A 48208-nucleotide genomic window follows, 5' to 3' on the forward strand; every position below is an offset into this window, starting at 1 on the left:
GAAATGAACCGGGTTCTGGCCGAGTTGCATATGGTTGACGTCGACGCAGTCGGACTTTCGGATTACGGCCCGCCCGGCAATTACTTTGAGCGTCAAATCGGGCGCTGGACCAAACAGTACCGTGCCTCGGAAACAACTCAGATACCGGATATGGACACGCTGATCACGACGCTTGAACAGTCGGTGCCTGCGGATGACGGGCAGCGCACGCTTGTGCACGGTGACTATCGCATCGACAATCTGATGTTCGCAAAAGACGGAACCAACTGCCTAGGCGTTCTGGACTGGGAGCTTTCGACAATCGGTCACCCCTATGCAGATTTGGCAGCCGTCATTATGCAATGGCAGATGCCGCCCGGCAAAGAAGGGCGCGGCCTGGCCGGAATTGACCGAGCAAATCTGGGCCTGCCGTCAGACCAAGCCTTTATCGAGCAGTATTGCCAGCGAAGGGGACTGCCGGGGATCGACAAATTCGGCTTCTACCTTGCCTTTAATTTCTTTCGCATGGCGGGGATTCTGCAAGGAGTCTATAAACGCGCGCTGGATGGCAACGCGTCAGACCCAAAACGAGCACAAGTTTTTGGGGCTTATGTCCCTATGTTCGCGCGGCACGGTCTGGCCGCACTGAAATGAGAAAACGAATATAGAGCAAGCGATCACGCCAAACCTTTCAACTCGAGGTTAAGGTTCCCAAGGCTGTTTTTGCCAAAGAACATCTCGTTTTGGACGAACATGGTAGGCACACCGAAAACGCCTTTTTTGACCGCAGCTTTCGTTTGATCCTTGAGCTGCTGTTTGATGTCCACATTGGTCATGGCCTCGCGCATCTTGCGTACGGGTAGGTCGTTTTCACGCAGGATTTCGGACAATACGCTCAGATCATCCACTTTTTGACCATGCACCCATATCGCATCAAATATGGCGTCTATATATCTGGCTTCCCAAGGTTTTCCAGATGCAAAGACAGCACCTCGCATTGCAAACTTGGTATCCACGGGAAAGTGAGGGCTCATATGAAAACTCACTTTTCGCGCACGCGCAAACCTGTGCAGATCATGAGTGAGATAGGCGGTCTTCTGGCGGTTCTCGGAAAACGCCTGAAACGGGCTTTGGTTGTTCGTCACTTTGAAAATCGTCGCCAACAATGCTGGAACATAGTGCACATATGCGCCGTGCTTTTTGGCAAGGGCTGGTAGTGCCTTGTAGGCAAGATAGGCGTTAGGGCTACAGAAATCATACACAAAATCTATTTGTTGCGCCATGTTTCTCCTCCGACGTGTGATCAAGGAAACCGCACGAACTCGTATTCACCGATTCTGTTCCCAACCTAGTGTATCAGGATGGCGGAGGAATTCGCTGAGTTTGTAGAGGCGTTGCGCGGATTTCCCTGTCAATTCAGCGGATAAGCCCGCAAAATCGTGATAATTAGCAAAGGGTCAAATCTATGGGCAGTCAATCAGCGTTCGACACAGGGCGGTTAACCCGCACTTGCAGCTGGATGCAGCGCTATGTCGACCAAAGGAAATACGCGGGCAGTTCGCTTTTGGTGAAACATAACGGGTCCGAGGTTTTCTACTACGCCTGCGGTCACCGCAGCGTGGAACAGGACCTGCCATTCGAACGCGATACCATCGTGCGCATCTACTCGATGACCAAACCGGTCACAACGGTCGCGTTGATGATGTTGGTGGAACAGGGCCTGGTACATCTGGACGCCAGACTTTCGGACATCCTGCCCGAATTCAGCCGCATGCAAGCGCTGATCAGCGGCGCAGAACGGTTGGATCAGACAGAGGATGCGCCGTCGCCAACCCTACATCAGTTGCTGACGCATACCAGCGGTTTCAGCTATCCGTTCAATCCGGGTCTCCTGCCTGAGGCGATGGATGAGGTTGACCTTCTTTTCAAGCCAAACCAAGGTGTTTTAGCTGATCGTGTAAGTGATTTGGCCAACCTTCCACTGGCCTTTCAACCCGGCACCCGCTGGGAATATTCGGTCGGCATCGACGTGATCGGCAGAGTTGTCGAGGTAATCTCGGGCCAACCTCTCGACCAGTTTTTTACGCAGAAAATCCTTGATCCACTTGGGATGCATGACACCGGCTTTTCAATCCCGTCGGGGGCAAGGGACCGGTTTGCCTCGCTTTATACGCCTTTGGCTGGGGACATGATGGAATTGAACGCCGCTGAAACCGGCGACGACACATTGCGGCTTGTAGATGAAGCGGGCAGCTCTCCGTTTGAAAACACCACCACTTTTTCCGCGGGCGGTGGGCTGGTCAGCACACTCGATGACTACTCGCGTTTCGCTGAAATGCTGCGCAATCATGGGGTGGGAAATGGTCATAGGTTATTAGGATCGCAGACCATAGAGTTCATGTTATGTAACCACTTACCGGGCGACATTGCATCATTGGGGCCGCAGAGTTTTGCCGAACAACCGATGAATGGCACAGGTTTTGGTCTGGGGGGTGCTGTCGTGATTGACCCGGGTCGGGCAGGGGTTCCGGGCTCGGTTGGCGATTTCAGCTGGGGCGGCATGGCGTCGACCTTTTTCTGGATCGATCGCGTCAACGACCTGAGCGTTGTCTTCCTAACCCAGCTGTCACCCTCCAGCTCTTATCCATCCCGGGCCGAGCTCAAGGCGCTTGTCATTGGGGCAATGATTGAATGACGCCCTAAGCGCTGATATCCCACACAGACACCCAACCGGAGAACCGATCATGACCGAAGCAGAACGCGTCCTTCTGGACCTTTTGGACATCGAACGGCTTGAGGTAGATCTGTTCCGGGGCACCGGGTCAGGCGGTGAAACGCCAATGCGAATTTTTGGTGGGCAGGTCATCGCGCAAGCCCTGGCAGCGGCGTATCGAACGGTGGATGACCGCCTGTGCCATTCGCTGCACGCCTATTTCATTCGCCCAGGTGATCCTACTATTCCTGTTATATATCAGGTTGATAGGGCACGGGATGGAGGTTCTTTTACCACCCGCCGCGTGGTCGCCATTCAGCACGGCAAACAGATCCTTAACATGTCAGCATCATTCCACATTCAGGACGAAGGTTGGGACCATCACCACCAAATGCCTCGGATGGAGGCTCCGGAAACTTATCCGTCCCGGGCGGATTTACGTATGCAATACGTGGATCAGGTGCCGGAAAAGCTGCGCGGAGAGCTTTTACGTGACCGTCCAATCGAAGTGCGCGAAGCAAGCCACCTAAATCCTTTCAACCCCGAGAAATCGGATGATCGAAACCAGGTCTGGTTTCGCATGAATGCCGCCACCAACGCGGATCAGGTAACTCAACACCTGTTATTGGCCTATGCCTCTGATATGTATCTCATGAGCTCTGGCATGCGGCCGCATGGGCTCAGCTGGTTCACTGGCGAAGTCAACGGGGCCAGCCTGGATCACGCGTTGTGGTTCCATGCGCCGGTACATTTTGAGAACTGGCATCTTTACTCGATGGATTCACCATGGGGTGGGCGAGGGCGCAGCTTTAACCGGGGCTCAATTTATGCGCAGGACGGAACGTTGATTGCTTCGGTCGCACAGGAAGGGTTGATGCGCAAAGCGCAATAACAGCTTTAACTGCCTTCAACAAACTGTTGATTTAACTTGCGCATTCCGCCAAGCCAACGCTCATAATTTGCGGATTTGTGGCGCATATAGTCCAAAACCTGCGGATGCGGCAAAATAAGAAACTGTTCCGTTTCAATGGCTTCAACACAGGCCTGTGCCACGTGTTCAGGTTCAAGCATGCCGTCTATGGACGCAACCGAGACCTCGTGGCCGCGCGTCATTTCTGACCGAACGGCCTGCGGGCACAAAACGGACACACGCAGGCCTTTATGGCCATAAGTAAGTGAAAGCCATTCTGCAAAACCAACAGCCGCGTGTTTTGTAACCCCATAAGGCGCGGCGCCGGGTTGGTTCAACAAACCAGCCGCCGATGCGGTTGTCATGATGTAACCGCCGCCACGTTCCAACATCCGCGGCGCCAGATGACGCGCTGTCCAGACATGGGACATGACGTTGATCTTCCAAATGCGATCCCAGTCTTCGTCCGGAACCTCCAGACCACCAAGCGTCAAAATCCCGGCATTGGCGCAGAACAGATCGATTGGTCCGATGTCATCCTCGACAGTATCAATCAGATCTTTGACATTGGCTTCGTCCGAGACGTCACAGCGCAGAGCATGTCCACCTATGGCCGCAGCAACGCGATGCGCGCCGTCTTCGTCGATATCCGCGCAGACGACGATCGCACCTTCGTTGGAAAACCGTTCGGCCAGTCCTTTGCCGATACCACCAGCTGCGCCAGTAATTACGACCGTTTTACCGTTCAGGTTCATCAGAAACTCCGTGCCATTCGTTCAGGACCTGATCGTAAGGCATTGGCAGCATTTGGGAAGTGGCAAACCTTGCATGGTATTTATTTACCATAATACCAATTACACGATTATTTTTACACCTCAATAGAAGGCTTGCAACCCGGTTTGCGCCCGCCCCAGGATCAGCGCATGTACGTCGTGCGTACCCTCATAAGTATTCACGGTCTCAAGATTAACCATGTGCCGAATGACATGGAATTCAAGTGAGATTCCATTTCCGCCATGCATGTCACGCGCCATGCGCGCAATCTCCAGCGCTTTGCCGCAATTGTTGCGCTTGATGACCGAAATCATCTCTGGCGCGGCTTCGGCCTGATCCATCAAGCGTCCGACTCGCAAACTGGCTTGAAGACCCAAGGCGATTTCCGTTTGCATGTCTGCCAGCTTGCGTTGAAACAACTGCGTTTGTGCCAGAGGTTTGTCGAACTGTTTGCGATCCAAACCGTATTGACGTGCACCGTGCCAACAACTTTCGGCCGCACCCATCACGCCCCAACTGATGCCATAGCGCGCGCGGTTCAGACACCCGAACGGACCTTTCAGCCCATGGACATGCGGCAGCAACGCGCTGTCGTCGACTTCGACGCCTTCCAGTACAATCTCGCCTGTGATCGACGCACGCAGGCTCATCTTGTTTTGAATCTTTGGTGCGCTCAGGCCTTTGACGCCTTTTTCCAGAACAAAGCCGCGAATTTTGCCATCATGCGCATCCGATTTGGCCCAGACAACAAACACGTCGGCAATTGGTGAATTTGAGATCCACATCTTACTGCCGGTCAGCCGATATCCACCGTCGATCTTTTCGGCCCGGGTTTTCATCCCAGCGGGGTCAGAGCCCGCATCCGCCTCTGTTAGGCCGAAACATCCGATCCACTCACCGCTGGCCAGTTTCGGCAGGTATTTCCGTCGCTGTTCTTCGCTGCCATAAGCAAAGATCGGATACATCACCAACGAGCTTTGAACGGACATCATCGAGCGGTAACCGGAATCCACACGCTCAACTTCGCGCGCGACCAGGCCGTAGGACACGTACCCTGCCCCCAGCCCGCCGTATTCTTCGGGGATCGTGGTGCCCAGCAGGCCCATTTCGCCCATTTCGCGGAAAATATCCGGGTCGGTCTCTTCGTTTTGGAATGCGTCTGTCACCCGTGGCTGCAGCTTTTCCTGAGCGTAAGCGTTGGCGCTTGCGGCGATCATGCGTTCGTCCTCGCTCAGCTGATCTGACAGGCGAAACGGGTCATCCCATGCGAACGCGCCCATGTCTGGTGCGTCTTTGGCACGCAATGTCGGCTTGGTGTCAGGGGCGTTCATAATGCTTCTCCGGGCTGTCTGCTTCGCCGCAAACTAACCCGACGCAACGGTAAAAAACAGTAAGAGTTTTGCATCCTACCATGAGCAAAACTCATAGCCTTATGCCCACACCCCTGCCCCGATGTGGTTCAGCCCAATGCGTAGCCAGCACCGCGTACTGTGCGCACAGGATCTTCGCCGCCATGTTGCGTCAATGCCTTGCGCAAACGACCGATGTGGACGTCCACGGTACGGGTATCGACATAGATGTCGCGCCCCCACACCCTGTCCAGCAATTGCTCTCGGCTCCAGACGCGGCCCGGTTTTTCCATAAATGTGCTCAGCAGGCGAAACTCGGTTGGCCCAAGCTTGAGAGGTTTGCTGTCGCGGCTGACCTTATGGGTTTCGGAATCCAAGATGATATCGTCAAATTCCAAGCGAATCCCGACGGTTGCAGGACGGACCCTGCGCAGCTGTGTGCGCACCCGAGCCATCAACTCGACCACTGAATACGGTTTGACCACATAGTCATCCGCACCGGTTTCCAGCCCCCGAACCTTGTCGACCTCTTCCGAGCGGGCGGATAGCATGATGATGGGAATAGACCGCGTATCAGGGCGGGTTTTCAAACGGCGGCAGACCTCGATGCCACTGAGATTCGGCATCATCCAGTCCAGTACGATGATGTCCGGGCTTTCCTCATCTACCAACAGAATGGCTTCATCGCCGCTGGCCGCTTTGGACACCCGAAATCCTTCCGCTTCGAGGTTGTAGGCCAGCACTTCCCGCTGGGCCAGTTCATCCTCGACAACCAGAACGGTTGGCTGATCAGCAGACATGTCCCTCGTCTCCTATGCCGATTGCGACGTGATGTCGGCCTTTGGGCGCGCCTCGGTCGGTCGCTCACCGGTCACCAAATACACCACCTGTTCGGCAATCGCGGTCACGTGATCACCCATGCGTTCGATATTCTTGGCGATGAAATGCAGGTGCATACACGAGGAAATGTTGCGCGGGTCCTCGGCCATGAAGGTCAGGAATTCGCGAAACAGCCCATTATACATCTGGTCCACTTCTTCGTCGCGTTCGATCACATCAGCAGCCAGTTCAGCATCGCGCTGAATATAGGCATCCAGCGCATCGCGCAGCATCCGCTCAACTTCGCGCGCCATACGACGCAGAGCAGCAGCACTGCCGTTGATCTCGCCGGCGTTGACCAGAACCGTGGTGCGCTTGGCGATGTTCTTGGAATAATCGCCAATGCGTTCAAGGTTGGCCGAGACCTTCAGCACGGACAGCACCAGACGTAGATCGCTGGCCGTTGGCGCGCGCAGGGCAATCAGGCGGGCCGTTTCCTCGTTGATCAGCTCTTCGAGCGCGTCGATGGCTTTGTCACCCTGACGCACTTCTTGCGCCAGTTCCTCGTCCCGCGTTTCAAGCGACCGGGCCGAGCTTATGATGGCGGCTTCAACCAGCCCGCCCATCTTCATGATATGGGCCTGGATCGCCTCGAGATCCCTGTCGAACGCAGATGCAATATGTTGTTCGGTCATCAGAATATACCTGTGCTCAGCCGATACGGCCAGTGATGTAACTTTCGGTGCGGGGATCTTCGGGGTTGGTAAAGATCTGCCCGGTCTCACCGTATTCAACGAGATTACCCAGATGGAAAAACGCCGTTTTCTGGCTGACCCGCGCGGCCTGTTGCATCGAGTGGGTCACAATCACGACCGAATAGCGCGAGCGCAGGTCGTCGATCAGTTCCTCGACCTGAGCGGTCGCAATCGGGTCCAGAGCCGAGCACGGTTCGTCCATCAGCAGAACCTCGGGCTCGGTCGCCACTGCGCGGGCAATACACAGACGCTGTTGCTGACCGCCCGACAGGCCGGTGCCCGGTGCGTCCAGGCGGTCTTTGACCTCATCCCAGATCGCACCACGGCGCAGGGATTTTTCGACGATCTCATCCAGTTCCGCCTTGTTCCGGGCAAGGCCATGGATGCGCGGGCCGTATGCGACGTTGTCATAAATCGACTTGGGGAACGGGTTGGGTTTCTGGAACACCATGCCGACCTTGGCGCGCAGTTGAACAGGGTCAACGCGTTTGTCATAGATATCTTCACCATCGAGCAGGATATCGCCCTGTACCCGGCAGATGTCGATCGTGTCGTTCATCCGGTTCAGACACCGCAGGAATGTCGACTTACCACAACCTGACGGGCCGATAAACGCGGTCACGGTCTTGTCTTCGATTTCAACATCCACGTCCTTGATGGCGTGGGTATCGCCGTAATGGACCTGAACCTTGTTCGCGGCGATCTTGATTGCTTTGGAGTCCACGGTTCTCTCCACTCGTGTCATGTCATTCATAATAGCACCCATCTACCAGCGGCGTTCAAAGCGGCGGCGCAGGATGACCGCAATGGTGTTCATTGTGACGAGGAAGATCAACAGGATGATGATGCCCCCCCATGCGCGTTCGTAAAAGGCCGGATCGGCGCGCTTGGACCATTCATAGATCTGCGCAGGCATCGCTGAGTTTGGCGACAAGAAACCTGCAACTACGCCGTCTGGAGCGTTCGAGGCGATAAAACCTACCATCCCGATCAGCAGCAGCGGCGCAGTTTCTCCAAGTGCCTGCGCCAGGCCAATGATCGTACCGGTCAGAATACCGGGCGCGGCCAGCGGCAGAACATGGTGGAACACCGCCTGCATTTTCGAGGCCCCGACCCCAAGCGCCGCATCGCGGATCGACGGCGGCACGGCCTTTAGCGAGGCCCGGGTCGAGATGATGATTGTCGGCAGTGTCATCAGCGTCAGCACCAGCCCCCCCACCAGCGGAGCTGACGTCGGCAGATGCATATAGTTGATAAACACGGCCAGACCAAGGATACCAAACACGATGGACGGCACCGCAGCCAGGTTCGAGATGTTCACCTCGATGATGTCAGTCAGCCGGTTCTGCGGCGCGAACTCTTCAAGATAGATCGAAGCCGCAACGCCAATCGGCAGCGCCAACGCCAGCACCACAAACATCATGAACAACGAGCCCAGCATCGCCACACCAATCCCCGCAGCCTCGGGCCGTTGATCCGAGGCATCAGTGCCAAAGATAAAGTCCGGATTGAAGGCCTTGTATAGCACTCCGGCGTTCCGCAATTGGTCAACGAAGTCCAGTTGTTCGACCGAAATTCCCTTGTCGTTTGCAATCGACTCGCGGCTGACACGACCTTTCATGTAGCCATCGACGCGGCTGTTGACCAAGAACCTAAAGCTGACGGTTTCGCCGATCTTGCCGGGGTTGGCGATGACAAAGTTCCGCAGCTCAGCCTGTGCCGCCTTGGACAGGATCTTGCCCATCTCCTTAGGGGTCAGTCCAGACTGAATGCCCAGCTTTTCTACTTCGCTTTCCAATGCCGAGGCGATCAGAGGCGCATAGCCAAAGGTTGAAACCTTTTTGATATCCTCGATATTGCGGTTGCCCTTCTTGTCCAACTTGTCGGCTTTCAGCTCGACATTCAGATCAAGAAAACTCTGTTGGAACGCGCCTGTTCCGGCGGTTACGATATTGGTCACAAGCACGACCAGCATCAGCAGGCCGATACCGATGGCGACAATCCCGTAGAACTTGAACCGGGTCTCGGCTGCGTTGCGCTTTTTGGTTCGCGCGTCCATTTTGAACAGAGATTCGCTCTTGGGCTTGGCAGTCGGAGTGGCTTCGGACGATTGGGAAAAATCGGTCATTCGTACTGCTCCCGGTATTTGCGTACGATGTAGAGGGCAAAGATATTCAGCCCCAGCGTGATGATGAACAGGGTCAGACCCAGCGCAAAGGCCACCAATGTCTCGGGGCTGGCGAAATCCGTGTCACCGGTCAGCTGACTGACGATACGGGTGGTGATTGTTGTCATTGCCTCGAACGGGTTGCCCGAGAATTTGGCGATTGCGCCCGCGGCCATCACCACGATCATCGTCTCACCAATTGCGCGGCTTGCGGCCAGAAGGATGGCACCGACGATCCCTGGCAATGCAGCGGGCAGAATGACACTGCGCACGGTTTCGGAATGAGTCGCACCCAATCCAAGCGAGCCGTCACGCATCGATTGCGGAACTGCGTTGATAATGTCGTCCGACAGCGAGGATACAAACGGGATCAGCATGATGCCCATGACCAAACCGGCAGTCAGAACCGCATTGGAGCTGGCCATCCAACCGACACCCAGCATCCCACCGTCCCCGAACATGGACACCAGCGCAGGACCCACTGTCAGCAAGGCAAACAGACCGTAAACGATTGTCGGAATACCCGCCAGGATCTCAAGCAATGGCTTGGCAACCGAACGGGTCGCGCCAGACGCGTATTCCGACAAATAAATCGCCGCGAACAGTCCGATGGGGACTGCGACCAACAGGGCGATCAATGAAATATAGAGAGTGCCCCACAACAATGGAAGGATTGACAGTTCACTTCCGCCGCGAAAATTCGGAGCCCAGGTGCCGCCAAAAAAGAAATCCTTCCAGGAATGCAACTGGAAGAAGTTCATCGTCTCGAACACCATCGACAGAACAATTCCCACCGTGGTCAGGATGGCAATGGAAGCGGCCAGCAGCAAAAGAGCCAGAACCCCCTGCTCGACCACGTTACGGGCCCGAAATTCTTTGTGCGTTCGGATATAGGCAAATGCCGCCCCCAACAGCGCAAGGGACAGAACAACCACTTGCATGGCGACTGATCCGGTCGTGGTCATGCTTCGGTATTTCTGCGCCGCAACCAGAATGGGCTGAGTGATGTCCTGGGTCAGTACCTGACCGGCATCTTTCAGCGTCTGCGTCAGTTCTTCGATATCGGCATCCGCGTTTGAGGCCTGAGCCTGTGAAATGGCTCCGGCGGCCACGGCACCATCCAAACCATCCGAAACGCGGCGTACTTCGCTCATGGCCAGACCGCGGTCTGCCCCCTCAGGCAGGGCCTGATCGGGGATCAGACCCGATACGGTGCTGTTCACGATCATCGGTTGCACCAGCAGCCAGATCATAAGCAGACCCAACGCAGGAACCAAAGCGGTCAGGGCAACGTTGTAGCCATAGTAAGAGGGAAGAGAATGCAATTCGCGGACATTGCCGCCGGCACTTGAAAGTGCGCGGGATCGGCCCGTGAAATATCCAATCACTGCCAGCGCAAGCAGGATAAGCAACAACCAGGAAATCGCCATGAGAGCTCCGTGGGGATGGCAGTACGAGAGTCAAAAAGAACCGGGGCGCGCAGTAACCGCCCCGGTTCTGTTCGTATGGTTATTAAGAACCGCCGCCTAGGACGGTCTCGTTTGCAACGGCTTCCTGAACTTTTACCAGCTCAGGGTCCGAGACCAGGCCGTATTCGGCCAACGGGCCGTCGGGGCCAGCAATCTCGTCCGCAACGAAGAATTCGGCGTATTCTTTCAGGCCGGGGATCACGCCGATATGCGCCTTCTTGACGTAGAAGAACAGCGGGCGCGAGACCGGGTATTCGCCAGTTGCGATCGACTCGGTCGAAGGAACGATACCCGACATGGTCGCAACCTGCAGTTTGTCGGTGTTGTTCTCGTAGAACGCCAGACCAAAGACACCAATGCCGTCTTTGTTGCTGTCGATACGGGCCAATGTCTCGGTATAGTCGCCGTCAATGTCGACCGATACGCCATCGGTCCGCAGCGCGATACAGGCTTTCTCGGCAGCTTTTTTCTTGGCTTTGTCGTTGTCGCCTTCGGCAGCGGCCAGGTAAGCATCGAAGTCACCCAGGTGCTCACAGCCTGCAAGGATCACCTTGTCTTCGAACACTTCGCGGGTGCCGTGCTTGGTGCCAGGGATGAAGGCAGCGATCGGCTGCGCCGGGAACGCAGGGTTCACGTCGGCCCAGGTTTTGTTCGGGTTGTCGACCAGCTGGCCGTCAACAACAATCTGAGCGGACAGAGCGTTATACCAATCTTCGGGCGTGAACTCGAACGAGTTGCCGTTGATGTCGGATGCGAAAACGATGCCGTCATAACCGATCTGAACTTCGATGATGTCGGTCACACCCGCATCGGCACAAGCTTTGATTTCTTTTTCACGGATCTGACGCGACGCGTTCGCAACGTCGATTGTATTTTCGCCAACACCTTCACAGAAACGCTTGAGGCCAGCAGAAGACCCACCCGATTCTACAACCGGTGTCGGGAAGTCAAAGTTTTCACCGAAGGCTTCTGCAACGATCGAAGCGTAAGGCAGAACGGTTGACGAACCTGCAACCTGTACTTGGTCACGCGCAGTGGCGGTGGTGGCCGATACGGCCGCGATGGCCAGGGCCGAAGCCGACAGTTTTACAAAGGACATTTCAGTCTCCTTGAGAATTATAGGTAGTGATCATCCCCATGATGATCTTGCGCACACCACTAAGAGGCAGGCGTAAGTGTTTTGTGACAGGTGTGTAACAGCTTTATGACACTGTCCGATAAAATGGACTGTTCCTACGCAAAGCAGCCATGCGACTATTACATAGGATGTGGTGCCGTACCTTGGTGACCCGGGAGTTTTTACGTCTATCGAGGCAGAATAACTGTAAAAACAGCGCCTTTGCCCAATTCGCTTTCCACCCGCAGGCGTCCGCGGTGACGATTGATAATGTGTTTCACAATCGCAAGCCCCAGACCGGTTCCGCCCAGCTCTCGGGACCTGTGACTGTCGGCGCGATAGAACCGCTCGGTCAGCCGGGGCAAGTGAGTCGCATCAATGCCCGGACCTTTATCGATGATCTGTACCCGAACGGCGGGTCCACGCATCGCCGTATCCCGATCAGAGGACAATACGCGCACTTCGACACTACCGCCGCTGCCCCCGTATTTGATCGCGTTTTCGATCAGGTTGGTGAACACCTGACGCAACTGATCGCTGTCACCGGTCAAAGACACCGGGCCATCAGGGGCGTTCAGTGTCAGCACCACGCTGGACGCCTCGGCCAGCGGCCGCAGATTGTTCAACGTGGATTGCAACAGCGCCGTCAGTTCAAGCTGTTCCCGGGGGCGGATGCGTTCCTCGCTTTCGACCCGGTTCAGGGACAGCAAATCCCCAACAAGCCGATTCATGCGGTTTGCTTCATCCATCATGATCTGAAGAAACCGCTCGCGGGCAGAGACGTCATCACGGGCAGGTCCGCGCAGCGTTTCGATAAATCCCATCAGAGCAGTCAGCGGCGTGCGTAGCTCGTGGCTGACATTGGCCACAAAGTCGCGCCGCATCTGACTGGCATGTTCCAGATGGGTAACGTCCTGAAACACCACCAGGACCGCACCACCGGACACAGCGCCCACCCCGTTCATATACCGGCATTCAACTTCGAACGTTGTGTCCTGTGCGCCATCGTTGGACAGGTGCCGAGTTCTTGCCGGGCCTTTGGTGCGCAGGCTTTGCTCCATCGCTTCGATCACCTGCGGCTGCCTGAGGATCGTTGCAAAATGGCGGCCGGTGATGTTTTGGCCCAGCAAGGTTCTGGCGTCCGTGTTGGCGGCGATGATCCGCTCTGTCTGATCCACCATAAGAGTCGGCATCGGAACAGCCGATACAACTTCGGCGAGCAGTTCGTTTGACATGAGCTAATTCTCGTGTGGTTTCGCAGATCGCCTTACTGGACGGGCTTCATCGTGTCGCGGAACTTGCGCATGTTGTCCTGGTAGTGCAGCGCACTGAATGTGATTTTTTGGGCGGCGGCCTCGCCCAATTGTCGGACAACCTTGCCAGGTGCGCCCATGACCAGAGAATTGTCTGGGATCTCTTTGCCCTCAGTGATCAGAGCCCCTGCCCCAATCAGGCAGTTTTTCCCGATCTTCGCGCCATTCAGAACGATGGCCCCCATCCCGATCAGGGTGTTGTCGCCAATTGTGCACCCGTGCAGCATGACCTTGTGTCCGATGGTGCAGTTCTTGCCGATGGTCAGCGGGAAACCGGCGTCGATATGCATGACACAGTTCTCCTGAACATTACTGCCCTCACCAATCCGGATTTCTTCGTGATCGGCGCGGATGGTGCAGCCAAACCAGACCGAAGCCCCCTGCTCCAGCACCACTTTGCCGATTAGATTGGCGTCCGGTGCGACCCATGTGTCGTCGTGGAGTTGCGGCGCGTGATCACCCAAGGCGTATATGGTCATGCCAATCTCTCAAATTCGTTTTGCAATGTCCGTACGTGATCTTGCAATCTTGGTTGCTGAATGCGGCGCATACGCTCGGCACTGACGATGGTTTTCAGCTTGTCTTCGGTTTCATCCAGATCGTCATTGACCAGCACATAGTCATAGTAGCCCCAGTGGCTGATCTCGTCCCAACTTTTCAGCATCCGCTTCGATATTACGTCTTCACTGTCCTGCCCCCGGCCTTCCAGCCTGCGGCGCAGTTCGGGGATCGACGGAGGCAGGATAAAGATCGACAGCGCATGTTTGCCCAGATCCGAGTTCCTGATCTGCACTTCACCCTGCCAGTCCACATCAAACAACACATCCATGCCCGCATTGATTGACTCGCGGACCGGACCAGCAGGAGAGCCGTAGAAATTGCCAAACACGTGGGCGTGTTCCAGCATTTGACCTTCGGACACCTGCTGTCTGAATTCATCTTCGCCAAGGAAGTAATACTCGCGCCCATGCTCTTCACCCGGTCGCGGCGCGCGGGTGGTGGCTGAAATCGAGAACTTCAGCCCACTGTCCCACTTCATCAACCGTTTGGCCAAGGTCGATTTTCCAGCCCCCGAAGGTGAGGACAGAATGATTAAAAGGCCGCGTCGATCCGCCATTTGGGGCGCTCCTGTCATTACTCTATGTTCTGCACTTGCTCGCGCATCTGGTCTATTACAGCCTTCAACTCAAGCCCTACCGAGGTCAGGTCAGCGCTTTGCGCCTTCGAGCACAACGTGTTGGCCTCACGGTTGAACTCCTGCATCAGAAAATCCAATTTGCGCCCGACTGCGACGTCCTGCGACAGCAGATCACGCGCGGCAACCACATGCGCTTTCAGGCGATCAATCTCTTCGGTGATATCCGCCTTGACCGCAATCAGCGCCAGTTCCTGTGCGACGCGATCCGGATCTGCACCCTGTGCGTTGTCCATCACCCGCGCCAGATTTTCACGCAGTGCCAAAGCCGCCTTGTCTTTCCGCTGCTCGGCCAGTTCGGCAGATTGCTCGGTCAGGTCGGCAACTTGATCGAGTTGACTGTTCAGTACACTTGCCAATGCCTGGCCTTCGGTTTCTCGCATTGCAATAAATGCCGACAGAAGGTCAGGAAAGTCCCGGGTCAGCTTTGCTACAATCGGTGCGGGATCGTCTGCGTCATTTCCTGCATCCAACATACCTTTTATGGCAATCAGATCTGCCGCGCTTGACGAGGCCAGCGTGACACCACAGGCTGCGGCCATCTTTTGTGTGCGGGCCATCGCGGTCAATGCAGCAACCATTGCCGTTTCGTTCAGGACCAGATCAGGCGCGGTTTCATCCCGGTTCACCCGCAGCGACAGGGTGACATTTCCCCGGTTGAGCGCCTTGGACATCTGCCCCCGCAGCGTCGCTTCAAGCCCGGTCAGCCAGTCCGGCACACGCAGACGCATGTCCAGCCCCTTGCCGTTCACGCTGCGCAGCTCCCACGTCCAGCTATGTGGTCCCAAAGCCCCTTTGCCCGAAGCGAAACCGGTCATGGATCTGATCATTCCTGCCCTTTCATAAACAGCCCGCTGCTGCGTGCCTTCAGCACCTAAAGCCATCCCCCGGTGCAGGGCAAGTCTTTGCAGAGTTTGCCCCTGCGCGCCAGAAGTTAACCATTCATTAAAGAATTCCTCCAAAATTGAATTAACCCGTGTCAATCTGACCTTCACGGGGGCTGTTCAGTCTTGCAAAGCCCCGATATCTGGCATTTTAAGAAAATGACGGTCGATTGACTGTAGGGTGATGAAAATGAAAACCTTTTTCGGGAACGGATCCGGGTCAAACTTTGGAAAGATCGTCGGAATGGATCGTTTTGACAGTGGGCGCAGCTTGTCGCCCCTTCGCCAGGCCGAGGCGTATTGGACCGCGTTGCTGACAGGCGACGGGGTTCCAATGCGGTCGCAAATCGATCCGCGTGGGCTTGAGAACATCCTGGAGTACACCTTCATTCTGGAAAGGATCGCGCCCGGATTGGCTCGGTTCCGTCTGGCCGGAAGCCATCTGAACAATCTGGCAGGCATGGAGGTGCGCGGCATGCCTTTGACGGCATTTTTTGAACCTGACGCGCGGACGGAAATCACGGATGTCCTGGAACAAGTGTTCACCGGGCCTTCGATTGCAGAGCTTGGGTTGATATCACCGGGCAACCTTGGCCGGGCGCGCATGCAGGCGCGTATGATCCTGTTGCCGCTGAAAAGCGATCTGGGCGACGTCAGCCGCGTTCTGGGCGTCATGGTCAGTGATGGGGCAGTTGGTACAACGCCGCGGCGCTTCACCATTTCCGACCACCAGATGCGCGCGGCGTCAGACGTGCAGGCACCTCAGCCCAAGGCTCCGGAAACCGTCGACGGTTTTGCCGAAGATCAGGCCGATTTCAAACGGCCTGGATCACATCTGCGCCTTGTAGTGTCGCGCGACGATTAACCATTAATAAAGGCGGGCCAATCAGCCCGCCTTTGGATTTCTCAGTTTTGCTGACCTTAGCTGACTGCGCGTTTTTTACCGTTGCGGCGCAAGTTGGTCAGTTCTTCGGCGACCAGGAAGGCCAGCTCCAGCGATTGCGTCGCGTTCAAGCGCGGATCGCAAGCGGTGTGGTAGCGGTCCGAGAGGTCCTCTTCTGTCACGGCCCGCACGCCGCCGGTGCATTCAGTCACGTCCAGACCTGTCATCTCGAAATGCACGCCGCCGGGGATGGTGCCCTCGGCCTGATGCACGCCAAAGAAATCGCGCACCTCGCGCAGGACCGAGTCAAACGGGCGGGTTTTGTACCCCGTCGCCGACTTGATGGTATTGCCATGCATTGGGTCGCAGACCCAGGTAACCTTGGCGCCCTCTTCCTTGACAGCCTTGACCAGACGCGGCAGATGCTCGCCCGCTTTGCCCGCACCGAACCGCGCGATCAGGGTCAGGCGACCCTCTTCGTTTTCGGGGTTCAGCTTGGACATCAGAACCTTCAGGTCCTCAGCAGTTGTTGTCGGGCCACATTTCAGACCGATCGGGTTCAGTACACCACTGCAGAATTCCACATGCGCACCGTCCGGCTGACGCGTACGGTCACCGATCCAGATCATGTGACCCGAGCCTGCCAACCAGTTGCCCGAAGTGGAATCAAGCCGCGTCAGCGCCTCTTCATATTCCAGCAGCAGGCCTTCGTGGCTGGTGTAGAATTCCACGGTCGAGAATTCATGCGTCGTATCCGCCGTAATCCCGGCCGCGCCCATAAAGTCGATCGTGTCCTGAATACGGTCCGCGATTTCCGAGTATTTCTGAACGTCCTGCTCATCCGTGAAGCCCAAGGTCCAAGAATGCACCATGCTCATATCAGCAAAACCACCGGTCGAAAACGCGCGCAACAGGTTTAGCGTTGCAGCAGCCTGCGTGTAGGCCTGCAACATCTTGCCGGGATTCGGGATACGCGATTCTGGGGTGAAGGCCAGTTCGTTGATGATATCACCGCGGTAGCTGGGCAGTTCCACGCCATCAATCACTTCGGTGGGCGCGCTGCGCGGCTTGGCAAACTGTCCGGCCATCCGGCCCACTTTCACCACGGGCACCTTGGCACCATAAGTCAGCACCATTGCCATCTGCAGCATCACCTTAAAGGTGTCACGGATCGCATCCGCGCTGAATTGTTCAAAGCTTTCAGCACAATCCCCGCCCTGCAACAGGAAGGCCTCGCCGCGACCGGCGGCACCCAAATGTTGCTTCAGACGCCGCGCCTCACCAGCAAAGACCAGCGGGGGATACTGTGAAAGCTGGCCCTCGACCTTGGCCAAGGCGGCCGCGTCGGTATAGTCTGGCATCTGAACCCGTGGCTTGTTGCGCCAGTTCGTTTTTTGCCATTCGGTCATAGCTTTGATCTCCGCTGAAGTAGTCAGGTCGTCTCTATACAAAATGCAATGAAGAGTGACCATATCCGATTTGGACCTCTTGACGTGGCAAACAAGCTTTGATCATGGTGGCCGCCAAACCTGTCGCCGGACGCCACGTCACTCAGCGCCGAATCAAGGACACCTCGCCATGCAAGAGCAACGCCAAGTTGTCACTGTGGAAGACACTGCGACCAAGCCTCGTCACTACGTATTTGTCCTGTTGGACAAGTTCTCGCTGTTGTGTTTTGCATCGGCCCTGGACAGTTTGCGTATCGCGAACCGAATGGCCCACAAAGAGCTTTATTCCTGGAGCTTCGCCGGTGAAGGTGGTGAAACTATCAAATGTTCCGCCGGCACCGAGTTCAATCTGGACACAGACCTGATCGAATTACAGCGCGACGATGTTGTCCTTATCTGCGGCGGTGTCGATGTTCAGGCGGCGACGACCAAGAAAGTTTTGAACTGGGTCCGCCGCGAGGCACGCCGGGGACTGCGTATCGGCGGGCTTTGCACTGCAGCCTATACCTTGGCCAAGGCCGGTCTTTTGGACGGAAAGCGCGCGACTATTCACTGGGAAAACTCGGACAGTTTTATCGAAGAGTTTGATGAGGTCGAATTGACCAAATCGGTTTTCCAGATTGACGGAAACCGGATGACCACAGCCGGCGGCACGTCTTCTATTGACCTGATGCTGAAAATCATCGCCCAAGATTTTGGTGAAAACCTTGCCAACGCTGTCGCGGATCAGCTGATATATTCCTCGATCCGCACAGATCAGGATACTCAACGCCTGTCCACGCCGACCCGGATTGGCGTGCGTCACCCGAAGCTGAGCCAGGTTATCCTGATGATGGAAAAGAACATCGAAGAGCCGATCTCGCCTTCGGTCCTGGCAAAGGATGTCGGTATGTCGACGCGCCAATTGGAACGCCTGTTCCGGAGATATCTGAGCCGTTCTCCCAAGCGCTATTACATGGAGTTGCGCCTGCACAAGGCCCGCAACCTGCTGATGCAGACCGACATGAGCGTGATCAACGTTGCGCTGGCCTGCGGCTTTGCCAGCCCGTCGCATTTCTCAAAATGCTACCGGGCGCATTACAACACTACGCCCTATCGCGAACGAGGTGCGCAGAGTGGGCGGTTGTCGGTCTAGCTGCCCGGGGTCATGCGGTACACAACGCCCCGCCCGACCGAAATAAACCAGATCGACCCGTCGGCCGCTTCGACGATGTCGCGCACGCGGTCGGTTTCTGGGCCTTCGATCTGTTCGACTTCGCGCAGCGGTGTTCCGGCTAGCCGGGCGATGTAATCAAACTTGAGTGACCCGACAAAAATGTCGCCCGTCCACTGCGGCCAGAGCTGCCCGGAATAGACCATCAACCCCGAGGGGGCGATGGACGGGTCCCAATAGTGCTGCGGCTGCTCCAACCCCGGTTTTGCATTCCCATCGCCGATTTTCTGACCCGAGTAATGCACACCATAAGAAATGATCGGCCAGCCATAGTTCTGCCCGGGTGCAATCAGGTTGACCTCGTCCCCGCCTTTGGCGCCATGTTCCGACACCCACAGGCGTCCCTGCGCATCCAGCCCGGCACCCTGTGGGTTGCGGTGGCCATAGGTCCAGATTTCGGGGCGACTGTTGGCGTCACCGACAAAGGGGTTATCCGCCGGCACCGTCCCATCGCGATTGATCCGAATGATCGTTCCCATAAGGTTGCTGCGGTCCTGCGCGGCAGGACGGTCACCCCGATCGCCAATTGTGACAAACAACGTGCCGTCCTCGGCCTCAACCACGCGAGAGCCGAAATGACGGCCCGATGATCCGCCCGGAACCGCCTCGAACAAAACGCGCAGCTTGGTTAGACGGTGACCGTCCTTTGACAGCCGTGCAACGGCAAGTGCGGTTCCGGCGCCGTTCTTCTGGGGTTTTGAATAAGTCAGAAAGACTTCACGGCTTTGCGCAAAGTCCCGCGCAACAGTGACATCCAGCAACCCGCCCTGCCCGCGTGTTGCGACTTTGGGCACGCCTTTGACCCGGTCCGCCTGCCCATTCGCCACATACAAAAGCTCACCATCGCGTTCGGTCACCAGAAAAGTGCCATCCGGCAGAATTCCGATTGCCCAAGGTGTATCCAGCCCCTCGATCATTGGTGTCACCTGCACGGGCCCGGATGAAGTCTGCAAGACATCCGCGCTGGCCGAACCAACACCGAGGGACAAAACCAGAATCGCAACAGCTCTTATCATCTTGGTCTCCATTTTCTGGATGTTCGCCGGTGAACGGCACGACAAACCCATAGAAACAAATAGGATTGTTGGCGGTAAAAACACAATTTCGTTAGGACTTTTCTTTTTCAGACAGCTTGCCTAGGGTCGAGCCCAGAACGAAAACGTTCCAATATGGGAGTAACCTAATGAAAAAGCTGCTTACAGCAACTGCAGCAACCGCCCTGCTGGCGGGCACCGCGATGGCCGAAGATGTCAAGCTGGGGGTCCTTTTCGGATTTACCGGACCAATTGAATCGCTGGCACCTGCTATGGGTTCCGGCGCGGAAATGGCGATGGCCGAAGTCACCGAATCTGGCAAGCTGCTGGATGGCACATCCGTTGTTGGGATGCGCGCCGACACAGGCTGCATCGACAACGGTCTGTCGACCTCAAACGGAGAACGCATGATCGCGGACGGCGTTTCGGGTATCATCGGTGGCGATTGCTCGGGCGTGACCGGTGCGATCCTGCAGAACGTCGCCATTCCAAACGGCATGGTGATGATTTCACCCTCGGCAACCTCACCGGGCCTGTCGACCATGGAAGACAACGGTTTGTTCTTCCGCACCGCCCCGTCGGATGCGCGTGAAGGTCAAGTGATGGCAGACATCCTGAACGACCGTGGCATCAGCTCGATCGCTCTGACCTACACCAACAACGACTACGGCAAGGGCCTTGCGGATGCGATCCAGTCGTCGTTTGAAGCCGCAGGTGGCGAAGTGACCATCGTCGCAGCCCACGAAGACGGCAAAGCCGATTACTCGGCCGAAGTTGGTGCTCTGGCCTCGGCCGGTGGCGACATTCTGGTCGTCGCGGGTTATCTGGACCAGGGCGGTCTGGGCATCATTCAGTCGTCGCTGGACAGCGGTGCGTTTGACACGTTCGGCCTGCCGGGTGGCATGATCGGCGACTCGCTGCCTGCGAACGTTGGTGCTGACCTGAACGGGTCGTTTGGCCAGATCGCCGGTTCCGGCGGTGAAGGTGCTGAAAAGTACTTTGCTATGGCCGAAGCCGCGGGCTTTGATGGCTCGTCACCCTATTCGCCTGAATCCTACGACGCTGCTGCGCTGTTCATGTTGGCGATGCAGGCCGCTGGGTCGACCAACCCTGCCGACTATGGCGCCAAAATCCTGGACGTCGCCAACGAACCTGGCGAGAAAATCTATCCGGGTGAACTGGCCAAAGGTCTGGAATTGCTGGCTGCAGGTCAGGACATCGACTATGTCGGCGCGTCCGGCGTGGAATTGATTGGCCCCGGTGAAAGCGCCGGATCCTACCGCGAGATCGAAGTGACCGACGGCGAGAACAAGACCGTCAACTTCCGTTGATCCAGCAATAAAAGTCATAATACCAAGCAGCCCGGGCCTTGTGTCCGGGCTGTTTCAATGACAAAAGGCCGCACCTCTTTGCAGGGGATGGGCAAACAAGAACGCCGAACAGGGCGGCTAGGGGAATAGATGATCGTCGTCGAGGACGTGCATAAGCATTTCGGCGGTTTTCATGCGGTGGACGGGGCATCGCTTGAAATCCAAATGGGCTCGATCACCGGCCTGATCGGGCCGAACGGGGCCGGAAAAACCACACTGTTCAACGTGATTGCGGGCGTTCTGCCACCAACCAGCGGCAGGGTGTTCATGGATGGTGAGGACATCACCGGCCTGCCACCGCATGATCTGTTTCACAAAGGCTTGTTGCGGACCTTCCAGATCGCGCATGAGTTTTCGTCGATGAGCTGCCGCGAGAACCTGATGTTGGTGCCCGGCGCGCAATCGGGTGAATCGCTGTGGAACACCTGGTTCGGGCGCAAGCGCATCGCAGATGAAGAGCGCGCCCTGGCGGCCCGCGCCGATGAGGTGCTGGAATTTCTGACCATTGAACACCTCGCCGATCACAAGGCCGGTCAGGTCTCGGGTGGGCAGAAGAAACTGCTGGAGCTTGGACGCACCATGATGGTCGACGCCAAGATCGTGTTTCTGGACGAAGTCGGCGCCGGTGTGAACCGCACCCTGCTGATGACCATCGCCGACACCATTCTGCGTCTGAACAAGGAACGCGGCTATACCTTTGTGGTCATCGAGCACGACATGGATTTCATCGGCAAAATCTGCGACCCGGTCATCTGTATGGCCGAAGGCAAGGTTCTCGCCGAGGGAACTTTGGACGAGATCAAGGCCAATGAACACGTGATCGAAGCCTATCTGGGCACCGGCCTGAAGAACAAAGACAAGCTGGAGGCCCAAACATGACCGCTGGCATGAGTGACAATCCCTACCAGGACGATAAGGGCAACAAGGATGCCTCGATCACCAACACGGCGGGCATTGGGACAATGACGCCGGCCCACCGTAAAAGCGGTGAAACGCATTCGGTCAAAGGTGGTCCGTTTCTGATTGGCGACACGATGACGGGCGGTTACGGCAAAGGGCCGGACATCCTGCACGATTGCACCATCGCCGTCGACAAAGGTGAGATCGCGGTGATCGTCGGCCCCAATGGTGCTGGTAAATCCACTGCCATGAAGGCCGTGTTCGGCATGCTGGACGTGCGCGCAGGCGCGGTGCGGCTGGATGGTGAGGATATCACCACCCTCACTCCACAGGACCGGGTGATCCGGGGCATGGGCTTTGTTCCGCAAACGCAGAACATCTTCACTTCAATGACGGTCGAAGAGAACCTCGAAATGGGCGCGTTCATCCGCCGTGACGATATCTCGGACACGATGGAGCAGGTCTATGACCTGTTCCCCATCCTGCGTGACAAACGCGACCAGGCGGCCGGAGAACTGTCGGGCGGTCAGCGCCAGCAGGTCGCCGTGGGTCGTGCACTGATGACCCAGCCCAAAGTGTTGATGCTGGACGAACCAACTGCCGGTGTCTCGCCCATCGTGATGGATGAGTTGTTTGACCGGATCATCGAGGTTTCCCGCACCGGGTTGCCGATCCTGATGGTTGAGCAGAACGCTCGTCAGGCGTTAGAGATCGCCGACAAGGGATATGTGCTGGTTCAGGGGCGGAATGCCTATACCGGCACGGGCAAGGAACTGCTGGCCGATCCAGAGGTTCGTAAGAGTTTCTTGGGGGGATAAGTTGATGAAAAAAGCTCCTTCTCTTAAGTACTTGGTGCCGTACCTACTTACTTTACTTCTGGTTTTTGAAACTCCAGCACTCGCCGCAGAACAAGAATTATCCAGCGCAGCGACCGAAATTCTTGCCCAAGGTGGAAACGTGCTCAGGTGTTCGATAACTGAGGCATGTAAAAGAGGAAGGTGTGCCAATACCGAGAAACTGGTCGAAATCGCGCTCAGCGATATTAACGGTAACGCTGGTGCGGACGACGGATCAGCGTACTTGGTGCAAAAAGGTAGCTGGATCGAAGCTACAAAGCAAAGTGATGCAACAGGTACTAAAATTGGCAATCAAATCACGATCATCTTGCCGGGGTTCGGCGACTCAGTTGCGATGGCATCGATTGATTTGACTTCAAATGAAATTGCGTACTCTGAGCATTTGTCAGCTACATTTGGTGTATCCAACCACTACGGTTCATGCGAGGCGGTAAACTAATGGACTTCCTCAACGCCCTTGTGGCGCTCTCCAACTTCGTTCTTGTTCCCGCAATCGCCTATGGCAGCCAGTTGGCGCTGGGTGCTCTGGGGGTGACGCTGATCTATGGCATCCTGCGGTTCTCGAACTTTGCCCATGGCGATACGATGGCCTTTGGCGCGATGATCGCGGTGCTGGTCACCTGGGGCCTACAGGCCGCCGGGGTCAGTTTCGGGCCACTGCCGACCGCCCTGCTTGCCCTGCCCTTTGCCATCCTCGGCTGTATCGTTCTGGTGCTGGTCACCGACCGAATGGTCTATCGGTTCTACCGCGAACAAAAGGCCAAGCCGGTCATTCTAGTGATTGTCTCGATGGGCGTGATGTTCATCATGAACGGGCTGGTGCGGTTCATCATTGGACCAGACGACCAGAGGTTCTCGGACGGGGCGCGGTTCCTGATCCGGGCCCGCGATTTCAAGGAATGGACCGGTCTGAGCGAGGGGTTGGCAATCCGCACCTCGCAAGTGATCACCGTGGTAGTTGCGGTGGCCGCTGTGGCGGCACTGTTCTGGTTCCTCAACAAGACGCGCACCGGCAAGTCGATGCGCGCCTATTCCGATAACGAGGATCTGGCCCTGCTGTCGGGCATTAACCCGGAACGCGTGGTGATGATCACATGGATTCTCGTCGCCGCCCTCGCGACCACGGCAGGCGTGCTGTATGGGCTGGACAAAAGCTTTAAGCCTTTTGTGTATTTCCAGCTGTTGCTGCCGATTTTCGCCTCGGCCATCGTCGGCGGCCTCGGCAACCCGCTGGGGGCCATCGCGGGCGGGTTCATCATCGCGTTCTCCGAGGTCACGATCACCTATGCCTGGAAGAAAGTGCTGACCTATCTGGCACCCGAAAACCTTGAGCCATCGGGATTGGTGCAATTCCTATCCACCGACTACAAATTCGCGGTCAGTTTCGTGATCCTGCTGATCGTGTTGCTGTTCAAACCGACGGGTCTGTTTAAGGGGAACGCGGTATGACCGAAACTGTCAAAAACACGCTGCTTTTCGTTGTTGTCGGCTGTCTGATCCTTTTGTCGGGTTTCACGCAAAGCTGGAACGCCGCGATCCTGATCCTGAATATGGGGCTGATATCTGCCATCATGGCCATCGGGGTGAACCTGCAATGGGGCTTTGCCGGCCTGTTCAATGTGGGCGTCATGGGCTTTGTCGCACTGGGCGGGCTGGCCGTCGTGCTGGTCTCGACGCCTCCAACAGACGGGGCATGGTCCGCTGGCGGATACGGCATTGTTCTGGCCTTGCTACTTGGGGCCGCAACCGTTGTAGCCGCCGTTTTGGTAGTACAGAAAATGCCCAGAGGTCGGGTACAGACCTTGGTCATCATCGCCATCCTGATCGCGGGTTTCTTTATCTATCGCGCGGTGTTTGATCCCAACGCCGCCGCGGTTGAGGCCATCGACCCGGCGGTTGCAGGCAATCTGGGTGGTCTGAACCTACCCGTGTTGCTGGCCTGGCCCGCGGGTGGTCTTTTGGCCGCGGGCGCGGCGTGGCTGATCGGCAAGACAGCGCTGGGTCTGCGTTCGGACTATCTTGCGATTGCGACACTTGGCATTGCCGAGATCATCATCGCCGTTATGAAAAACGAAGATTGGTTGGCCCGAGGCGTCAAGAATGTCTATGGCATTCCGCGCCCCGCACCTGTTGTGGGCTACGAGGTCGAGCTGCAGAACGATCCGAGTTTTATCGCCCGTGCCGACTGGCTTGGGCTCGATCTTGTCACGGCCTCGACCCTGTCAGTCAAACTTGGGTACTCGCTGCTGTTTCTGATCGTGCTGCTGGTTTTGCTTTGGATGGCCCAGATGGCGCTGCGCAGCCCGTGGGGTCGCATGATGCGCGCCATCCGGGACAACGAAGTGGCGGCCGAGGCCATGGGCAAGGACGTCACCCGCCGCCATTTGCAGATCTTTGTGCTGGGCTCAGCCGTCTGCGGGATCGCCGGGGCGATGATGACCACGTTGGATGGTCAGCTAACTCCCGGCGCATATCAGCCATTGCGCTTTACCTTTCTTGTGTGGGTGATGGTGATTGTTGGCGGTTCGGGCAACAATTTCGGTTCGGTGCTGGGAGCGTTCCTAATTTGGTTCCTGTGGGTTCAGGTTGAACCAATCGGCCAGTGGCTGATGAACCTGATCACCGTGGGTATGCCCGATGGCAGCGCGCTAAAGGCCCATCTGATCGAAAGTGCAGCGCATATGCGGCTGTTCACCATGGGGCTGATTTTGCTGATTGTTCTCAGATTCAGCCCAAGAGGACTGATACCCGAAAAATAAATCCCTCAGCCCTACAAATACTTGAAACGCGTCGAGAACTCGGCGCGTTTTCTTGATTTTAAACATTTTTCTGAATAAACGAGCTCAATACCTTGTTTAAGCAAGTGTCGGCACTCACTCACACCGAAAAGCCGATCTTTGACGATCACCAATGTTAACAAACAAGAAAAGAACGCGCCCTATGAAATCCACAACAGTCAAATTGGTCCTGACTCTGCCGGTTTTGGCGGTTTTGACCGCATGTATTCCCTCGCCCGAAGATTTGGAAACCACTCCGGTCAAAGTTCAAACCCCAAAGGGTGAGGTAACCTGTCAGCTCTATCGTCAGGACCGCGTGACCTGGGATCGCGCCATCAATTACCCGGCCACTAAAATGACGGTACCCGAGGCTGACGCCTATTGTCGTCAGGAAGGCCAGCGGCGCCTGAAGTAATGTCCTGGCGCCGAACGCTCTTGGTGTCCGGCGCCTGACACCTATCTGGCCTTAAACAACCCACCCAGAATACCGCGCACGATACGCCGGCCTGTGGTGCCTTTCAGTTCTTTGATGACGGCCTGACTCATCGCGCTGGCGAATGTGTCCTTCTGGCGCGTGACCCGGGATGATGACCGCCCAACCCTGCTGCCAGAGAACCGCCGGGCCGTGGCAAATTCGCGTTCGGCCACGGATTGCGTTTCCTCTTGTGCCTCGGCCTTTTCGGCCGCTTGCGCCGCCGCATCCGCCCGGGCCTGCAAGATTTCAAAGGCGGACTTTCGGTCCTTAAGAGTATTGTATTTCGCTGTCATCGGAGAGGCATCCATCACGGCCTGACGGTCCGCGGCTGCAATCGGTCCAAGCTGAGAACCCGGAGGGCGGATCAGCGTGCGCTCAACAATGCCCGGCACACCTTTTTTCTGCAGCATGGATGTAACCGCCTCGCCCACACCAACTTCGCGAATGGCGGCTTCGGTATCGAAGACAGGGTTCTCGCGGTAGGTTTCGGCTGCAAGACGCAGGTTCTTGCGATCCCGCGCGGTGAAAGCGCGCAACGCATGCTGAACCCGGTTGCCAAGCTGGCCGAGAATATCCTCGGGGATGTCAGCCGGGTTTTGCGAGACGAAATAAACCCCAACGCCTTTGGACCGGATCAGACGCGCGACTTGTTCGACCTTGTCCACCAGAACCTTCGGCGCATCTTCAAACAACAAATGCGCTTCATCGAAGAAGAAGACAAGCTTGGGTTTGTCGGGGTCGCCGACCTCTGGCAACTCTTCGAACAGTTCGCTCAGTAGCCACAGCAGGAAAGTTGCATAAAGGCGCGGTGCGCCCATCAGCTTGTCGGAAGCAAGGATATTGACCATCCCCTGCCCGTTTGCATCTGTGCGCATCAGATCGGCAAGCTCTAGCGCCGGTTCACCAAACAGATTTGTCCCACCCTGGTTTTCCAGCACCAACAAACGCCGCTGAATGGCCCCGATCGAGGCGGTCGAAACGTTGCCATAGCGCAGCGACAGTTGCGTCCGGTTCTCTCCGATCCAGACAAGAAGGGCTTGCAAGTCCTTGAGATCCAGCAGAGGCATCCCCTCTTCATCAGCAACCCGGAACGCAATGTTCAGAATACCCTCCTGCGCTTCGCTCAGGTCCATGAGGCGCGACAGCAACAAAGGGCCCATCTCGGTCACAGTTGTGCGGACGGGGTGCCCTTGCTGGCCAAACAGGTCCCAGAAGGTGACCGGGCATGCGCCATAGGAATAGTCCTGAAACCCGATTTGCGTGGCCCGGTCCTGAAAGGCTTGATGCAGCTTGTGAGTATCACTGCCCGCCTTGGCCAATCCCGACAAGTCGCCTTTTACATCCGACAGGAAAACCGGAACACCGGCCTGAGAAAACCCCTCTGCCAGAATTTGAAGGGTTACCGTTTTGCCCGTGCCTGTGGCACCGGCGATCAGCCCGTGCCGGTTGGCATATTTCAATGTTAGGGATTGAGGCTGCGCATAGTCTTCGCCCGCGCCGCCCAGAAAGATACTTTTGTCCATGAATGTAAGGCCTTGATTTCCACCGATCTGCGCCCAGCATACAAAGTTAACCTTTGACTGCGATAGTCTAATCGCTGCTTTTGCACCGAAAGGGGCAAGGCGGCAAACTTCCTCCCTGTCGACTGACCGCGCCCTCGGGCGCGGTTTTTTTTAAAAGAATGCTCAGCCTTCCATTAAAATTTCAGCTTAGCAGTTGACCGATGCGATCCCCTTTCGTAACGTCTGCGCATAAATAAGTCGGCCAGTCCGACGGGGAGAAAAATTTTGAAAGGGAGCCGCTCCACCGGCTCCCTTTCTCATTCCCTGATTTCCCAGCCTGCCCCCTCTGCCTGATGGGCTGATTTGCGTAGCGTACCAGCAATAATCCGTTCACAAGGTACGATTTGGCCCGCTTAGGACCTGACACCTTGGCCCAATGGTGCTAGACCCAGCAAAAAGATCAATCACACTGCCGAGGCATTCATGTTCAAGAACCTTCTCTCACTCAATGTTGCTGCTGCTCTGCTAATGTCCGGCGCGGTCGCGGCGCAGGAAACAACTCAGGAAGACCAGACCCAAGGCGAGGTTCCGCAAACGCAATCCGGTTCTGATTTGGACCTTGGAGAATCTGGGCCCCGCGTTGGCGAGCAATATGTTGTTGAAGAAGTCGGAGACTGGGCAATCACATGCCTCAAAACTGATACCGGCAATGATCCCTGCCTGATGCGGCAGGCTCTGACGGGCGAAGAAGGACAACCAATTGCAGAGATTTCGATAAGCAAGCTACCCGAAGGTGTTGCTGCAGTGGCCGGAGCATCGGTTATCGTGCCGCTCGAAGTTCTTGTGCAAGCCCAGTTGGCGTTGTCAATCGATGGCGCGCCAGGCAAGCGGTACGATTATCATCACTGCAATCCTGTCGGATGTGTTGCTCAACTCGGCTTTACCGAGGGCGATGTAGCAGCGATGAAAGCAGGCAGCGATGCGACATTGTCACTTGTGTCTGTGCTCGCACCAAACCAATTGTTGCAGATTGGCATTTCACTTTCCGGTTTCACTGGCGCGTTCGATAAACTGAACGGCAACTAAAACTGACGCTTCAACCGACCAAGCTTGATCGCCGCCGGTCAAATCCGGCGGTGTCTTTTATTCAAACGTTAAACTGTTCAGACTTTCTTGAGGGCAAGCACCGCGTTCAGCCCGCCAAAGGCAAACGCATTGCTTAGGGCCACATCCACCCTGGCCTCGCGGGCGTCATTGGGTACCACATCTAGCGCACATTCGGGATCGGGTTCTTCATACCCAATCGTCGGCGCAATGACGCCATCCCGCAGCGCCATGATACAGGCCAGCAATTCCACCGCGCCGGTGCCGCCGATCAGGTGACCATGCATGGATTTCGTGGATGATATCATCAGATCATCCGCATGTGGGCCGAACACATCCGCCACCGCGGCGCATTCGGTTTTATCATTTGCCGCCGTGCCAGTCCCATGGGCATTGATATAGCCGACCTGATCCGCGTTCAGCTTCGCATCCGCCAGAGCCCCCGACATCGCCCGCGCCGCGCCCTGCTTGCTGGGCATAACGATATCCGACGCATCAGACGTCATCGCAAACCCGACAACCTCGCACAGGATATCCGCGCTACGGGCTTTTGCGTGGTCGTAGTCTTCGAAGACAAAAACTCCTGCGCCTTCACCTTGAACCATACCGTTACGGTTGGCGCTAAAGGGACGGCAGGCATCCTTGGACATGACGCGCAGCCCTTCCCAGGCCTTCACGCCGCCAAAGCACAACATGGATTCCGAACCACCGGTCAGCATCGCCGGAGCTGCCCCGCTGCGCACCATCTGGAAAGCCAGCGCCATCGCATGGTTGGATGAGGCGCAAGCCGTCGAGACCGTAAAGCTTGGCCCCTTGAGGTTATGTTCCATCGACACATGGCTGGCTGCAGCGTTGTTCATCAGCTTAGGCACGACAAACGGATGCACCCTGTTTTTGCCATCTTCATAGACCGAGCGGTAATTGTCGTCCCATGTCGATACACCGCCCCCCGCTGTGCCCAAAACAACGCCCGAGCGGGCTGCAATATCGCCGTGGAATTCGATGCCCGACTGATCAATCGCCTCTTTTGCGGCTGTCAGGGTGAATTGAGTAAACCGATCATACAGCGTCATCTGTTGGCGGTTAAAGCGCCCTTCGGCCTCAAACCCGCGCACCTGACCACCGATCTGGATGGCAAGCCGTTCTACGTCGCGAAACTCTAGCTGCGAAATGCCGCAACGGCCTTCACGCATGGCTTCCAAAGTATCAGGGACGGAATGGCCCAGCGAGTTGATCGTCCCCGCCCCGGTAATGACAACGCGTTTCATGGGCTGGGGTCAGACCTTTTCTGACACAAGTTTTTCAATGCCTGCAATGATCGCGGCAACGTTTGAGATGTCAAAGTCACTTGCCGTAGGTTCATTGGCGTTGAATGGAATCGAAATGTCGAATTCTTCTTCAATGGCAAAGATGCTCTCGACCAGGCCCAGACTGTCGATCCCAAGATCCTCGAGCGTACTTTCGGGCGTCACATCCGAAGGCTCCAGCACCGCCTGCTCAGCGATGATGGCGATGACGCGGTCGGTGATGCTCATGTCGATCCTCTGATTATCACGTTGAGTGTGATTTAATCGCTCGGGGGCTGTTTGGAAACAACCTTTTTCAACGCCTCGACGTCACGGGCCATCCGGGGCAACCGGCGCTGGGCTTTGTAAATTTCCGTATGAGTTTCCATTTTGACGGCAGGATATCCCATGATCACACGACCGGCAGGTACGTTTGACAGGATTTTAGAACCTCCGGCGGCAATCACGCCATCACCGATAAAGATGTTGTCGACCACGCCGGTTTGACCACCCAATACGACGTTGTTGCCAATCTCGACCGTACCGGACACACCGGTCTGACCACACAGCAGACAATCCTGTCCCACGCGTGTGTTGTGGCCCAAATGCACGAGATTATCCAGTTTTGACCCGCTTCCGATCCGGGTGTTGCGGATCGTGCCATTGTCGATCGTGCAATTGGCCCCGACTTCGACATCGTCTCCGATCTCGACCGCGCCCAAAGAGTGGATGCGCAGCCAGCTTTGCGCCTGTGCGTCCCCCTGATCCCCCAGAGTTTTCCGCGCGTTTTCTGCACCTGAGACTTCGGGCGTGACATAGCTAAACCCGTCCCCTCCGATGCGGGCGCCGGGTTGCGCCACAAAGCGGTCGCCGATCCGGGCGCGGGCACCGATGCTGACCATCTCGCGCAGCAGCGCGTTTGCTCCCAGAACCACATCCATCCCGATCACACAATGTGCACCGATCACGGAGCCTTTGCCTATACGGGCCCCTGGCCCGACCACGGTCAGCGGCCCAATTGAGACATCATCTGCCAGGTCAGCGGTCGGATCAATCACGGCTGAAGGGTGAACACCAGGTGCAACACCCTGCCCGTGGTCCAGCATGCTGGTTATCCCCGCCATGGCCATGCGCGGGCGGGACACAAAGATCGCCGCCTCAAGACCCAGCGCCTGCCAGTCCGCCCCGTCCCACAACACTGCGGCCCGCGCAGAGCCGCCGCTCAGCGCTTCGGCGTATTTAGGTGACATGGCCATCGCCAGATCCGTCGGACCAGCATCAGCAGGCTCTGCGGCGCGGTGGATAACCAGACTGGTATCGCCCTGGCATTCCGATCCCAGAGCGTCGGCAATTTGCTGAATGGTGTACTGCATCTTGGGCTTCCCGGATTGAGGACCTGCCCCGGTGATTACCCCTGAACGTCCGGCAGGGCTACCCCCGCTTTTTGCAGAGCATCCCAGATTTTGCGATCCCGGTCATAGACATCCCGGCGATACTGAACCTCGCCTTTGGGGCCGATATAGGCCGTACGATAGATCAGGTGAACCGGAACATGCTGATCCAACTGAACAGTGGTTTCCCTGCCCGATGCCAGCACGCGGTGGAAAAACGCCTTGGGGTCTTCTTCTTGTTTGGCCAGCAATGCATAGGCAAACTCGAACGGTTGCGCCAGTCGGATACACCCATGTGAAAACGCCCTGACCTCACGCGCGAACAGGCTTTTCTGAGGCGTATCATGCAGATAGATGTTGTACTTGTTGGGGAACATGAACTTCACCAGCCCCAGCGCATTGCTTTTGCTAGGCGGCTGCCGCATTGCGAACGGAAAGTTCCGAGCGGTGAATTGCGTAAAGTCCACCGCACCTCGATTGACCTGCCGACCGCTGCGATCCGTGATCTGGATATGTCCAACCGCGTTGGGGTTCGATTGCAGTTTGGGCAGGTATTCCTTGGTGATAATCGAGCGCGGCACATACCAACTTGGGTTGATCACCATATGCTCCATCTCATCCGAGAATTCAGGGCTACGGCGATCATGGATGTTTTTGCCGATAACGGCGCGTGTTTCAAAGGTGACCAGCCCATCATCGACAATCTTGGCCGAAAAATCGGCCTGGTTGACCAGAATATGCCGCTCTCCCCGCTCTCGCGGAAGCCAGCGTTCGCGTTCCAAGGCGACGTAGACGGCCTTAAGTCGATCTGAGGCGCTGCGGTTTACCTCGCTGAGCGTGCCCTGACCGGCAACCCCATCCGCCGCAAGGCCATGATCCCCTTGAAAGGCCTGAACCGCTGCCAGCAAGGCATCGTCGAACTCTGGACTGGCTGTTGGCCTGAGGTATCCCAATGAAACCAGACGGTTACGCAGCTTGATGACATTCGGTCCAGTGTCGCCGTATTCCAGTTTAGCCACCGGGACAGTCGCACCCCAACCGCCCTGCTGCACCAGATGCTCCAGGGCAATCTTTTGCTTCATCAGTGCTTTGTATTGGTACGTCTGCGGCGCCAATTCATCAAAGTACTGCCCGTTTTCTACGGAAATCACCCCGTGAAGATGATCCTTGGCCGGTTTACGCTCGACCTTGCGCACCAAACCGTCGTCGATGTCACGCGGACGCAGTGCGCCGGATTGAAGGTTACGGGCGTATTCGACAAAGGCGCGCGTCAGCTCGATTTCAACGGCCCCCAAGTCCCGCGTTGAACGCGCATTCTCCATCTGATCCACAAGAGTCTGCACGCTGAACGCCCCCTCGGGCAACCCGTGCAAATGCGATGCAGACAAGGCTTTGATCAATCTGGCCCGGCGTACGGCATGTTCCGGCGTATCGCCGACCCAAACCGGAGAAAATCCGTTTGTTCGGTAAAATTCCGCTATTCCCGAACCGGACGGAGCGAATTCTGCGACGGCCATCTGGAACGCGGTTGCAGGCCGACTATCCGGGCTTGCAACAGCCGCTGAAGCCAGAAAACAGGCGGTGAGAAATGTACTGGTACGCGTCCGAATAACAGAGAGCATGGGATGGCCTTGGTTAATCAATATCTTAGGTCGCAAGGATTGCGTCGATAACTATTGTTGCGCGCGGTACATCTTGTCTATTCACAAATACATCAGTTCAATGCATCTATCCGCGCGTGATGCTTGTTTGCATCGGCTGAAAAATGCCGGGCGCTAATTGCCCCCAGATTATACAAAATTGCATCACCTGCGCAAAATTCTGCCGAAAATTCCCCCTTGAAAAGGTGAATTTGAAAGACTTCTTGGCTGGCTTTCGCGACTGTGTCATAAAATCCGCATCTGGGATGGGAAAAAATTAAGATCGCGCACGTAACATCGTGTGCAGGCAGGAACAGTACGGGACGAAACTGAAATGACTAAGAGCAGTACCTCGGGCTTGACCCGGCGTGCCCTATTGGGTGCATTTGCAGCTACAGCAGTCGTGGCGGCACCAACCTATTCCCATGCAGCAGGATTCCTTCGTGGCGGCGGTGATATCCGTCGAATTCGCATGTATTCCGGTCGCACAGGCGAACGTATCGATATGATTTATTGGGTCGATGGTAAATACATCAAGGATGCTGTCAAAGAAGTGAACCACTTCATGCGCGATTGGCGCACCGACCAGGTCAAGGACATGGACCTGCGCACCATCGATATCATGGCCGCTTCGCACAACATGCTGGATGTCAACGAACCCTACATGCTGTTGTCCGGCTATCGCTCTCCTCAGACCAACGCCATGCTGCGCTCGCGCTCGCGCCGGGTTGCCAAGAACTCTCTGCATATGCAGGGGCAAGCGGCTGATCTTCGCCTGTCATCGCGATCAGTTTCACAGATGGCGCGCGCTGCCATGTCCTGTCACGCAGGCGGAGTGGGCAAATATTCCCGTTCGAACTTTGTGCATATGGATTGCGGCGTCGTCCGGGCCTGGGGAGGTTAACAGCCCTTTCACAAGTCCGACCAACGATGAGCGCCACTTGGCGCTCTTTGTTTTTCTGCAGCACGAAAAGCTTACTCGCACAGCGCGACGCGGTTCGATCTGTTTTGATACCAGAGAGTTATGGCGCACCTGAGAGGATTCGAACCTCTGGCCTCTGCCTTCGGAGGGCAGCGCTCTATCCAGCTGAGCTACAGGTGCCTTGGCCGTTAGCTATCCTTGTTCCCGCCCGGGCGCAACTGGAAATCTGCCCGGTTTCAGCAGGTTTCACGCGAACAAATCATGCGCCAGTTCAAGCGCGTCGATCAAAGTGTCGACCTCTTCTTTTGTGTTGTACAGGCCAAAGCTGGCACGGCAGGTTGCGGTCACTCCGTAGAAATCCATCAGAGGTCCGGCACAGTGGTGACCGGCACGAACAGCCACGCCCTTTTTGTCCAGAATTGTCGACACGTCATGCGCGTGCCCTGCCCCATCCAGCGTAAAGCTGAAAATGGCGGCCTTGTCGGGTCGTGTTCCCTGAACTTGAACCCAGTTCAGACCGGTCAGCTTTTGCATGGCGTAGTCGCGTATCCCGGCCTCATGTGCGGCGATGTTCTCCATCCCCAGGTCCATCATATACTCCAGCGCCACGCCTAGACCGATAGTCTGCACGATGCCCGGGGTGCCGGCCTCGAACTTCATGGGCGGGTCGTTGTAGATCACCTGATCCTTGCTGACCTCTTTGATCATGTCTCCGCCACCGATAAAAGGGCGCATCTCGGCCATGCGATCGGATTTGATGTAGATCGCGCCTGATCCGGACGGACCATAGAGTTTATGGCCTGTGATCGCGTAGAAATCGCACCCAATATCCTGAACGTCCACCGGCATGTGTACTGCACCCTGACTGCCATCGACCAGCACCGGTACACCTTTGGCATGTGCGCCTTCGGTAATTGCTTTGACATCCACCACAGTGCCCAGAACGTTGGAACACTGCGTCACGGCGACAAGCTTTGTCCTGGGACCAATCGCGTCTATCACCGCCTGCGGATCCAGTCCGCCATCGGCGTCCACATCAACCCATTTCAGGACAACACCCTGCCGTTCGCGCAGAAAATGCCAGGGCACGATGTTGGCGTGGTGTTCCATGACACTGAGGACGATTTCATCGCCGGCCTTCAGTCGGGGCATGGCCCAACCATAAGCCACAAGGTTGATCCCCTCGGTCGTGCCGGAGTTCAGGACGATTTCATCCTCGTTCGATGCCCCCAGAAACCGGGCAATTGTGCCGCGCACGGATTCGTATTTCTCGGTCGCAAGATTGGACAGGAAATGCAAACCGCGATGCACATTCGAATATTCTTCGGCATAAGCACGAGTGACGGCATCAATAACGACCTGAGGTTTTTGCGCCGAGGCACCGTTGTCCAGATAGGTCAACGGCTTTCCGTTTACCTGCCTCGACAGGATCGGGAAATCCGAACGGATTTTTTGCACATCATACATAGTCTTCTTTCCCTATACGGGGCCTGCGGGCGACAACATGAGGACAAATAGCAAAGCGACAGTGCCAGAGAGCAAAATGACCCCAAACGATTTCCAAAGTGACCCGAATTTATGCGCTTCATTCAGGAAATGGAGCGTCACGTAAAGGCTCAGTACCGCTGTCGCCAACAGGAACATCAGCATCAGGAACGGAAGCTGGATTGTGACGATCAGGATCAGAAACTGTGCCGCAATCTGCAAATATTGCAGCCAGACGGTCAGGATCATGATGTCATCGAACGATCCCACGCCACCCAGAAGACGACCAAAAAAGAGGAAGGTCATAATGCTGAGGAAGATCGCCCCGGCCGAACGGATCAGAATCAGGTAAATCGGATCCGGTGGCGGCAGGGCTTGGCCCGCCGGGGTTGGAATGAAATTACCAAGCCCAACCTGAACCAGGCAATTGAGCACCACCGCCAGAAAGAATGCCAACCACAGAACTTCGCGTCCGGGTTTAATTGCCATCAGTTGCCGTGCGGCGTCCACGGGATTGGTCAGGGTCAGGACCGCCAAGTTTGCGAAGGCTACAAAATTCATTCCGCTTGCCTTTGTGCTTGCACCAAGCCCGCCAGCCAAAACCAGACGAAGATACCAAGCCAGACAATCCCAACCAGTGTCAACGCAGGACCTGGGCCCATGAACCCGGCAACCAGACCGTTCAACAATACCAAAGGCGTAGACGACAACAGCGCCCAGAACAAGGCGACACGAGCACCATAAGCAGAGCCCCGCCCCCCGACCAGACGGGCGGCGCCGAAAGAGACGAAAGCGAGTACGTAAAAGAACAACGGCAGGATGATGACCGACCCCAACAGAGCTCCGCCCATCAACATGTTCAGCTCTAGCCCTTCAAGATGAGCCCGGCGCGCAAGGCTTGGCAATTGCGCGATGAAAGCCACCACGCAAAAGCCCATGACAAAGACCAAAGCTCTGTCTTCGCGTCGTCCAAGGTCCAACAAACGCTGCACAACCCGGCCCGGCCCGCGATACGTGGCCACGATATCCGAAGTGACAGGCATCAGCTGTGTCGCGAAAGCCAGCCTTCCAGGCGGGCTACCATGGCTTCGGCCAATGCCGCATCCTCGATCTCGTCCACCGCTTCGGCAAGGAAGGCCAATGTCAGCAAGTTGGTGGCGTCCTTGGTCAGAATCCCACGCGACCGCAGGTAGAACAAGGCCGTTTCGTCGATCGCGCCCGAGGTCGACCCGTGCGAACAGATGACATCGTCGGCATAGATCTCAAGCTCTGGCTTGGCTAGGAACTGGCTATCCTCGTCCAGCAGCAGCGACTGGCTGATCTGATACCCGTCGGTTTTCTGCGCGCCTTCCTTGACAAGAATTTTGCCCTGAAACACGCCGGTAGCTCCGTTGCGCAGCACCTTTTTGAACACCTGGCGGCTTTCGCAATTCACCGCATCATGGGTGACAAAAACCGTGTCATCGTGGTGGAAATCACCGTCGCCGACGCAAGCACCTGCAACATGGGCAACTGCGTCATCACCGGTCAGCTCAACAACCTGTTCGTTGCGCGTCAGAACGCCGTTCACTGTCAGCGTAAAGGATTTGTAGACCGAGTCCTGACCCAAACGCGTGAACATATGTGTGGCCGCGCGTCGTTCATGATCCCTGCCCTGTGCACGTACATGATGCAGCACACCGCCATCAGCGATGTCGATCTCAATACATTTGTTAAAACGCGAGGCCGCCGGGCCGTTTTCCAGAATGGTCACCTCGGCGCCGCTTTCGACGCGAACAATGTGATGCAGCATGGCATCCGAGGACTCAGAACGGTGCTTGTAGATCAGGCTGATCGGCTTGGAGGGTTTTCCGGTGACATGGATCGCCACACCGTCGGCTGCAAACGCCGTATTCAGCGCCGCCAAAGGCCGCTGCACCGGGGTCTGTCCATGCGATTCCAGCACGCCGTACAGTTCCTTGGCCCAATGGATGTCCTTGCAGCAGATATCCTCGATCCGGTCGATACTGACCCCTTCCAGAACCAGATCATCCGAATGTTCGGGGCTGAACACGCCGTCCACGAAGACGATTTTCAGGCGATCAAACTCGTCAAACAGCATCGGCTCATCGGCATTAAAAAGCGCTGCGTGCGGGGCCTCGGGCGATACCAGCGTATCGGGGCGGGTATACTTCCAATACTCATCCCGCCGACTGGGCAAGCCCATTTCCAACACACGGGCCAGCGCGTCTTCGCGCGCGGCACGGGTGCACCCGGCGTCAGGCATGACCATATTGGCCAGTCGCGCCTCTGTTGCGGTTTGCTTCACTTCGGGCAGGGCCATCAGTTCACCTCGGCCAGAATGTCGGAATAGCCGTTGTTTTCGACTTCCAGCGCCAATTCGGGACCGCCGGTTTTAACGATTTTACCATCCGCCATGATATGAACAACATCCGGTTTGATATGGTCCAACAGGCGCTGATAATGGGTGATGACAAGGAAGCCACGGCCCGCATCGCGCAAAGCATTTACACCTTCGGCCACCAGTTTCATCGCGTCGACATCCAGACCCGAATCTGTTTCGTCCAGAATGCACATCTTAGGCTCTAACATAGCCATCTGCAGGATTTCGTTGCGTTTCTTCTCGCCGCCAGAAAAGCCTACGTTCACGGGGCGCTTTAGCATATCGGCGTCGATCTTCAGCGATTTTGCCTTTGCGCGGATTTCTTTCAGGAAGTCGGCAGCCGACATTTCCTCTTCGCCGCGTGCTTTTCGCTGCGCATTCACTGCGGTGCGCAGAAAGGTCATGTTGCCGACGCCCGGAATTTCCACCGGGTACTGGAACGCCAGGAAGATACCAGCAGCGGCTCGTTCTTCTGGTTCCATCTCAAGCAGGTCTTTATCGTTCAACTCGGCTGAACCGTCGGTTACTTCGTAACCATCACGGCCCGACAAGACATAGCTAAGCGTCGATTTGCCCGACCCGTTCGGCCCCATGATCGCATGCACTTTTCCGGCCTCAACTGTCAAATTGACGCCTTTGAGGATTTCCTTGTCTTCTTCCTCAAGTTTCACGTGCAGGTTCTTGATTTCCAGCATTTCTTACCCTTTTCTAAGGTGACCGGGCCCAGTGCGCCTCAGGTCTAAATCTCGATTGTTGTTGTCCGGGCATGTGGCATTCGTTCTGCCCGCGACCCATTCTTTCGTCATCACATTATCGCCGCTGTTCGCATCGCCAGAGAAGCGACCCCCATCCCGACAAAGAACATGGCGATCAGTACATTTCGCGCCCGCCCTTTTTTGAATCTCAGCAGTGCGTTCAATCCCCAGACGGCAAAGACCAGCAACGTCAGGGCTGAAACGCCAGCAGCAGCCAATACAGAGAGCACAAACCCCGGCATTTCATCGGCGTCCGTTTTCAGGTTCTCGTAGTTTGATGCTGTGAACGCCAAAATAGTGCTCACTACAAGGCCAAGGAGGCAGCACAGCAGTCCTCCGATGCTGCCCAAGACACGGCTGCCACCACTGCTGTTAAGCAGTGTGGGCTGCAGACTTTCGCCTCCAATCAATACTGCGGCACCTTGATTGGATTGAATGCGTTCAATCCTTTTCTGAAAATCGGACTGGCTCACGACTACCCCACAGAACCTTCGAGGCTGATCGCAACAAGCTGTTGAGCTTCCATCGCAAATTCCATCGGCAGCGCCTGCAGGACATCCTTGCAGAACCCGTTGACCACAAGGGCCACGGCTTCTTCTTCGTCCATGCCGCGCTGACGGCAATAGAACAGCTGATCGTCATCCACCTTGGATGTGGTCGCTTCGTGTTCCACCCGGCTCGAGTTGTTCTTGACCTCGATGTAAGGCACCGTGTGGGCACCGCACTTGTCACCGATCAGCAGGCTGTCACATTGGGTATAGTTGCGGCTGTCTTTGGCCTTGGGGTGCATCGAAACCAGTCCGCGATAGGTGTTCTGCGCCTTGCCAGCGCTGATGCCCTTGGACACAATGCGTGACTTGGTGTTCTTGCCCAGATGAACCATCTTGGTGCCGGTGTCGGCCTGCTGATAGTTGTTGGCAATCGCGATTGAGTAGAACTCACCCTGACTTTCGTTGCCGCGCAGGATGCACGACGGATATTTCCATGTCACGGCCGAACCGGTTTCAACCTGGGTCCACATCACCTTGGACCGATCACCCCGGCAATCGGCGCGTTTGGTCACAAAGTTATAGATACCGCCCTTGCCGTTCTCATCCCCGGGGTACCAGTTCTGAACGGTCGAGTATTTCACCTCAGCATCTTCTTCGATGATGATCTCAACAACAGCGGCATGCAGCTGCGCGGTATCGCGCTGTGGTGCAGTGCAGCCTTCTAAGTAGCTGACATAGCTGCCTTTATCAGCAATGATCAAGGTCCGCTCGAACTGACCGGTGTTTTCCGCATTGATGCGGAAGTAGGTGCTCAGTTCCATCGGGCACCGCACGCCTGGCGGGATGTAGACGAACGAGCCGTCCGAGAACACGGCCGAATTCAGCGTGGCGTAGAAGTTATCCGACACCGGAACCACCGTCCCGAGATATTTCTTGACCAGTTCCGGGTGTTCCCGGATCGCCTCAGAGATCGAGCAGAAGATAACACCCACCTGCTTCAATTCTTTCTGGAATGTTGTACCCACAGAAACCGAGTCAAACACTGCATCAACAGCGACCTTACGGCCTTCGGCCGGGGCATCCTCGGCCCCGTCGACGCCTGCCAGAATCATCTGTTCTTTCAGCGGGATACCCAATTTTTCGTAAGTCGCCAACAACTTGGGGTCGACGTCGTCTAGCGATTTGGGCTTTTCCTCCATCGACTTGGGACGGGCATAGTAATACTGGTCCTGAAAGTCGATCTTGGGATAGCTGACCATGGCCCAGTTCGGCTCATCCTTCTGGGTCCAGCGTTCGAACGCGGCAAGACGCCATTCGGTCATCCATTCCGGCTCTTCATTCTTTTCCGAGATCAGACGGACAATATCCGGGTTCACGCCTTTGGGGGCGTATTCCATCTCGATATCGGTTTCCCAGCCATATTTATAGGCTCCGCCGACTTCGCGCACCGCATCCACGGTTTCCTGATCGACACCCTCTTTTACCTGGGTCTGGTCCAAAGCGGCCATAAAACACCCTCCGTCAGATCACGCAGCACGCGCGCGATGCTTTTTCTCTTTTTCAAGCCACGTTTCGGCGAAACGCAGCACATCTTCTTCACTCGTCTGAGGGCCCAGCGAAACGCGGATTGCGCTTGCGGCCGTCCCCTCGTCATATCCCATTGCGGTTAAAACCGCGCTGGCCCGAACCTTGCCGCTGGAACAGGCTGAACCCGCGCTTACTGCAAAACCGGCCAGATCCATCTGCATCACCTGCGTCTCACCCTTCCAGCCGGGTGTTGCAAAGCACAAAGTGTTGGGCAGACGTTCGATATCTTTCCCGACAAAAATAGTAGATTTAGAACCAGCCTCAAGGGCCATTTCTAGAATATTTCTAAATTCTTTCACCTGCTCCCAAACACCATTGGCCAAATCCTTGGCAGCAGCTTCAGCTGCGGCCCCGAACCCCGAGATTCCAATGACATTTTCGGTTCCTGACCGACGACCCATTTCCTGGCCGCCGCCTTTGATCTGCGCTTGCAGATCAGTGCCGCGCTTTAACACCACCGCGCCAACGCCCTTGGGGCCGCCCAGCTTATGTGCCGAGACCAACGCCATCTGCGCACCCAGCCAGTTAAAAGCAACGGGCAATTTGCCAAAAGCCTGCGTGGCATCGGTCACGGCAAGGCCCGCAGGTAAACTCTGTACGACCCCGGTTTCGGAATTGGCCAGTTGCACAGTGGCATTTTCCGGGTCAGGCACGGTGACCACCCCAGACAAAGAAACTGCTAGATCTTCAACAATCCAAGACCTTACAGCGTCATGTTCTATTGCAGCGCCATGTATCTCTCGGCCCGCCAAGGCCAACGACGCCCCTTCGGTTGAACCTGAAGTAAACACGATATCCGCCCCCTCGGCCCCAAAGGCTGCCGCGATCTGCGCCCGTGCCCGTTCGACCAGAGCCTTGGCGGCGCGTCCTTCGGCATGCACTGACGACGGGTTGCCGCAGACATCCATTGCAGCGATCATTGCATCGCGGGCCTCGGGCCGCAGAGGCGTCGTTGCATTGTGATCCAAGTATACACGTTTCATGGATACATCTTTTCCCAGACCCGGAAACACCCGGCAGTCCTTAAATCCGATCGCATTGCCCTAATCATCCACAACAGCAAACAGGCTTGGCACTGCGGGGCACGGCGCAAGATCATTCTTGATCACATCCGACAACCGGGTCTGATGCAGGAAGACATAGACATTCGCGCTTAGGCTCTCCCACAAGCGATTGGTCAGCGACTGGGCCCGACTGCCCGAGGACGCGCCAGACGCGCCTGCGCCCTTTTGCAATGCGTCTACGGTTTCATCCACGGCGGCCAGAACTTCGACCACGCGAATTTCCGACGGTGGGCGCGCCAGACGGTACCCGCCACCCGGCCCGCGCACCGAAACCACAAGCTCTGCACGGCGGAGTTTCACAAAAAGCTGCTCAAGATACGGCAAGGAAACATCCTGACGCTCAGATATTTCGCTGAGGGTGACCAACGTTTCAGCCGGACGAAGAGCGATGTCGGCCAAAGCAACCATCGCATAACGACCTTTGGTCGACAGCTTCATTTTGTTTACCTCATGGCAGGTTCAGCGCGAAAACATTGACGCCGCCGTCGCCAGTGCGTATCTCCGACTGGCAGCGACTTGCGCATAGTATCACAATTAGAACCGTTCTAAGGTGCCTGACGAGAACCGTCAAGTATTTCGCGGCACCAAGAAGAAAAAGACAGGACCAAAGCACACATGCCCGAGGTGATTTTTCCCGGACCCGAAGGCCGCCTGGAAGGCCGTTACCACCCGCAAAAGGAAAAAGACGCACCGATCGCTATCGTGCTTCATCCACATCCTCAGTTCGGCGGGACCATGAACAACAAGGTGGTCTATAACCTGCACTACGCGTTCTACAACATGGGCTTTACCGTGTTGCGGTTCAACTTTCGCGGCGTCGGCCGCAGCCAGGGCGAATACGATCAAGGCGTGGGCGAGCTGAGCGATGCGGCGTCGGCGCTGGATTATCTGCAGTCGATGAACAACAACTCGAAACACTGCTGGGTGGCCGGGTTCTCGTTCGGGGCGTGGATCGGCATGCAGCTATTGATGCGCCGTCCGGAAATCACCGGGTTCATCAGTGTCTCGCCGCCGGCGAACATGTATGATTTCTCGTTCCTGGCACCCTGCCCGTCATCTGGCCTTATCATCAACGGCTCGTCCGACCGCGTGGCCCCGCCCGCAGACACCGTCTCGCTTGTGAATAAACTGCATGAGCAAAAGGGAATCACAATCACCCATAACGAAGTTGAAGGAGCCGATCACTTCTTCCAGGACCGCCATATGGATACGATGATCACCGATGTCAGCGACTATGTGAAACGCCGCCTGACCGAGACCACACGCTGATGTCCGATACCATCATCACCCTTGCGGCCAAACTGGCCGAGGACACGATGAAGGTGATGGATGAGACCGGGAATGACCGTTTTTTCGTTGAAGTGGGCGAGCTTTTGGGCGCGTCCTCTCAAACCTTGGAAGAAGCGTTCCTGACCGAAATCCGCGTGCGACTGGCCGAGCGCAAAGCCCGGCAATTCGTGGTGCGGAAACTGACCGAGCATCGAGCCAAGACGAAAGCGATCGAAAAACAATGACCGAAAGACTGTCCGCGCAGATTGAATTCCTGAAACGCGCGGACAGGCTCAAGTCAGTTGATCGCGCCAATTTCCTGCTGGACCAGTCCCGCCCTGAAAATGCCGCCGAACACAGCTGGCAGCTGGCTTTGTGGGCTCTGGTAATGGAACCCGTGGCGGATGAAGATGTCAGCATTAACCGGGTCATCCGGATGCTGTTGCTGCATGATTTGGTGGAAATCGTAGTCGGTGACCATCCCATTCACCTGCAGACAGACTGGCAGGCTCTGGAACAGGCCGAACAAGCCGCAGCAGCAGAGTTGTTCGGGCTGCTGCCCACGGATCAAGCCGCCAGTTTCCTGGCCTTGTGGCAAGAGTTTGAGGCCGACAGGACCCCGGACGCGAAATTCGCCAAGCACCTCGACCGGTGCCAACCGATGTTTCAGGTCTTGTGCTCGCCCGCGCCAAACCCTGAACACCTTGCAATCGTCCAGAACAATCTGAACAGCGGGCGTGCGGCCTATCTGAAAACGGCACTCCCGCAGGCTTATGACGCGGCGCATCGTCTGTTGATCGGCGAGGCCCCAGCACAGTCGGCATTCTCGTCCCGCCTGCCCTTTTTGGCGGAAACGGACCAGCTAAAGTCGGTCTACCGCGCCTCGCGCTTGTTGTCTGATCAGCGTTTCGAAAACTCGGCCGAGCATTCCTGGCACATTATGCTGTTTGCCTGGGTCCTGTGTGAATACGCCACGCCCGGTTTCTCTATCGACCGTGTCCTGAAAATGCTGTTGCTGCACGACATTGTAGAGATTGATGCCGGTGACCACCCGATCCACGGTCAGGTCGACCACGCGGCGCAAGAAGCTGAAGAACAGGCGGCGGCTAACAGGTTGTTCGGAATGTTGCCCACGGATCAGAGGGTCAGCTTTTTGGCCCTGTGGCAGGAGTTCGAAGCCGCCGACAGCCAGGATGCCCGCTTTGCCAAAGCAATCGACCGGATTCAGACGCCCATCGGCAACCTTGAAACCGGAGGTGGATCATGGGTGGATTATGACGTCACCTTCGCACAAATCGAAGAGCGCGTCGGCAATCCCATTCAACGGGGTGCACCCGATTTATGGGCTTGGCTGCGCCCTCAGCTTGTGGCGTACTTTACGGCTGAAATCCGCGTCTGACGCCCCGCAAAGAAAAAGAGGCACGAATGCCTCTTTTCCCGTTTTCGGCTGGCGCCTAAACCTGTGTACTATTCAACCGATCAACAATTTTGGCTGCATTTTTGTCGACGGACCCCCCGTCAGCAAGCCACCCAAGCGCCACAATAAGTGCCGAAACAAAGATGACGGATTTAGCAAATAACGTCATTGGAAATACTCACCAAACAAAAAATCATTAAAAACAATACACTGATAACACAAACACAGCTGAGAAAATAGTCAGGTTATCCTGACCTGACTGTTTGCCCCAGATTTCGGGTATCGCAATCGCTAACTCTTGAGATATCCAAAAATTCTCTTGCCGCAGAACTGCGTTTTGTGATCAACCAAACAAAACCCAGAACGAGATTTCTGACATGCCCAAAGCCTATCTGATTTTGTTGCTGGCGGTTGCCGCAGAGACCATCGGCACCACCGCGCTGCAGGCCAGTCAGCAGTTCAGTCGGTTCTGGCCCTCGGTTCTGGTTGTGATCAGTTACGGGATCGCTTTCTATCTGCTTGGCCTGACTTTGCGTTTCATGCCTGTTGGCATTGTCTACGCTATCTGGTCGGGCCTGGGCATCTTTCTGATAGCGATCATCGGGTATATCGCCTTTGGGCAGAAACTTGATTGGCCAGCGGTTCTTGGTCTTGCCATGATTTTGGGTGGAATCCTGATCATTCACCTGTTTTCCAAGACTGCCGGGCACTGATCGCCGGTTAGGGCTGGTATATTTTGCCGTGCCGCGTTATGCGCGCGGCAACTTCCCGTTCAAAGGCTGACCTCTCATGGACCTGCGCAATATCGCAATCATCGCTCACGTGGACCACGGCAAGACGACCCTGGTGGATGAGCTGCTCAAACAATCCGGCGCGTTCCGGGAAAACCAGGCCGTGGCAGAGCGCGCCATGGACAGCAACGATCTGGAGCGCGAGCGTGGGATCACCATCCTGGCCAAGGCCACATCGGTCGAGTGGAACGGCACGCGCGTCAACATCGTCGACACCCCTGGCCACGCCGATTTCGGCGGTGAGGTCGAACGTATCCTCAGTATGGTCGATGGCGTTGTCCTGCTGGTCGATGCCGCCGAAGGTCCGATGCCGCAGACCAAGTTTGTCACGTCCAAGGCGCTGGCGCTGGGCCTGCGTCCCATCGTGGTGCTGAACAAGGTCGACAAACCGGATGCTGAACCTGATCGCGCGCTGGACGAATGTTTCGACCTGTTCGCCAATCTGGGTGCTGATGACGACCAGCTGGATTTTCCGGCCATGTACGCATCGGGACGGTCCGGCTGGGCGGATATGGAACTGGACGGGCCGCGCAAGGACCTTTCTGCTCTGTTCGACTTGATCGTGGACCACGTCCCTGCCCCGCAGCAGATCGAACACAAGGACGAACCCTTTCGCATGCTGGCCACAACACTGGGCAGCGATCCGTTCATCGGGCGCATTCTGACCGGCCGTGTCGAAAGCGGCACGCTGAAGGCGGGTGACAACCTCAAGGCGCTCAGCCGGGATGGCACGTTGATCGAGAACTTTCGCGCGTCGAAAATTCTGGCGTTCCGCGGTCTGGCGCAACAGCCAATCGACGTGGCCGAGGCCGGCGATATCGTAACCATCGCCGGTATGAGCAAGGCCACTGTGGCCGACTCACTGGTGTCACCCCAGGTCGAAGAGGGCTTGCCCGCGCAACCCATCGATCCGCCAACCATCACGGTGACATTCGGCATCAATGATTCGCCACTGGCCGGGCGTGACGGCAAAAAGGTACAGTCCCGTGTCATTCGCGACCGCCTGATGAAAGAGGCTGAATCTAACGTCGCCATTCGCATCACTGACACCCCCGGCGGCGAAGCCTTTGAGGTTGCCGGTCGTGGTGAACTGCAGATGGGTGTTCTGATCGAAAACATGCGCCGCGAAGGGTTCGAACTCAGCATCTCGCGCCCACAGGTTCTGTTCCGCGAAGAAGACGGACAACGCCTTGAACCGATTGAAGAAGTCACCATCGATGTGGATGACGAATACTCAGGCTCGGTCATCGAAAAGATCACGGGTGCACGCAAGGGCGAACTGGCTGAGATGCGCCCCGCCGGGGTCGGCAAGACCCGGATCATCGCCCATGTCCCCTCGCGTGGGTTGATCGGTTATCACGGCGAATTCCTGACAGACACACGCGGAACCGGTGTCCTGAACCGCGTGTTCCACGGCTGGGCGGCGCACAAAGGACCGATCCCCGGACGTCGCGCCGGGGTTCTGATTTCGATGGAAAACGGTCAGGCTGTCGCCTATGCGCTATGGAACCTGGAAGAGCGTGGCCGCATGTTTGTTTCACCTCAAACAGACGTCTATCAAGGCATGGTGATCGGAGAGCATTCTCGTGACAACGATCTTGAGGTTAACCCTCTGAAAGGTAAAAAACTTACCAACGTTCGGGCCAGCGGATCCGATGATGCAGTTCGGCTGACACCCCATATCCAGTTCTCGTTGGAAGAGGCGATTGCCTATATTGACGATGATGAGCTGGTCGAGGTCACTCCGAACGCGGTTCGTCTACGCAAACGCTTTCTTGATCCTCACGAACGTAAACGTATGGCGAAATCTGCTTAGTTCTGACAGTGATATAGTTCACACTTTGGAAACAATGACGCATTCGTGACATATTTGCTTCCGGATTGAGTGTTTCGGAGTTCTTGGGGCCCGCCATTTTGGCGGGCTTTCTCTTTGTTTTTTATCCGTTTTCTTTCGCCAAAGGATATTCCAAATATTAATTTTGGGTGAACGCCTCTTGAAAATGTGACGCAAAGCAGGTGTAATTATGGTTGAAGTGTGGCACAATTATAGTACCTAAAACGTGTGGCACGACAAGTTTGTGCAAGTGTTAGTAACGAGTATTGAAGGAGTGGCGCCATGCGCGTGAAATCCCGTTTATTATCTATAGTATTTTTATCTGCAACCTTTCCCCTGATCTCCGCCAGCGCGGCTCATGCGGAAAGATGTAACATCAAAACAGCCAAGCAATCTGTTTCAACTGAAACCCTGTGTGATTGCACAGTCGTTGACACACGCATGTTGCGTTACATTCAACGCCGCGCTGATTTCGATGACATTCTGGCCCGGACGCTCGACAGCTGCCCTGCTTTCGCGGCCGTTCTGACCGACCTTCCAACTGCAACGACGGCGACCAATGACCGCGACGGTGATTCCAACGACGGCGGCCTGAGTGGCAGCAGTGGCAACAACGGCGGCGGCGGCAATAACGGCGGTGGCGGTAATAATGGCGGCGGCGGCAATAATGGCGGCGGCGGCAATAACGGCGGCGGCGGCAATAACGGCGGCGGCGGCAATAACGGCGGCGGCGGCAATAACGGCGGCGGCGGCAATAACGGCGGCGGCGGCAATAACGGCGGCGGCGGCAATAACGGCGGCGGCGGCAATAACGGCGGCGGCGGCAATAACGGCGGCGGCGGCAATAACGGCGGCGGCGGCAATAACGGCGGCGGCGGCAATAACG

The 48208-nt window shown here is 56.4% G+C and carries 49 protein-coding genes and 1 tRNA gene (1 of these 50 running past the window's edge); 20 read left to right on the plus strand and 30 right to left on the minus strand.

Going from position 1 to position 48208, the window contains the following annotated elements:
* On the plus strand, positions 1-633 hold the 3' portion of the coding sequence (locus tag RUM8411_RS18255; RefSeq protein WP_085824150.1) for a phosphotransferase. Its footprint begins 390 nt before the window's first position; only the last 633 of its 1023 coding nucleotides appear in the window; its start codon lies beyond the left edge, outside the window; its stop codon occupies positions 631-633.
* 23 nt (positions 634-656) lie between these two features.
* Here the strand turns inward: RUM8411_RS18255 and RUM8411_RS18260 are convergent, their stop codons facing one another.
* The gene (locus tag RUM8411_RS18260; RefSeq protein WP_085824151.1) at positions 657-1262 is read right to left on the minus strand and encodes a 2-hydroxychromene-2-carboxylate isomerase; all 606 of its coding nucleotides are present in this window, start codon (positions 1260-1262) and stop codon (positions 657-659) included.
* A 182-nt stretch (positions 1263-1444) separates the two neighbouring features.
* On the opposite strand from RUM8411_RS18260, the gene RUM8411_RS18265 reads away from it, so the two are divergent.
* Together RUM8411_RS18265 and RUM8411_RS18270 are read left to right on the plus strand one after the other, a co-directional pair.
* Positions 1445-2674 (plus strand): serine hydrolase domain-containing protein, encoded by a 1230-nt coding sequence (locus RUM8411_RS18265; RefSeq protein WP_085824152.1) that lies wholly within the window; start codon positions 1445-1447, stop codon positions 2672-2674.
* Positions 2675-2723: 49 nt separating this feature from the next.
* Positions 2724-3584 (plus strand): acyl-CoA thioesterase, encoded by an 861-nt coding sequence (locus RUM8411_RS18270; RefSeq protein WP_085824153.1) that lies wholly within the window; start codon positions 2724-2726, stop codon positions 3582-3584.
* Between the two features lie 5 nt (positions 3585-3589).
* On the opposite strand, the gene RUM8411_RS18275 is transcribed toward RUM8411_RS18270, so the two are convergent.
* The 12 genes from RUM8411_RS18275 to RUM8411_RS18330 all read right to left on the minus strand — a co-directional run bounded on the left by RUM8411_RS18275 (position 3590) and on the right by RUM8411_RS18330 (position 15378).
* Entirely contained in the window at positions 3590-4357 is a 768-nt protein-coding gene (locus tag RUM8411_RS18275; RefSeq protein ID WP_085824154.1) for an SDR family oxidoreductase, read from the minus strand.
* Between the two features lie 120 nt (positions 4358-4477).
* The gene (locus RUM8411_RS18280; protein WP_085824155.1) at positions 4478-5707 is read right to left on the minus strand and encodes an acyl-CoA dehydrogenase; all 1230 of its coding nucleotides are present in this window, start codon (positions 5705-5707) and stop codon (positions 4478-4480) included.
* Positions 5708-5835: 128 nt separating this feature from the next.
* Positions 5836-6525 carry a phosphate regulon transcriptional regulator PhoB gene (gene phoB / locus RUM8411_RS18285; RefSeq protein WP_085824156.1) on the minus strand — a complete coding sequence of 230 codons (690 nt, stop codon included), beginning with the start codon at positions 6523-6525 and terminating at the stop codon, positions 5836-5838.
* 12 nt (positions 6526-6537) lie between these two features.
* On the minus strand, positions 6538-7239 hold the full coding sequence (gene phoU / locus RUM8411_RS18290; protein ID WP_085824157.1) for a phosphate signaling complex protein PhoU: 702 nt from the start codon (positions 7237-7239) through the stop codon (positions 6538-6540).
* Positions 7240-7255: 16 nt separating this feature from the next.
* Entirely contained in the window at positions 7256-8053 is a 798-nt protein-coding gene (gene pstB, locus RUM8411_RS18295; RefSeq protein ID WP_085824200.1) for a phosphate ABC transporter ATP-binding protein PstB, read from the minus strand.
* Between the two features lie 12 nt (positions 8054-8065).
* The gene (pstA, locus tag RUM8411_RS18300; RefSeq protein WP_085824158.1) at positions 8066-9427 is read right to left on the minus strand and encodes a phosphate ABC transporter permease PstA; all 1362 of its coding nucleotides are present in this window, start codon (positions 9425-9427) and stop codon (positions 8066-8068) included.
* Positions 9424-10896: a phosphate ABC transporter permease subunit PstC gene (gene pstC, locus RUM8411_RS18305; RefSeq protein WP_085824159.1), complete on the minus strand. Its 1473-nt coding sequence runs from the start codon at positions 10894-10896 to the stop codon at positions 9424-9426. Before pstC ends, pstA begins: the two co-directional genes overlap by 4 nt.
* Positions 10897-10978: 82 nt before the next feature.
* Positions 10979-12034, minus strand: coding sequence for a substrate-binding domain-containing protein (locus RUM8411_RS18310; RefSeq protein WP_085824160.1), 1056 nt, complete (start codon positions 12032-12034; stop codon positions 10979-10981).
* A gap of 206 nt (positions 12035-12240) precedes the next feature.
* Entirely contained in the window at positions 12241-13287 is a 1047-nt protein-coding gene (locus tag RUM8411_RS18315; protein WP_085824161.1) for an ATP-binding protein, read from the minus strand.
* 32 nt (positions 13288-13319) lie between these two features.
* Entirely contained in the window at positions 13320-13844 is a 525-nt protein-coding gene (locus RUM8411_RS18320; protein WP_085824162.1) for a gamma carbonic anhydrase family protein, read from the minus strand.
* Positions 13841-14482, minus strand: coding sequence for a guanylate kinase (gmk, locus tag RUM8411_RS18325; protein WP_085824201.1), 642 nt, complete (start codon positions 14480-14482; stop codon positions 13841-13843). The genes RUM8411_RS18320 and gmk overlap by 4 nt, the downstream gene beginning before the upstream one ends.
* A gap of 17 nt (positions 14483-14499) precedes the next feature.
* Entirely contained in the window at positions 14500-15378 is an 879-nt protein-coding gene (locus RUM8411_RS18330) for a YicC/YloC family endoribonuclease (protein ID WP_234995290.1), read from the minus strand.
* 256 nt (positions 15379-15634) lie between these two features.
* Here RUM8411_RS18330 and RUM8411_RS18335 point away from each other — a divergent pair, with 256 nt between their 5' ends.
* Positions 15635-16309, plus strand: a complete 675-nt coding sequence (locus RUM8411_RS18335) for a PAS domain-containing protein (RefSeq protein ID WP_085824203.1) — start codon at positions 15635-15637, stop codon at positions 16307-16309.
* 56 nt (positions 16310-16365) lie between these two features.
* Here the strand turns inward: RUM8411_RS18335 and RUM8411_RS18340 are convergent, their stop codons facing one another.
* The gene (locus RUM8411_RS18340) at positions 16366-17736 is read right to left on the minus strand and encodes a class II 3-deoxy-7-phosphoheptulonate synthase (protein ID WP_085824163.1); all 1371 of its coding nucleotides are present in this window, start codon (positions 17734-17736) and stop codon (positions 16366-16368) included.
* Positions 17737-17905: 169 nt separating this feature from the next.
* Here RUM8411_RS18340 and RUM8411_RS18345 point away from each other — a divergent pair, with 169 nt between their 5' ends.
* Positions 17906-18910, plus strand: a complete 1005-nt coding sequence (locus tag RUM8411_RS18345) for a GlxA family transcriptional regulator (protein WP_085824164.1) — start codon at positions 17906-17908, stop codon at positions 18908-18910.
* Here the strand turns inward: RUM8411_RS18345 and RUM8411_RS18350 are convergent.
* Positions 18907-20004: a PQQ-dependent sugar dehydrogenase gene (locus RUM8411_RS18350; RefSeq protein WP_085824204.1), complete on the minus strand. Its 1098-nt coding sequence runs from the start codon at positions 20002-20004 to the stop codon at positions 18907-18909. The two genes, RUM8411_RS18345 and RUM8411_RS18350, sit on opposite strands and share 4 nt — an antisense overlap.
* 167 nt (positions 20005-20171) lie before the next feature.
* On the opposite strand from RUM8411_RS18350, the gene RUM8411_RS18355 reads away from it, so the two are divergent.
* From RUM8411_RS18355 to RUM8411_RS18385, 7 genes are all read left to right on the plus strand, one after another.
* Positions 20172-21353: an ABC transporter substrate-binding protein gene (locus RUM8411_RS18355; protein ID WP_085824165.1), complete on the plus strand. Its 1182-nt coding sequence runs from the start codon at positions 20172-20174 to the stop codon at positions 21351-21353.
* 129 nt (positions 21354-21482) lie between these two features.
* Positions 21483-22271: an ABC transporter ATP-binding protein gene (locus RUM8411_RS18360; RefSeq protein ID WP_085824166.1), complete on the plus strand. Its 789-nt coding sequence runs from the start codon at positions 21483-21485 to the stop codon at positions 22269-22271.
* Between the two features lie 8 nt (positions 22272-22279).
* Positions 22280-23110 carry an ABC transporter ATP-binding protein gene (locus tag RUM8411_RS18365; RefSeq protein ID WP_085824205.1) on the plus strand — a complete coding sequence of 277 codons (831 nt, stop codon included), beginning with the start codon at positions 22280-22282 and terminating at the stop codon, positions 23108-23110.
* 4 nt (positions 23111-23114) lie between these two features.
* Complete coding sequence (locus RUM8411_RS18370) at positions 23115-23588, plus strand: hypothetical protein (protein ID WP_085824167.1); 474 nt, start codon at positions 23115-23117, stop codon at positions 23586-23588.
* Complete coding sequence (locus RUM8411_RS18375) at positions 23588-24598, plus strand: branched-chain amino acid ABC transporter permease (RefSeq protein WP_085824168.1); 1011 nt, start codon at positions 23588-23590, stop codon at positions 24596-24598. Before RUM8411_RS18370 ends, RUM8411_RS18375 begins: the two co-directional genes overlap by 1 nt.
* Positions 24595-25908: a branched-chain amino acid ABC transporter permease gene (locus RUM8411_RS18380; protein ID WP_085824169.1), complete on the plus strand. Its 1314-nt coding sequence runs from the start codon at positions 24595-24597 to the stop codon at positions 25906-25908. The genes RUM8411_RS18375 and RUM8411_RS18380 overlap by 4 nt, the downstream gene beginning before the upstream one ends.
* Positions 25909-26089: 181 nt before the next feature.
* Positions 26090-26341 carry a hypothetical protein gene (locus RUM8411_RS18385; RefSeq protein WP_085824206.1) on the plus strand — a complete coding sequence of 84 codons (252 nt, stop codon included), beginning with the start codon at positions 26090-26092 and terminating at the stop codon, positions 26339-26341.
* A gap of 41 nt (positions 26342-26382) precedes the next feature.
* On the opposite strand, the gene RUM8411_RS18390 is transcribed toward RUM8411_RS18385, so the two are convergent.
* A complete protein-coding gene (locus RUM8411_RS18390) occupies positions 26383-27924 on the minus strand; it encodes a helicase HerA-like domain-containing protein (RefSeq protein WP_085824170.1) in 1542 nt (513 codons plus the stop codon).
* Positions 27925-28386: 462 nt separating this feature from the next.
* Between RUM8411_RS18390 and RUM8411_RS18395 the strand changes: the two genes are divergently transcribed.
* Entirely contained in the window at positions 28387-28989 is a 603-nt protein-coding gene (locus RUM8411_RS18395; protein ID WP_085824171.1) for an invasion associated locus B family protein, read from the plus strand.
* A gap of 77 nt (positions 28990-29066) precedes the next feature.
* Here RUM8411_RS18395 and RUM8411_RS18400 read toward each other — a convergent pair whose 3' ends face one another.
* From RUM8411_RS18400 to RUM8411_RS18415, 4 genes are read right to left on the minus strand one after another with little or no spacing between them, the layout of a single operon-like run.
* On the minus strand, positions 29067-30275 hold the full coding sequence (locus RUM8411_RS18400; RefSeq protein ID WP_085824172.1) for a beta-ketoacyl-[acyl-carrier-protein] synthase family protein: 1209 nt from the start codon (positions 30273-30275) through the stop codon (positions 29067-29069).
* A gap of 9 nt (positions 30276-30284) precedes the next feature.
* Positions 30285-30542 carry an acyl carrier protein gene (locus tag RUM8411_RS18405; RefSeq protein WP_037306781.1) on the minus strand — a complete coding sequence of 86 codons (258 nt, stop codon included), beginning with the start codon at positions 30540-30542 and terminating at the stop codon, positions 30285-30287.
* Between the two features lie 32 nt (positions 30543-30574).
* A complete protein-coding gene (lpxD, locus tag RUM8411_RS18410) occupies positions 30575-31666 on the minus strand; it encodes a UDP-3-O-(3-hydroxymyristoyl)glucosamine N-acyltransferase (protein WP_085824173.1) in 1092 nt (363 codons plus the stop codon).
* 35 nt (positions 31667-31701) lie between these two features.
* Positions 31702-33306 (minus strand): L,D-transpeptidase family protein, encoded by a 1605-nt coding sequence (locus RUM8411_RS18415; protein WP_085824174.1) that lies wholly within the window; start codon positions 33304-33306, stop codon positions 31702-31704.
* A gap of 352 nt (positions 33307-33658) precedes the next feature.
* On the opposite strand from RUM8411_RS18415, the gene mepK reads away from it, so the two are divergent.
* Positions 33659-34228 (plus strand): peptidoglycan L,D-endopeptidase MepK, encoded by a 570-nt coding sequence (gene mepK / locus RUM8411_RS18420; RefSeq protein WP_085824175.1) that lies wholly within the window; start codon positions 33659-33661, stop codon positions 34226-34228.
* Between the two features lie 121 nt (positions 34229-34349).
* On the opposite strand, the gene RUM8411_RS18425 is transcribed toward mepK, so the two are convergent.
* The 10 genes from RUM8411_RS18425 to iscR all read right to left on the minus strand — a co-directional run bounded on the left by RUM8411_RS18425 (position 34350) and on the right by iscR (position 42449).
* Positions 34350-34426, minus strand: a tRNA-Arg gene (locus RUM8411_RS18425).
* Between the two features lie 66 nt (positions 34427-34492).
* Positions 34493-35713, minus strand: coding sequence for a cysteine desulfurase (locus tag RUM8411_RS18430; protein WP_085824176.1), 1221 nt, complete (start codon positions 35711-35713; stop codon positions 34493-34495).
* 12 nt (positions 35714-35725) lie between these two features.
* On the minus strand, positions 35726-36292 hold the full coding sequence (locus RUM8411_RS18435) for a YIP1 family protein (RefSeq protein WP_085824177.1): 567 nt from the start codon (positions 36290-36292) through the stop codon (positions 35726-35728).
* On the minus strand, positions 36289-36774 hold the full coding sequence (locus RUM8411_RS18440) for a YIP1 family protein (RefSeq protein WP_085824178.1): 486 nt from the start codon (positions 36772-36774) through the stop codon (positions 36289-36291). The genes RUM8411_RS18435 and RUM8411_RS18440 overlap by 4 nt, the downstream gene beginning before the upstream one ends.
* Positions 36774-38054 carry a SufB/SufD family protein gene (locus tag RUM8411_RS18445; RefSeq protein WP_085824179.1) on the minus strand — a complete coding sequence of 427 codons (1281 nt, stop codon included), beginning with the start codon at positions 38052-38054 and terminating at the stop codon, positions 36774-36776. Before RUM8411_RS18445 ends, RUM8411_RS18440 begins: the two co-directional genes overlap by 1 nt.
* On the minus strand, positions 38054-38809 hold the full coding sequence (gene sufC / locus RUM8411_RS18450) for a Fe-S cluster assembly ATPase SufC (protein WP_085824180.1): 756 nt from the start codon (positions 38807-38809) through the stop codon (positions 38054-38056). The genes RUM8411_RS18445 and sufC overlap by 1 nt, the downstream gene beginning before the upstream one ends.
* 110 nt (positions 38810-38919) lie before the next feature.
* Positions 38920-39342: a hypothetical protein gene (locus RUM8411_RS18455; protein WP_085824181.1), complete on the minus strand. Its 423-nt coding sequence runs from the start codon at positions 39340-39342 to the stop codon at positions 38920-38922.
* Between the two features lie 2 nt (positions 39343-39344).
* Positions 39345-40868: a Fe-S cluster assembly protein SufB gene (gene sufB / locus RUM8411_RS18460; protein WP_085824182.1), complete on the minus strand. Its 1524-nt coding sequence runs from the start codon at positions 40866-40868 to the stop codon at positions 39345-39347.
* Between the two features lie 18 nt (positions 40869-40886).
* The gene (locus tag RUM8411_RS18465) at positions 40887-41930 is read right to left on the minus strand and encodes a cysteine desulfurase family protein (RefSeq protein WP_085824183.1); all 1044 of its coding nucleotides are present in this window, start codon (positions 41928-41930) and stop codon (positions 40887-40889) included.
* Positions 41931-41990: 60 nt separating this feature from the next.
* Positions 41991-42449, minus strand: coding sequence for a Fe-S cluster assembly transcriptional regulator IscR (gene iscR / locus RUM8411_RS18470; protein WP_085824184.1), 459 nt, complete (start codon positions 42447-42449; stop codon positions 41991-41993).
* A gap of 177 nt (positions 42450-42626) precedes the next feature.
* Here iscR and RUM8411_RS18475 point away from each other — a divergent pair, with 177 nt between their 5' ends.
* From RUM8411_RS18475 to RUM8411_RS22885, 6 genes are all read left to right on the plus strand, one after another.
* The gene (locus RUM8411_RS18475; protein WP_085824185.1) at positions 42627-43280 is read left to right on the plus strand and encodes an alpha/beta hydrolase; all 654 of its coding nucleotides are present in this window, start codon (positions 42627-42629) and stop codon (positions 43278-43280) included.
* Positions 43280-43525, plus strand: coding sequence for a hypothetical protein (locus tag RUM8411_RS18480; protein ID WP_085824186.1), 246 nt, complete (start codon positions 43280-43282; stop codon positions 43523-43525). The genes RUM8411_RS18475 and RUM8411_RS18480 overlap by 1 nt, the downstream gene beginning before the upstream one ends.
* Positions 43522-44679, plus strand: coding sequence for an HD domain-containing protein (locus RUM8411_RS18485; protein WP_085824187.1), 1158 nt, complete (start codon positions 43522-43524; stop codon positions 44677-44679). The genes RUM8411_RS18480 and RUM8411_RS18485 overlap by 4 nt, the downstream gene beginning before the upstream one ends.
* Positions 44680-45074: 395 nt before the next feature.
* The gene (locus RUM8411_RS18490) at positions 45075-45410 is read left to right on the plus strand and encodes a DMT family transporter (RefSeq protein WP_085824188.1); all 336 of its coding nucleotides are present in this window, start codon (positions 45075-45077) and stop codon (positions 45408-45410) included.
* Positions 45411-45486: 76 nt separating this feature from the next.
* Entirely contained in the window at positions 45487-47304 is a 1818-nt protein-coding gene (gene typA, locus RUM8411_RS18495; protein ID WP_085824189.1) for a translational GTPase TypA, read from the plus strand.
* 300 nt (positions 47305-47604) lie between these two features.
* A partial coding sequence (locus tag RUM8411_RS22885; RefSeq protein WP_200818607.1) for a hypothetical protein occupies positions 47605-48208 on the plus strand: 604 nt, incomplete at its 3' end.

This window comes from Ruegeria meonggei, assembly GCF_900172215.1.
Classification (GTDB): domain Bacteria; phylum Pseudomonadota; class Alphaproteobacteria; order Rhodobacterales; family Rhodobacteraceae; genus Ruegeria; species Ruegeria meonggei.

Coding starts and splice junctions, on each gene's coding strand:
- RUM8411_RS18260 (WP_085824151.1), bottom strand. CDS start 1,262: ATGGCGCAACAAATAGATTTTGTGTATGATTTCTGTAGCCCTAACGCC.
- RUM8411_RS18265 (WP_085824152.1), top strand. CDS start 1,445: ATGGGCAGTCAATCAGCGTTCGACACAGGGCGGTTAACCCGCACTTGC.
- RUM8411_RS18270 (WP_085824153.1), top strand. CDS start 2,724: ATGACCGAAGCAGAACGCGTCCTTCTGGACCTTTTGGACATCGAACGG.
- RUM8411_RS18275 (WP_085824154.1), bottom strand. CDS start 4,357: ATGAACCTGAACGGTAAAACGGTCGTAATTACTGGCGCAGCTGGTGGT.
- RUM8411_RS18280 (WP_085824155.1), bottom strand. CDS start 5,707: ATGAACGCCCCTGACACCAAGCCGACATTGCGTGCCAAAGACGCACCA.
- phoB (WP_085824156.1), bottom strand. CDS start 6,525: ATGTCTGCTGATCAGCCAACCGTTCTGGTTGTCGAGGATGAACTGGCC.
- phoU (WP_085824157.1), bottom strand. CDS start 7,239: ATGACCGAACAACATATTGCATCTGCGTTCGACAGGGATCTCGAGGCG.
- pstB (WP_085824200.1), bottom strand. CDS start 8,053: ATGAATGACATGACACGAGTGGAGAGAACCGTGGACTCCAAAGCAATC.
- pstA (WP_085824158.1), bottom strand. CDS start 9,427: ATGACCGATTTTTCCCAATCGTCCGAAGCCACTCCGACTGCCAAGCCC.
- pstC (WP_085824159.1), bottom strand. CDS start 10,896: ATGGCGATTTCCTGGTTGTTGCTTATCCTGCTTGCGCTGGCAGTGATT.
- RUM8411_RS18310 (WP_085824160.1), bottom strand. CDS start 12,034: ATGTCCTTTGTAAAACTGTCGGCTTCGGCCCTGGCCATCGCGGCCGTA.
- RUM8411_RS18315 (WP_085824161.1), bottom strand. CDS start 13,287: ATGTCAAACGAACTGCTCGCCGAAGTTGTATCGGCTGTTCCGATGCCG.
- RUM8411_RS18320 (WP_085824162.1), bottom strand. CDS start 13,844: ATGACCATATACGCCTTGGGTGATCACGCGCCGCAACTCCACGACGAC.
- gmk (WP_085824201.1), bottom strand. CDS start 14,482: ATGGCGGATCGACGCGGCCTTTTAATCATTCTGTCCTCACCTTCGGGG.
- RUM8411_RS18330 (WP_234995290.1), bottom strand. CDS start 15,378: ATGACCGGTTTCGCTTCGGGCAAAGGGGCTTTGGGACCACATAGCTGG.
- RUM8411_RS18335 (WP_085824203.1), top strand. CDS start 15,635: ATGAAAACCTTTTTCGGGAACGGATCCGGGTCAAACTTTGGAAAGATC.
- RUM8411_RS18340 (WP_085824163.1), bottom strand. CDS start 17,736: ATGACCGAATGGCAAAAAACGAACTGGCGCAACAAGCCACGGGTTCAG.
- RUM8411_RS18345 (WP_085824164.1), top strand. CDS start 17,906: ATGCAAGAGCAACGCCAAGTTGTCACTGTGGAAGACACTGCGACCAAG.
- RUM8411_RS18350 (WP_085824204.1), bottom strand. CDS start 20,004: ATGATAAGAGCTGTTGCGATTCTGGTTTTGTCCCTCGGTGTTGGTTCG.
- RUM8411_RS18355 (WP_085824165.1), top strand. CDS start 20,172: ATGAAAAAGCTGCTTACAGCAACTGCAGCAACCGCCCTGCTGGCGGGC.
- RUM8411_RS18360 (WP_085824166.1), top strand. CDS start 21,483: ATGATCGTCGTCGAGGACGTGCATAAGCATTTCGGCGGTTTTCATGCG.
- RUM8411_RS18365 (WP_085824205.1), top strand. CDS start 22,280: ATGAGTGACAATCCCTACCAGGACGATAAGGGCAACAAGGATGCCTCG.
- RUM8411_RS18370 (WP_085824167.1), top strand. CDS start 23,115: ATGAAAAAAGCTCCTTCTCTTAAGTACTTGGTGCCGTACCTACTTACT.
- RUM8411_RS18375 (WP_085824168.1), top strand. CDS start 23,588: ATGGACTTCCTCAACGCCCTTGTGGCGCTCTCCAACTTCGTTCTTGTT.
- RUM8411_RS18380 (WP_085824169.1), top strand. CDS start 24,595: ATGACCGAAACTGTCAAAAACACGCTGCTTTTCGTTGTTGTCGGCTGT.
- RUM8411_RS18385 (WP_085824206.1), top strand. CDS start 26,090: ATGAAATCCACAACAGTCAAATTGGTCCTGACTCTGCCGGTTTTGGCG.
- RUM8411_RS18390 (WP_085824170.1), bottom strand. CDS start 27,924: ATGGACAAAAGTATCTTTCTGGGCGGCGCGGGCGAAGACTATGCGCAG.
- RUM8411_RS18395 (WP_085824171.1), top strand. CDS start 28,387: ATGTTCAAGAACCTTCTCTCACTCAATGTTGCTGCTGCTCTGCTAATG.
- RUM8411_RS18400 (WP_085824172.1), bottom strand. CDS start 30,275: ATGAAACGCGTTGTCATTACCGGGGCGGGGACGATCAACTCGCTGGGC.
- RUM8411_RS18405 (WP_037306781.1), bottom strand. CDS start 30,542: ATGAGCATCACCGACCGCGTCATCGCCATCATCGCTGAGCAGGCGGTG.
- lpxD (WP_085824173.1), bottom strand. CDS start 31,666: ATGCAGTACACCATTCAGCAAATTGCCGACGCTCTGGGATCGGAATGC.
- RUM8411_RS18415 (WP_085824174.1), bottom strand. CDS start 33,306: ATGCTCTCTGTTATTCGGACGCGTACCAGTACATTTCTCACCGCCTGT.
- mepK (WP_085824175.1), top strand. CDS start 33,659: ATGACTAAGAGCAGTACCTCGGGCTTGACCCGGCGTGCCCTATTGGGT.
- RUM8411_RS18430 (WP_085824176.1), bottom strand. CDS start 35,713: ATGTATGATGTGCAAAAAATCCGTTCGGATTTCCCGATCCTGTCGAGG.
- RUM8411_RS18435 (WP_085824177.1), bottom strand. CDS start 36,292: ATGAATTTTGTAGCCTTCGCAAACTTGGCGGTCCTGACCCTGACCAAT.
- RUM8411_RS18440 (WP_085824178.1), bottom strand. CDS start 36,774: ATGCCTGTCACTTCGGATATCGTGGCCACGTATCGCGGGCCGGGCCGG.
- RUM8411_RS18445 (WP_085824179.1), bottom strand. CDS start 38,054: ATGGCCCTGCCCGAAGTGAAGCAAACCGCAACAGAGGCGCGACTGGCC.
- sufC (WP_085824180.1), bottom strand. CDS start 38,809: ATGCTGGAAATCAAGAACCTGCACGTGAAACTTGAGGAAGAAGACAAG.
- sufB (WP_085824182.1), bottom strand. CDS start 40,868: ATGGCCGCTTTGGACCAGACCCAGGTAAAAGAGGGTGTCGATCAGGAA.
- RUM8411_RS18465 (WP_085824183.1), bottom strand. CDS start 41,930: ATGAAACGTGTATACTTGGATCACAATGCAACGACGCCTCTGCGGCCC.
- iscR (WP_085824184.1), bottom strand. CDS start 42,449: ATGAAGCTGTCGACCAAAGGTCGTTATGCGATGGTTGCTTTGGCCGAC.
- RUM8411_RS18475 (WP_085824185.1), top strand. CDS start 42,627: ATGCCCGAGGTGATTTTTCCCGGACCCGAAGGCCGCCTGGAAGGCCGT.
- RUM8411_RS18480 (WP_085824186.1), top strand. CDS start 43,280: ATGTCCGATACCATCATCACCCTTGCGGCCAAACTGGCCGAGGACACG.
- RUM8411_RS18485 (WP_085824187.1), top strand. CDS start 43,522: ATGACCGAAAGACTGTCCGCGCAGATTGAATTCCTGAAACGCGCGGAC.
- RUM8411_RS18490 (WP_085824188.1), top strand. CDS start 45,075: ATGCCCAAAGCCTATCTGATTTTGTTGCTGGCGGTTGCCGCAGAGACC.
- typA (WP_085824189.1), top strand. CDS start 45,487: ATGGACCTGCGCAATATCGCAATCATCGCTCACGTGGACCACGGCAAG.